The organism is Variovorax pasteuri, from assembly GCF_051216435.1.
Classification (GTDB): Bacteria; Pseudomonadota; Gammaproteobacteria; order Burkholderiales; family Burkholderiaceae_C; genus Variovorax.
Map to the genome: position 1 here is coordinate 220,347 of NZ_JBPJZS010000003.1, position 57,144 is coordinate 277,490.

Annotated in this window: 52 protein-coding genes (2 of these 52 running past the window's edge); 32 read left to right on the forward strand and 20 right to left on the reverse strand. The window is 66.9% G+C overall.

The genetic code is table 11. The features are described from left to right. On the forward strand, positions 1–260 hold the final stretch of the coding sequence (locus ACSFBM_RS14540) for a LysR substrate-binding domain-containing protein (protein WP_435484966.1). It extends 730 nt beyond the left edge of the window; 260 of the gene's 990 nt are visible here — the last part of the coding sequence; its start codon lies beyond the left edge, outside the window; its stop codon occupies positions 258–260. On the opposite strand, the gene ACSFBM_RS14545 is transcribed toward ACSFBM_RS14540, so the two are convergent. Next, a complete protein-coding gene (locus ACSFBM_RS14545; RefSeq protein ID WP_435484967.1) occupies positions 261–695 on the reverse strand; it encodes a DUF1841 family protein in 435 nt (144 codons plus the stop codon). Positions 696–1,006: 311 nt separating this feature from the next. Between ACSFBM_RS14545 and ACSFBM_RS14550 the strand changes: the two genes are divergently transcribed. From ACSFBM_RS14550 to ACSFBM_RS14580, 7 genes are all read left to right on the forward strand, one after another. Further along, positions 1,007–5,116 (forward strand): hypothetical protein, encoded by a 4,110-nt coding sequence (locus tag ACSFBM_RS14550; protein ID WP_435484968.1) that lies wholly within the window; start codon positions 1,007–1,009, stop codon positions 5,114–5,116. A 79-nt stretch (positions 5,117–5,195) separates the two neighbouring features. After that, positions 5,196–5,699 carry a peptidoglycan-associated lipoprotein Pal gene (gene pal / locus ACSFBM_RS14555; protein ID WP_435484969.1) on the forward strand — a complete coding sequence of 168 codons (504 nt, stop codon included), beginning with the start codon at positions 5,196–5,198 and terminating at the stop codon, positions 5,697–5,699. A gap of 108 nt (positions 5,700–5,807) precedes the next feature. Then, entirely contained in the window at positions 5,808–8,945 is a 3,138-nt protein-coding gene (locus ACSFBM_RS14560) for a glutamate ligase domain-containing protein (protein ID WP_435484970.1), read from the forward strand. Next, complete coding sequence (locus tag ACSFBM_RS14565; RefSeq protein ID WP_435484971.1) at positions 8,942–9,244, forward strand: hypothetical protein; 303 nt, start codon at positions 8,942–8,944, stop codon at positions 9,242–9,244. The genes ACSFBM_RS14560 and ACSFBM_RS14565 overlap by 4 nt, the downstream gene beginning before the upstream one ends. A 90-nt stretch (positions 9,245–9,334) precedes the next feature. Further along, the gene (locus ACSFBM_RS14570; RefSeq protein ID WP_435484972.1) at positions 9,335–11,152 is read left to right on the forward strand and encodes a peptidase domain-containing ABC transporter; all 1,818 of its coding nucleotides are present in this window, start codon (positions 9,335–9,337) and stop codon (positions 11,150–11,152) included. A 37-nt stretch (positions 11,153–11,189) separates the two neighbouring features. Then, the gene (locus tag ACSFBM_RS14575; protein ID WP_435484973.1) at positions 11,190–12,506 is read left to right on the forward strand and encodes an HlyD family type I secretion periplasmic adaptor subunit; all 1,317 of its coding nucleotides are present in this window, start codon (positions 11,190–11,192) and stop codon (positions 12,504–12,506) included. After that, the gene (locus ACSFBM_RS14580; protein WP_435484974.1) at positions 12,503–14,074 is read left to right on the forward strand and encodes a TolC family protein; all 1,572 of its coding nucleotides are present in this window, start codon (positions 12,503–12,505) and stop codon (positions 14,072–14,074) included. Before ACSFBM_RS14575 ends, ACSFBM_RS14580 begins: the two co-directional genes overlap by 4 nt. 242 nt (positions 14,075–14,316) lie before the next feature. On the opposite strand, the gene ACSFBM_RS14585 is transcribed toward ACSFBM_RS14580, so the two are convergent. The 16 genes from ACSFBM_RS14585 to ACSFBM_RS14660 form a co-directional block, all read right to left on the reverse strand. Then, positions 14,317–15,738, reverse strand: coding sequence for a sigma 54-interacting transcriptional regulator (locus tag ACSFBM_RS14585; protein WP_435484975.1), 1,422 nt, complete (start codon positions 15,736–15,738; stop codon positions 14,317–14,319). Between the two features lie 117 nt (positions 15,739–15,855). After that, on the reverse strand, positions 15,856–17,922 hold the full coding sequence (locus ACSFBM_RS14590) for a TadG family pilus assembly protein (protein ID WP_435484976.1): 2,067 nt from the start codon (positions 17,920–17,922) through the stop codon (positions 15,856–15,858). 43 nt (positions 17,923–17,965) lie between these two features. After that, a complete protein-coding gene (locus ACSFBM_RS14595; RefSeq protein ID WP_435484977.1) occupies positions 17,966–18,454 on the reverse strand; it encodes a TadE/TadG family type IV pilus assembly protein in 489 nt (162 codons plus the stop codon). Then, complete coding sequence (locus tag ACSFBM_RS14600; RefSeq protein WP_435484978.1) at positions 18,451–18,936, reverse strand: TadE/TadG family type IV pilus assembly protein; 486 nt, start codon at positions 18,934–18,936, stop codon at positions 18,451–18,453. Before ACSFBM_RS14600 ends, ACSFBM_RS14595 begins: the two co-directional genes overlap by 4 nt. Before the next feature lie 32 nt (positions 18,937–18,968). Continuing rightward, entirely contained in the window at positions 18,969–19,445 is a 477-nt protein-coding gene (locus ACSFBM_RS14605; protein ID WP_435436920.1) for a DUF3613 domain-containing protein, read from the reverse strand. Further along, positions 19,442–20,389 (reverse strand): tetratricopeptide repeat protein, encoded by a 948-nt coding sequence (locus tag ACSFBM_RS14610; RefSeq protein WP_435484979.1) that lies wholly within the window; start codon positions 20,387–20,389, stop codon positions 19,442–19,444. Before ACSFBM_RS14610 ends, ACSFBM_RS14605 begins: the two co-directional genes overlap by 4 nt. Further along, complete coding sequence (locus tag ACSFBM_RS14615; protein WP_435484980.1) at positions 20,386–21,339, reverse strand: type II secretion system F family protein; 954 nt, start codon at positions 21,337–21,339, stop codon at positions 20,386–20,388. Before ACSFBM_RS14615 ends, ACSFBM_RS14610 begins: the two co-directional genes overlap by 4 nt. Further along, complete coding sequence (locus ACSFBM_RS14620; RefSeq protein WP_435484981.1) at positions 21,336–22,328, reverse strand: type II secretion system F family protein; 993 nt, start codon at positions 22,326–22,328, stop codon at positions 21,336–21,338. The genes ACSFBM_RS14615 and ACSFBM_RS14620 overlap by 4 nt, the downstream gene beginning before the upstream one ends. Continuing rightward, the gene (locus ACSFBM_RS14625; RefSeq protein WP_435484982.1) at positions 22,321–23,637 is read right to left on the reverse strand and encodes a TadA family conjugal transfer-associated ATPase; all 1,317 of its coding nucleotides are present in this window, start codon (positions 23,635–23,637) and stop codon (positions 22,321–22,323) included. The genes ACSFBM_RS14620 and ACSFBM_RS14625 overlap by 8 nt, the downstream gene beginning before the upstream one ends. A 5-nt stretch (positions 23,638–23,642) precedes the next feature. Beyond that, positions 23,643–24,938, reverse strand: coding sequence for a CpaE/TadZ family protein (locus ACSFBM_RS14630; protein WP_435484983.1), 1,296 nt, complete (start codon positions 24,936–24,938; stop codon positions 23,643–23,645). Positions 24,939–24,960: 22 nt separating this feature from the next. Then, positions 24,961–26,229: a type II and III secretion system protein family protein gene (locus ACSFBM_RS14635; RefSeq protein ID WP_435485261.1), complete on the reverse strand. Its 1,269-nt coding sequence runs from the start codon at positions 26,227–26,229 to the stop codon at positions 24,961–24,963. A 136-nt stretch (positions 26,230–26,365) separates the two neighbouring features. Then, positions 26,366–27,361 (reverse strand): Flp pilus assembly protein CpaB, encoded by a 996-nt coding sequence (cpaB, locus tag ACSFBM_RS14640; protein ID WP_435484984.1) that lies wholly within the window; start codon positions 27,359–27,361, stop codon positions 26,366–26,368. Between the two features lie 65 nt (positions 27,362–27,426). Further along, the gene (locus ACSFBM_RS14645) at positions 27,427–27,927 is read right to left on the reverse strand and encodes an A24 family peptidase (RefSeq protein ID WP_435484985.1); all 501 of its coding nucleotides are present in this window, start codon (positions 27,925–27,927) and stop codon (positions 27,427–27,429) included. Between the two features lie 16 nt (positions 27,928–27,943). Continuing rightward, on the reverse strand, positions 27,944–28,123 hold the full coding sequence (locus ACSFBM_RS14650) for a Flp family type IVb pilin (RefSeq protein ID WP_435484986.1): 180 nt from the start codon (positions 28,121–28,123) through the stop codon (positions 27,944–27,946). A gap of 498 nt (positions 28,124–28,621) precedes the next feature. Beyond that, positions 28,622–30,103 carry a L,D-transpeptidase family protein gene (locus ACSFBM_RS14655; RefSeq protein WP_435484987.1) on the reverse strand — a complete coding sequence of 494 codons (1,482 nt, stop codon included), beginning with the start codon at positions 30,101–30,103 and terminating at the stop codon, positions 28,622–28,624. Further along, entirely contained in the window at positions 30,103–31,215 is a 1,113-nt protein-coding gene (locus ACSFBM_RS14660) for a tetratricopeptide repeat protein (protein ID WP_435484988.1), read from the reverse strand. The genes ACSFBM_RS14655 and ACSFBM_RS14660 overlap by 1 nt, the downstream gene beginning before the upstream one ends. 165 nt (positions 31,216–31,380) lie before the next feature. Between ACSFBM_RS14660 and ACSFBM_RS14665 the strand changes: the two genes are divergently transcribed. The 10 genes from ACSFBM_RS14665 to ACSFBM_RS14710 all read left to right on the forward strand — a co-directional run bounded on the left by ACSFBM_RS14665 (position 31,381) and on the right by ACSFBM_RS14710 (position 41,980). Further along, a complete protein-coding gene (locus ACSFBM_RS14665) occupies positions 31,381–32,343 on the forward strand; it encodes a LysR family transcriptional regulator (protein WP_435436931.1) in 963 nt (320 codons plus the stop codon). Positions 32,344–32,591: 248 nt separating this feature from the next. Continuing rightward, entirely contained in the window at positions 32,592–33,113 is a 522-nt protein-coding gene (locus ACSFBM_RS14670; protein WP_435484989.1) for a cupin domain-containing protein, read from the forward strand. A 25-nt stretch (positions 33,114–33,138) separates the two neighbouring features. Then, positions 33,139–34,146, forward strand: a complete 1,008-nt coding sequence (locus tag ACSFBM_RS14675; protein WP_435484990.1) for a hydroxyquinol 1,2-dioxygenase — start codon at positions 33,139–33,141, stop codon at positions 34,144–34,146. A 134-nt stretch (positions 34,147–34,280) separates the two neighbouring features. After that, complete coding sequence (locus ACSFBM_RS14680) at positions 34,281–35,744, forward strand: aldehyde dehydrogenase family protein (protein WP_435485262.1); 1,464 nt, start codon at positions 34,281–34,283, stop codon at positions 35,742–35,744. A 57-nt stretch (positions 35,745–35,801) separates the two neighbouring features. After that, on the forward strand, positions 35,802–37,055 hold the full coding sequence (locus tag ACSFBM_RS14685) for an ABC transporter substrate-binding protein (RefSeq protein WP_435484991.1): 1,254 nt from the start codon (positions 35,802–35,804) through the stop codon (positions 37,053–37,055). Between the two features lie 8 nt (positions 37,056–37,063). After that, positions 37,064–37,783 carry an ABC transporter ATP-binding protein gene (locus tag ACSFBM_RS14690; protein ID WP_435484992.1) on the forward strand — a complete coding sequence of 240 codons (720 nt, stop codon included), beginning with the start codon at positions 37,064–37,066 and terminating at the stop codon, positions 37,781–37,783. 439 nt (positions 37,784–38,222) lie between these two features. Beyond that, on the forward strand, positions 38,223–38,939 hold the full coding sequence (locus ACSFBM_RS14695; RefSeq protein WP_435484993.1) for an ABC transporter ATP-binding protein: 717 nt from the start codon (positions 38,223–38,225) through the stop codon (positions 38,937–38,939). Further along, positions 38,932–39,795: a branched-chain amino acid ABC transporter permease gene (locus ACSFBM_RS14700; protein WP_435484994.1), complete on the forward strand. Its 864-nt coding sequence runs from the start codon at positions 38,932–38,934 to the stop codon at positions 39,793–39,795. Before ACSFBM_RS14695 ends, ACSFBM_RS14700 begins: the two co-directional genes overlap by 8 nt. Positions 39,796–39,809: 14 nt before the next feature. Next, positions 39,810–40,817, forward strand: a complete 1,008-nt coding sequence (locus ACSFBM_RS14705) for a branched-chain amino acid ABC transporter permease (protein WP_435484995.1) — start codon at positions 39,810–39,812, stop codon at positions 40,815–40,817. A gap of 131 nt (positions 40,818–40,948) precedes the next feature. After that, the gene (locus ACSFBM_RS14710) at positions 40,949–41,980 is read left to right on the forward strand and encodes a Bug family tripartite tricarboxylate transporter substrate binding protein (RefSeq protein WP_435484996.1); all 1,032 of its coding nucleotides are present in this window, start codon (positions 40,949–40,951) and stop codon (positions 41,978–41,980) included. A 25-nt stretch (positions 41,981–42,005) separates the two neighbouring features. Here the strand turns inward: ACSFBM_RS14710 and ACSFBM_RS14715 are convergent, their stop codons facing one another. Then, positions 42,006–43,010 (reverse strand): LysR substrate-binding domain-containing protein, encoded by a 1,005-nt coding sequence (locus ACSFBM_RS14715; RefSeq protein WP_435484997.1) that lies wholly within the window; start codon positions 43,008–43,010, stop codon positions 42,006–42,008. Positions 43,011–43,080: 70 nt separating this feature from the next. Here ACSFBM_RS14715 and ACSFBM_RS14720 point away from each other — a divergent pair, with 70 nt between their 5' ends. The 8 genes from ACSFBM_RS14720 to ACSFBM_RS14755 are packed head-to-tail and all read left to right on the forward strand — an operon-like array spanning position 43,081 to position 50,558. After that, positions 43,081–43,647 (forward strand): GAF domain-containing protein, encoded by a 567-nt coding sequence (locus tag ACSFBM_RS14720; RefSeq protein ID WP_435484998.1) that lies wholly within the window; start codon positions 43,081–43,083, stop codon positions 43,645–43,647. A 37-nt stretch (positions 43,648–43,684) separates the two neighbouring features. Further along, positions 43,685–45,319, forward strand: coding sequence for an FAD-dependent monooxygenase (locus ACSFBM_RS14725; RefSeq protein WP_435484999.1), 1,635 nt, complete (start codon positions 43,685–43,687; stop codon positions 45,317–45,319). Positions 45,320–45,333: 14 nt separating this feature from the next. Further along, the gene (locus ACSFBM_RS14730; RefSeq protein WP_435485000.1) at positions 45,334–45,756 is read left to right on the forward strand and encodes a VOC family protein; all 423 of its coding nucleotides are present in this window, start codon (positions 45,334–45,336) and stop codon (positions 45,754–45,756) included. 41 nt (positions 45,757–45,797) lie between these two features. Then, complete coding sequence (locus ACSFBM_RS14735) at positions 45,798–46,538, forward strand: alpha/beta fold hydrolase (protein WP_435485263.1); 741 nt, start codon at positions 45,798–45,800, stop codon at positions 46,536–46,538. Beyond that, positions 46,535–47,305 (forward strand): ABC transporter ATP-binding protein, encoded by a 771-nt coding sequence (locus ACSFBM_RS14740; protein ID WP_435485001.1) that lies wholly within the window; start codon positions 46,535–46,537, stop codon positions 47,303–47,305. Before ACSFBM_RS14735 ends, ACSFBM_RS14740 begins: the two co-directional genes overlap by 4 nt. Before the next feature lie 26 nt (positions 47,306–47,331). Further along, positions 47,332–48,216 (forward strand): ABC transporter permease, encoded by an 885-nt coding sequence (locus ACSFBM_RS14745; RefSeq protein ID WP_435485002.1) that lies wholly within the window; start codon positions 47,332–47,334, stop codon positions 48,214–48,216. Positions 48,217–48,262: 46 nt separating this feature from the next. Then, the gene (locus tag ACSFBM_RS14750) at positions 48,263–49,378 is read left to right on the forward strand and encodes an ABC transporter substrate-binding protein (RefSeq protein WP_435485003.1); all 1,116 of its coding nucleotides are present in this window, start codon (positions 48,263–48,265) and stop codon (positions 49,376–49,378) included. Between the two features lies 1 nt (position 49,379). Continuing rightward, entirely contained in the window at positions 49,380–50,558 is a 1,179-nt protein-coding gene (locus ACSFBM_RS14755; RefSeq protein WP_435485004.1) for an aminotransferase-like domain-containing protein, read from the forward strand. Between the two features lie 9 nt (positions 50,559–50,567). Here the strand turns inward: ACSFBM_RS14755 and ACSFBM_RS14760 are convergent, their stop codons facing one another. Continuing rightward, on the reverse strand, positions 50,568–51,362 hold the full coding sequence (locus ACSFBM_RS14760; protein ID WP_435485005.1) for an IclR family transcriptional regulator domain-containing protein: 795 nt from the start codon (positions 51,360–51,362) through the stop codon (positions 50,568–50,570). Between the two features lie 136 nt (positions 51,363–51,498). Here ACSFBM_RS14760 and ACSFBM_RS14765 point away from each other — a divergent pair, with 136 nt between their 5' ends. From ACSFBM_RS14765 to ACSFBM_RS14785, 5 genes are all read left to right on the forward strand, one after another. Then, a complete protein-coding gene (locus ACSFBM_RS14765) occupies positions 51,499–52,200 on the forward strand; it encodes a 3-oxoacid CoA-transferase subunit A (protein ID WP_435436941.1) in 702 nt (233 codons plus the stop codon). A gap of 2 nt (positions 52,201–52,202) precedes the next feature. Continuing rightward, complete coding sequence (locus ACSFBM_RS14770) at positions 52,203–52,868, forward strand: 3-oxoacid CoA-transferase subunit B (protein ID WP_435485006.1); 666 nt, start codon at positions 52,203–52,205, stop codon at positions 52,866–52,868. A gap of 31 nt (positions 52,869–52,899) precedes the next feature. Further along, positions 52,900–54,105 carry a 3-oxoadipyl-CoA thiolase gene (pcaF, locus tag ACSFBM_RS14775; protein WP_435485007.1) on the forward strand — a complete coding sequence of 402 codons (1,206 nt, stop codon included), beginning with the start codon at positions 52,900–52,902 and terminating at the stop codon, positions 54,103–54,105. A 61-nt stretch (positions 54,106–54,166) separates the two neighbouring features. Further along, positions 54,167–55,141, forward strand: a complete 975-nt coding sequence (locus tag ACSFBM_RS14780) for a Bug family tripartite tricarboxylate transporter substrate binding protein (RefSeq protein WP_435485264.1) — start codon at positions 54,167–54,169, stop codon at positions 55,139–55,141. Between the two features lie 97 nt (positions 55,142–55,238). After that, entirely contained in the window at positions 55,239–56,240 is a 1,002-nt protein-coding gene (locus ACSFBM_RS14785) for a Bug family tripartite tricarboxylate transporter substrate binding protein (protein WP_435485008.1), read from the forward strand. 51 nt (positions 56,241–56,291) lie between these two features. Here ACSFBM_RS14785 and ACSFBM_RS14790 read toward each other — a convergent pair whose 3' ends face one another. Next, positions 56,292–56,729: a JAB domain-containing protein gene (locus ACSFBM_RS14790; RefSeq protein WP_435485009.1), complete on the reverse strand. Its 438-nt coding sequence runs from the start codon at positions 56,727–56,729 to the stop codon at positions 56,292–56,294. 39 nt (positions 56,730–56,768) lie between these two features. Here ACSFBM_RS14790 and ACSFBM_RS14795 point away from each other — a divergent pair, with 39 nt between their 5' ends. Beyond that, on the forward strand, positions 56,769–57,144 hold the start of the coding sequence (locus ACSFBM_RS14795; RefSeq protein ID WP_435485010.1) for a hypothetical protein. The gene runs 458 nt beyond the window's last position; the window shows 376 of its 834 coding nt (coding positions 1–376); the start codon lies at positions 56,769–56,771; its stop codon lies off the right edge, out of view.

Below are 57,144 nucleotides of genomic sequence, written 5' to 3' on the forward strand. Positions count from 1 at the left end.
TGGCCGTGGCGCGCGCGCTGGTGGCGGTGTCCGACGCGGTGTGGATCACGCCGCTGGGCGCCGCGCGCGGCGAGCTCGCGGACGGGCGCATGGTGCGCCTGCGCATAGAGACCGCCGGCACCGAGGAGCCGGTCGGCCTGCTGCAGCGCAGCGATGCCGAGCCCTCGGCGCTGCGCCTGGCCATGGCCGCGCTGCTGCGCGAGGCGGCGAAGCAGCAGGGGGTGTTGCCGCCGAAGGCCAGGAAGCCGCCTCGGGGCTAGCTAGTCCTTTGTTGCGCGTCGCTGCACGCAGGCCACGTAGCCGTCGCCGTCCGGCGGGCGGCCGGCGCGCTGGCTCTCCCACATCATCTGGCCCAGGCATTCCATCGCCTCGTGGTGCGCATGCAGCAGCGAGCCGCGTCGCGCGGACAGCAGTTCGACGGCCTGGCGGATGCCGCGCGGCTGGTCGATGGAGCACTGCTCGCTGATCGACAGGTGCATCGACAGGTGAAGGAACGGGTTCTCGCGGCCGTTCGCGCCGTCGTACACCCGCGCCACCGCGGCGTCGGCGTCGACCAGGTCTTCGTGGTACTCGGGGTGCTCGTCGATCCAGCCGGCAGCGATGGTCTCGAGGGCTTCCATCGGCAGGCCCTGGCGATGCTTGGCGTACACGTCGCAGAAGAAGCGGCGCACGTCTTCCTGGGAGGGGTTGAACATACAGAGATAAAGAAAGAGAGATAAAGAAGAAGAGGGTGTGGGGGCGCTCTGCAAGAGCCGCTTCGCAAGCCGTTCCGAGAGCCTTGGGATGTGTCGGACGTTCCGGGTACAAGGCGTTACATCGTTACGTAACGAATCGCTGAATGAGGTACTTCCGGCCTCTTTCGAAGGCCCCGTGTAAACCCTTGATTTTGTAAAAATACCTATAAGAATCAATGGCTTGGGAGCCCGGCGGCGCCGCTGGAAAAGTGCCGGAAAAAAGCGGCACGCATGTTGCCCCTGTAGAGACATCTTTTCTCACAGAGGCTGCCATGACCGCTCAACAAGCATCGACCGTTTCGACCGAAGGACTTGCCGCCGCTGGCGCAGCTCCTGTGGTTCTCGCCCAAGCCACCGTCACTCCGCTGGGCACCCCCGCCTCGCTGAGTTCGGCGGCGCCCGCCGCAGCTGGCCCCGCCAGCGTCGGCACATTATCGAATGCCACGCCCGGTGTTGCAGTGATGCGCGACGGTGTCAGCATTCCCGTCGATGGCAATCAGACGCTGTTGCCCGGCGACCGCGTGATCGTGCCGCAGGACGGCCACGCCAATGTGCTCTTCCCCGGCTCGGCCACCAACAAGGCCCCGCTGGCGGGTGTGTTCACCGGCGGCACCGACGCCACCATCGGCTCGACCAAGCTGCCTGGCGGCCTCGAACAAGTGAACGTGGACGTCGCCTCGGGCGACCTGCAGGTGACCCCGCCGGACAGCGACGCCGACGCCGCCGCCCTGGCCGTCACCAAGAAGCTCGCGGCCGGCAGCGGTATCGGGCTGGGTGAATTCGCACTGGGCGCACTGGGCGCCGCGCTCCTTGGCTCTGCGCTCGGCGGTGGCGGCGGTGGCAGCGACAGCGCATTCCCTGTGCTCGTCGGCTCGGGCAATCCGACGAACCCCGGTGATTCCGATGCAGATGCCGATTCGGACGCGGATGCCGATGCGGATGCCGATGCCGATGGTGATGCCGACGCGGATGCAGACGCCGATGCGGATGCGGATGCCGATGCTGATGCCGATGCCGATGCCGATGCCGATGCTGATGCTGATGCCGATGCCGATGCCGATGCCGATGCCGATGCCGATGCCGATGCTGACGCCGACGCCGACGCCGACGCCGACGCCGACGCAGATGCCGACGCAGATGCCGACGCAGATGCCGACGCCGACGCAGATGCCGACGCAGACGCAGATGCCGACGCAGACGCAGATGCCGACGCAGACGCAGACGCAGACGGCGACCACCTGCTCGATCCGGGCGATGGCCTTGTTCACCAGGTCGTCGACACCGTCAGCGATGCGCTCGGCCTTGGCGGCGCGCTCACGCCGGTCACCAACGTGGTCGATGGCCTGACCGATGTGGTCGACGACGTGCTGGCCCCGCTGCTCGGCGAGACCTTCACCGAGAACAACCCCAACCAGTTCGACCCGGTCGACAACACCGTCGGCAGCGTCACCCACCTGCTGGGCGGCGCCCTGAGCCCCGCGCTCGACAACCTGCTGGGCGCCGGCGGCACCGCCGCCGTTCTCGGCTCGGTGCTGAACCAGGTCGACTACCTGACCGACGCGCTGGACAACGGCCTGACCAACCTGATTGGCGACCACGGCATCGTCAGCGGCCTGACCGACGCCCTGGGCCTCGGCGGCGTCACCAGCCAGCTGGTCGGTGAGAACGGCGCGCTCGGCGGCCTGCTCAACAACGTGCTGGGCGAAGGCAGCCTCGTGGCCGGCCTGCTGGCCGACGACGGCCTGGTCGGCGGCCTGCTCGGCTCGGACGGCCTGGTGGGTGGCCTGCTCGCTGAAGACGGCGCCGTCGGCGGCCTGCTGGGCAACGTGCTCGGCGAAGGCGGTCTCGTGGGCGGCCTGCTCGGCGACGGCGCAGTCGGCGGCCTGGTGGGTGGCGTTCTCGGTGAAGACGGCCTGCTGGGTGGCCTGCTCGGCGACGACAGCGCCCTGGGCGGCCTGCTGGGTGACGACGGCCTGGTCGGCGGCCTGCTCGGCGGCGACGGCGCCCTGGCCAGCGTGCTGGGCAGCGAAGGCCTTACCGGCCAGTTGCTGGGCCATGGCGGCCTGGTCGACAGCCTGCTCGGCCAGGACGGCGCGATCTCCGGCCTCATTGCCGACAGCCCGCTGGGCGGCCTGCTCGGCGGCAACGACGGGCTGCTGGGCGGCGCGGTCGGCGGCCTGCTGGGCGACAACGGCATCGTGGGCGGCCTGCTCGGCGACGACGGCTTGCTCGGCGGCCTGCTGAGCAACGACGGCCTGCTGGGCGGTCTGCTGGGCGACAACGGCCCGGTCGGTGGCCTGCTGGGTGGCGACGGCCTGGTCGGCGGCCTCCTGGGCAATGAAGGCCCGGTCGGTGGCCTGCTCGGCAACGATGGCTTGCTGGGCGGCCTGCTGGGCGACAACGGCCTGGTCGGCGGCCTGCTGGGCAGCGACGGCCCCGTGAGTGGCCTGTTGGGCGACAACGGCCTGCTCGGCGGCCTGCTGGGTGGCGACGGCCCGCTGGGCAGCGTGCTCGGCGGCAGCGGCATCGGCGGCCTGCTCGGCCCCGACGGTCTCGTGGGCGGCGTGCTGGGCAACGACGGCCCGGTCGGCGGCCTGCTGGGTGACGACGGCCTGCTGGGCGGCCTGCTCGGCGGCGTGGTGGGCGGCATCGGCGGTGGCGGCACCCCGGGCACCGGCGCGGCGCTGCTCGACCCGGTCGACGGCGTGGTCGGCAACCTGGTCGACGGCCTGAACGAAGGCGTGCTGGGCGGCCTCGGCCTGGGCAACGTGCTCGGCCCGGTCGTCGGCCTCACCGACAGCGTGACCGACACGGTCGACGGCCTGCTGGGCCCGGTGCTCGGCACCAGCTTCACGCCGAACGACCCCAACGTGCTCGACCCGGTCGACGGCCTCGTGGGCCAGGTGACGAGCGGCGCGGGCAGCCTGCTGAGCCCGGTGACCGACCAGCTGCTGGGCACGGGAACGACGAGCGCGCTGCTGAACGGTGTCGCGACACAGGTCGACTACCTGACCGACGGCGTGGCCCACCTCGTGGGCAGCGACGGCCTGCTGGGCGGTGTGCTCGGCGGCGACGGCGGCCTGCTCGGCGGCGTCCTTGGTGGTGACGGCGGTTTGCTCGGCGGCGTGCTGGGTGATGACGGCCTGCTGGGTGGTGTGCTCGGCGGCGACGGCGGCCTTCTGGGCGGCGTCCTCGGTGGCGACGGTGGTTTGCTCGGCGGCGTGCTGGGTGACGACGGCCTGCTGGGTGGTGTGCTCGGTGGTGACGGTGGCCTTCTGGGAGGCGTGCTCGGTGGCGACGGTGGTTTGCTCGGCGGCGTGCTGGGTGACGACGGCCTGCTGGGTGGTGTGCTTGGTGGCGACGGCGGCCTTCTGGGCGGCGTGCTCGGCGGCGACGGTGGTCTCCTCGGCGGCGTGCTTGGCGGCGACGGCGGTCTCCTCGGCGGCGTGCTCGGCGGCGACGGTGGTCTCCTCGGCGGCGTGCTCGGCGGCGACGGTGGTCTCCTCGGCGGCGTGCTCGGCGGCGACGGCGGTCTCCTCGGCGGCGTGCTCGGCGGCGACGGTGGTCTCCTCGGCGGCGTGCTCGGCGGCGACGGTGGTCTCCTCGGCGGCGTGCTCGGCGGCGACGGTGGTCTCCTCGGCGGCGTGCTCGGCAACGACGGCCTCGTCGGTGGCCTGCTCGGCGGCGTGACCGGTGGCGACACCGGCGGCTTGCTCGATGGCGTGCTCGGCAGCGACGGCCTCGTTGGTGGCCTGCTCGGCGGCGTGACCGGTGGCGACACCGGCGGCTTGCTCGATGGCGTGCTCGGCAACGAAGGCCTCGTCGGCGGGCTGCTCGGCGGCGTGACCGGTGGCGGCACCGGCGGTGTGCTCGACGGCGTGCTCGGCAACGACGGCCTCGTCGGCGGCCTGCTCGGCGGCGCGACCGGTGGCGGCACCGGCGGCTTGCTCGACGGCGTGCTCGGCAACGAAGGCCTCGTCGGCAGCCTGCTCGGCGGCGCGACCGGTGGCGGCACCGGCGGCCTGCTCGACGGTGTGCTCGGCAACGAAGGCCTGGTGGGCAGCCTGCTCGGCGGCCTGACCGGCGGTGCCAGCCCCGTGGCCAACATCCTGGCGCCTGTCTCGGGCCTGACCGATGCGGTCTCGCCGACGGTGTCCACCGTGACGCAGGCGGCGTCCGAGGCCCTTTCGCCGGTGACCGACATCCTGGCCGGCTCGTCGGGTGCGGCGTCTCCGGTGACCGACGTGGTGAGCAGCGTTCAGCACGCCGCCGCACCGCTGGTGACCGACGTGGTGACACCCATCACCAGCCTGGTCGAGCACAGCCCGGTCGGCACCGCCCTGTCGCCCGTGACGAACGTCCTGCACGGCCTGCTGGGCTGAACAAGAACATCGCAGGAGGGGTGAGGGAGTTGCAGCACCAGGGACAGGCCACCACCGGCCTGTCCCACAAAGGATCGATATGAAAAAGAATTTCCAGACACTGGCCATCGTCGCCCTCGGCGCAGTCCTCGCGGGCTGCGCGGCCCCGAAGACCGGGCGCGACGACGCGACCTACTACTACTCCAACAAGGCCGTCTCGGCCGTGCCCAAGGTGGAGCCGGCCCCGCCGGCGCCGGTGCAGAACGGCCCGGCGGGCGTGCCGAAGATCGTCTACTTCGACTTCGACAAATACAACATCAGGCCGCAGGACCGACAGATCGTCGAGGCCCATGCGAGCTACATGAGGAACCGCGCAGCAAGCCGGGTGGTGATCGAAGGCAACACCGACCAGCGCGGCGGGCGCGAGTACAACCTGGCGCTCGGCCAGCGCCGCGCCGAGTCGGTGCAGCGCGCGCTCACGCAACTCGGCGTGCCTGCCGAGCGCATCGAGGCCATCAGCTGGGGGACGGAAAAACCCGCGTCGCTCGCCACCACCGAGGAGGGCTATCAGCTCAATCGCCGCGCCGAATTCAGCTACCGCTGAACCGGACGAGCGCGATGATTTCGACGGCCGTTTCCGCGCCACGCACACGTCATCAAAGCGAGAGCAGATGACGGGCGCGGCCGGACTCCCGCACTCGATCGGGGCCGAATGATGTCCTTCACAGACCAGCTCCACGCCTGCCACGAGCGCCTGGTGTCGGTGTGCGCGGCGCTGCCGGCGCCGTACCCGGCGTTCACGCTGTTCTTCTCGATCAGCGACGGCTCGCAGCGTGCGCACGTGGTGCACACGCGTGCCGCCGAATTCGAAACCGCCTGGCGCGAAGGCGCCGAGCGCGTCGAGCGATGGGTGCGCGAGCGAGGCATCGTCGCGCCGTGGCTGCGCATCGACTGGGTCGAGGGCGCGAGCCCGATGGACTGGGGCCAGTTCAAGACCCAGCTCACCGCCGTCAAGCGCAACTACTTTCGCCTCGGCCTGGCCTTCGACAAGGACTTCACGCTCGCCTTCACCGAGCAGGAGCTCAACGCCAACGCCATGCTGTGCGGCGACTCGACCATTCCGCATTCGGTGGTGAACCCGCGCAACTTCGAGGTCTACGGCCAGGCCCGCTTCGGATGCATGCCGCCGCTGGACATGCCGTCGGACCAGCCGGTGTACCTGCTGGCCACGGTGGGCGTGTTCTGCCAGCCCGACGGCGTGGTGCACAAGCTCGTCGGCACGGGGCTCGACGCGGGGCGCCGGCAATTGCCGGCGTTGAACCCGCAGGCCGTGCTCGACCTGGTGCGCAGCGGCTCCTCGTACCTGGCGCGCCAGGTGCACAGCGACGGCCTGTTCGTGTACGGCTACTTTCCGAGCTTCGACCGCCGCATTCCGACCTACGACGCGATGCGCCATGCGAGCGCGCTCCACGCCATGCTCGCGGCGTGGGAGCTCACGCGCGACGAAACCCTGCGCGCGGCCATCGACCGCGGGATCGACCACCTCACCACGGTGCTGATCCGCGACTACACGCTGGCGGACGGGCGCGCCGTGGCGTTCCTGGTCGACATCGGCGGCGAAATCAAGCTCGGCGGCAACGCGGCCTGCGTGCTCGCGCTGGTCAAGTATTGCGAGCTGATGGGCACGCGCCACTGGCTGGCGCTGCTGGAGAAGCTCGCCCTGGGCATCGTGTCGCTGCAAGACCCGGCCACCGGCCGCTTCAACCACGTGCTGCATGCGAGCGACCTCACGGTCAAGCAGGCCTCGCGCATCATCTACTACGACGGCGAGGCGGCCTACGGGCTCATGCGGTTGTACGGCCTCACGCACGAGCCGCAATGGCTGGCGGCGGTGGAGAAGGCCTTCGACCACTTCATTGCCAGCCAGCATTGGCAGGCGCACGATCACTGGCTGAGCTGCTGCGTCAACGAGCTCACGCGCTGGAGCCCGCAGGAAAAGTACTTTCGCTTCGGCCTGCAGAACGTGGCGGGCTACCTCGACTTCGTGCTCGACCGCAAGACCACCTTTCCCACGCTGCTCGAACTCATGCTGGCCGCGCAGCAGATGCTGCAGCGGCTCGAAGGCATGCCCGCGATGCGGCACCTGCTCGACGAGCTCGACACCGAGAAGTTCTACCGCGCGCTCGACTACCGCGCGCACTACCTGCTCAACGGGTTCTTCTGGCCCGAGGTGGCGATGTACTTCCGCCGGCCGTCGAGCGTGGTGGGCGCGTTCTTCATCCGCCATCACTCGTTTCGCGTGCGCATCGACGACGTCGAGCAGTACGTATCGGGCCTGGCCGCCTACCACCGCTACCTGGTCGAGCGCCGCGCGTTGCCGGCGGCGAACGGCAGCGGGGGCGGCATGAATGGCGGCATTGGCGGCGGACGCGACGACGGCCCCGCATGGACCGCGAGCGAGATGGCGCGCGTCACCGGCGGCGAATGGGTGGTCAGGCCCGACGATGGCTGGCGCGCCACCGGCGTGGCGCAGCGCTCGTACATGCGCAAGGGCCGCGTCGTGTTCGACCATCAGGCGCGCGCGTCGAAAACGGCGCTGGCGGCAGTCACACTCAAGGGCGTGCTGCAACCGGCCGCCGCCGTGCTGTGCACCGACCCCAAGCCGCACCTGGACAAGCGCGTGCCCGTGCTCAAGGTCGAGAACGTGCTGCAGGCCGTGCTGCAACTGGGCGACCATGCGCGCGCCGAGTTCACGGGCCGCGTGTGCGGTGTGCTCGGAAGCGCCACGGCAGGTTCGTCAGGCGCGGCGGCAAGCGGCGCATCGAGCGGCACCGTGGCCGCGATGCTGGCCGGCGCACTCACCGTGTGGGGCGAGGTCGGCCTGCCCGAGGGCAACGTCAGCCTGCCTTCGGGCATGGCATGGAACATGACCTGCATGCCGCGGCACGCCGCCTACTGGGTGCTGGAGATGGGCAGCGCGCAAATGCCTGCTTCGGCCCAGCTCGTGCGGCCTTCGCTGATGGTGGTGACGGGGCTGTCGGCCGCGTCGCAGAAACACCGCGGCCCTTCGGAAGCCGCCGCGCGCCTGGACGCCCGCTTCTTCCAGTCGATGGCGCCGGGCAGCAGCGTGGTGCTGAACCGCGACATGCCCGAGTTCGCGACCTTCGCCGAAGCCGCGTTGGCGCGGCAGCTGCAGGTTTTGAGCTACGGCGAGCACAGGGACGCCGACGTGCGCCTGCTCGCGTTCGACCATGGCGAGGTGCAGGTCCTGGTGGCGGGCGAGCCCTTCCAGCTGCGGCTGAACGCGCCGGGGCGCCACATGGGCGCGAGCGCCGTGGCCGCGCTCGCGGCCTTGCAGGCGCTGCGCTTGCCGCTGGGCGCCGCGGTCGAACCCTTCGCGCACTTCGAGCCGCCGGGCGGGCGCGGTGCGCTGCACACCATTCACATCGGCGGCGGCAGCTTCAAGCTGATCGACGAGACCTACGACGCCAACCCGAGTTCGATGCGCGCGGCGCTCGAGATGCTGTCGCAGGCGCCCTGCGAGCCGGCGCGCCGCGTGGCGATCCTGGGCGACATGCAGGAGCTCGGCCCCGCCGCCCAGCGCCATCACCTCGACCTGGAGGCCGAACTGCTGGCCTCGCAGCCCGACCGCGTGCTGCTGTGCGGCCCGATGATGCGCGCGCTGCATGCGCGCATTCGCACCAAGGTGCGCTCGCACTGGTTCGTCGATGTGTCCGATCTGTCCACCGCGCTCGGCGGACTGCTGCAGCCAGGCGACTGGGTGCTCGCGAAGAGTTCCGCCGGCATCGGCCTGTCCCGGCTTGCCCGGGTTTTGAAAGCACTGCCATGAGATGGAACGCGCTTGCGCAACCGACCTTCGAACATCGTTTCGAACATGAAGCCGCAGCACCGCTGCAGCGGCCCGATCGCTGGTGGCTGGGCTGGCTCCAGCTGCTGTGCGCATGGGTGCTCTGCATGCTGTTGTGCGCCAACATCGCATTGGTGTTCGCTGAGGGTTTGCCCCAGGTCGCGGGCGTTTTCAAGTCAGGGAAGCCGGTCGGTTGCGCGGCCACGGGAAGCCCCGCGCAACACGGACCGGCGCGCGTGGAACGGGCCGGTCCGGTGAAGGGGCAGACATCGCCGTGCTGAGGCGCGCGGCGAGTGAAATTTTGCCTTGTAACAGTCGGGTAACAGTTAATATGACGCAGGCGTCATTGCCCGACGGATCGGCCCTTTTCCATGATCAAGTTCCTCTTGCCCAGCCAGCTGGTCGCAGACAAACCCGAAGAGCCCGGAGCCAGTCCTTACGCGGGTGCGTTGAACGCGGCTTTTCGCGATGCGTACCCGCTCGTGAAGAGCGCCGCGTGGCGCTCGCTGCCCATCAGCCTGTTCGGGCTGCTGCCCTCGATCTTCCTGCTGCAGGTGTATGACCGCGTGCTGTCGCGCAGCGGCTTCTCCACGCTCGCCGCGCTGGTGAGCGGCATCTTCTTCTTCCTGTGCATCGAGTTCTGGCTGCGCACGCGCCGCTCGCGCATGCTGCGCAATGCCGGCGCCATCATCGACCACGGTGTGTCGGGCGCCTTGCTCAACTCGATGCTGTCGCGCCCGCTGCGCGCGCTCGAGGCGCGCCCCGCGTCGTCGTGGCAGCTGTACTTTCGCGACGTGGGCTCGGTGCGCGGCACCGTCACCGGCGGGCTGGCGCAATCGATCTTCGACCTGCCCATGGCCGTCTTCGCGCTCATCGTGATCGGCATCGTCGCGCTGCCGGTGCTGCCGGTGGTGGCGCTGTTCCTGGCCATCATGTCGTTCCTGGCGTGGTGGTGGGCCGACGAGGTGCGCTCCGGGCGCGTGGAAGAAGTGCAGCGCGGCCGCGGCCTCGACCGCATGACGTCCGAGATCTGCAACGCGCGCGAAACGCTCAAGACGCAGTCCAACGACGGCCCCACCATCGAGATGTGGCGCCAGACCTACAACGCCTGGCTCACCGAGAGCTTCACCAAGAACGGCCAGATCGAGACCACGCGCGACGGCACCACCGTGCTGCTCACGGTGTTCTCGGTGGTGGTGGTGACGGTGGGCGCCATCTCGGTCATGGAGCAATGGATGACGGTGGGCGGGCTGGTCGCCTCGAACATGCTGGCGCTCAAGGCGCTGCAACCGGTGGCAGGGCTGGTGTCGAACTGGCGCTCGCTGGCCACCGCGAAGGAAGCGGCCCAGCGCCTGGAAACGGTGTTGCGCGAGCCGGTCGAGAAGCCGCCCACGGGCATGACGCTGCCGCAGCCGCTCGGCCGCATCACCTTCAAGGACGTGAGCTTCAGCTTCACCGAGACCGCGCAGCAGCCGGTGCTGGAGAACGTCGACCTCGACATCGGCCCCGGCGGGCTGCATGTGATCGTCGGGCGCAACGGCGCGGGCAAGTCCACGCTGGTGAAGCTGCTGTCGGGCCTGTACGAGCCCACGCGCGGCACGATCAGCATCGGCGAGTACGACCTGTCGCAGTTCGGCCGCGAAGAGCTCTCGCGCTGGATCAGCTACCTCTCGCAGGAGGTCTACTGGTTCGGCGGCCCGCTCATCGATGTGATGCGCCGCGGCGCGCCGGGCCAGAGCGACGAGCAGATCGTGGCGGCCTGCAGGCTCTCGGGCGCGCACGACTTCCTGTCGCGCCTGCCCGACGGCTATCGCACCCGGGTGGGCGAGGGCGGCACCGGCGTGTCGGTGGGCGAGCGGCGCAAGCTGGCGCTGGCCATGAGCTTCCTGCGCAAGCCCTCGGTGCTGGTGCTCGACGAGCCCAGCAACGACCTCGACTTTCAAAGCGAACGCAACCTGCTCGCCACGCTGCTCGCGGTGGCCAAGGTGCGCACCGTGGTGGTGGTCACGCACTCGCTGCGCATCGTCTCCGCCGCCAGCGTGGTCTACCACGTGACCGGCCAGGGCAATGTGGAGCAGGGCTCGGCCGCGGAGATGGTGCCCAAGCTGTTCGGCGTGCGCAAGCCGCTGGTGGCCGTGGGCGATTCGGAAGACGGCGCGGGGGCCGCGACCTCCCGCTCCATTGCATGACACCGCTCGCCACATGACGAGCGATCGAGGAAGAGACTTGAAATCAGACCTGCCGCAGATTCTTCAGGACGAGAACGAGAAGCGCGCGGCGCGCAACTCGCCGCAGGGGCGACGCCGGCAGTGGATCATCGGCGGCGCCGTGGGCGTGCTGGCGCTGATCGGCCTGGGCTTTCCCATGGAAACCGTGGTGGTGGCGCCGGGCCGCGTGATCCCCTCGGACCGCGTCAAGTCCATCCAGCATCTGGAGGGCGGCATCGTCAGCAACGTGTTCGTGAAAGAGGGCGACAAGGTCAAGGCGGGCCAGTCGCTGGTCGAGATCGACCTGGGCGGCAGCGGGCTCAACCTCGAAGAACTCACGGCCCGTTATGCAGCCACGCAGGCCACGCGCGTGCGCCTCATTGCCGAGAGCCGCGGCCAGCCGCTCAAGCGCGATTCGTTCGCCGCCGACATCGATGAAGGCGTGCTCGAAGGCGAAAGCGGCGCCTACCAGGCGCGCGCGCTCGAACAGCGCGGCGTGATGGCCGGCGCCGTGTCGGGCCTGGAGCAGGCGCGCAGCAAGAAGCTGGAACAGGAAGCCAAGGCCAAGGGCCTGAGCGACCGGCTGGTGCTGATGCAAAAGGAGCTTGAAATCTCCGAGCAGCTGCTCAGCGAAAAACTCGTCGGCCAGGTCGAGGTGCTCGAGAAGCGGCGCCAGGCCGAGGGCGTGCGCAGCGAACTCGCGGTGACGCGCCAGGGCGTGATTTCGGCCAACGCCGCCATCACCGAGGCGCAGGCCAAGATGGCCGAGGCCGAAGGCCGCTACCGCCGCCGTGCGTCGGACGAGCTGGCCACCGTGGAGCGCCAGTTCGCCAGCCTGAGCGAAGACCTCGCGCGCGCGCGCACCCAGCGGTCGCGCACCGTGGTGAAGGCGCCGTCGGACGGCATCGTCAAGGGCCTGCGCAACTCCAGCCCCGGCTGGGTCGTGAAGCCCGGCGAGGCCATCCTCGAGGTGGTGCCCGACGAGGACGAGATCATGGTCGAGGCGCGGCTCAACCCGAACGACCGCGGCTTCATTGAAGTGGGCCAGCAGGCGCGCGTGAAGATCACCGCCTACGACTACCTGCGCTATGGCGCGGTCGACGGCAAGGTGAAGCTGGTGGCGGCCGACGCCGACCGCGACCCGGCGGTTTCCAGCGGCGCGCCGTACTACCGGCTGCTCATCAGCATGTCGCAGTCGCACGTGGGCCGCGACGAGAACCGCATCACCGCGGGCATGGAGTCCGAAGTGGACCTGCGCGTGGGCACCGACCCGTTCATCTGGTACATCCTGCGGCCCGTGCTCAAGCTGCGGCGCGAAGCCTTCCGCGAACCATGAAGCAACGCCCATCGATCGACCGGCGCCGCGCGGGCACCGGTGTTGTCTGTGCCGTGCTGTGCGCGAGCTTTGCGCTGCCCACCGCTGCCGTTGCGCAGGAGCAGCCGGCGCCGCAAGAAGCCGGCCCCGCGCTCGTGCTCGCGCGCCGGCTGTCCCCACCCTCGCTGGGTGCCACCACCTACACCCAGCAGGTGAAGCAGGCGCTCATCGTGCTGTCGCAGGAATACCCCGAAGTGCAGACGGCGCAGGCCACTGCCAACACCAGCAGCTACAGCGTGGACGCCGCCAGGCAGGCGCGCTACCCGCGCTTCAAGCTCGGCACTTCGTCGGGCAACTACAACAGCGGTGCGGACAACGCCAAGACGCAGGGCTACACCGTGCTCACCGCCGAGGCCCGCGTGAGCCTGATCGACGGTGGCGCCATGAACGCCGCGCAGCGCGCCGCCGAAGCCGCCAACCAGGCCGATGACGAAGCCGTGGTCACCACCTCGCAGAAGGTGGTGCTGGACGCGCTCACGGCCTACCTGCAGGTGCAGCGCTTCGACCTGAAGAAGCAGATCGCGCACCGCGCCACCGAGGTGGTGGCCGAGCTCTCGAAGGCCGAGGCCCGCCGTGTGGCGCTGGGCGTGACCGGCGACAACGACCTCAACATGGCCGCCTCGCGGCGCGCCCTGGTGGCCGCGCGCGAGTCGGACTTTGCGGCCCAGCGCGACGAGGCACTCGCCAAGTTCCGCAACTACTTCAAGTTCTCGCCCAACCCCGAGTCGCTGCCCGTGCTCGCAGCGCCTGCGCAGTGGCGCATCACCTCGCAGGAGGAGGCGCTGCGCCGCGCCGAGGCGCGCAGCACCGAGATCGCCGAGGCGCAGAGCCGCATCGAGCGCGCCAGGGCGCTGGCCGACCAGCAGGACGCCAGCCTGTACCCGACGCTCGACGCCGTGCTCGTCAAAAGCAAGGACCCGCGCGGCGTGTCGCCGCAAGACCCGACGCGCGCGGCCTTCGAACTCAACTGGAACTTCGGCAACGGCTTCGACCGGCAACTGCGCCTGAAGTCGGCGCTGGCCGAAATCGCCAGCCAGGAAGCCAAGCTCGAAGGCGTGAAGCTCAACCTGTTCGAGCTCACCTCGGCGTCATGGTCGCGCACCGTGGCCGGGCGCGAACGAGAAAGGCAGCTGATGGAAGCCGTCAGCACCTCCGGCCAGGCCTTTCGCGGGCGCCGCCGCCTGATGGAGTTCGGCCGCGAGACCCTGCCCAAGGTGCTCGACGCGCAGCTCGACTACTACACGCTGCTGTTCGACTACATCGACGGCGTGTTCGACCTGCGCGTGTCGGAGCTGCGCCTGGCGCGCACCACCGGCGAACTGCGCATCGACCCCGCGGGCACCAACGGCTGGATCGACCGCCTCTTCGGCGCGCCGAGCCGCCAGGTGCTCACCGAAGACGGCCTGCTGGGCGCGCTGTGCATCTCGAGCAACACGGCATGCGCGAGCGAGCCGGTGGCCGAACGCGCCGTGGGCGCGGCCACCGCCAACCCGCCGCTGCGCAAGGCGCAACGCCTGTCGATCCCCTGACCTGAAGCGAGCAAGACGGGCAAGGCAAGCGAAGCGAAGCCGAAGCCCCTTCCAGAGACACCGAGGAACCGGCTTCGCCGGGCCTCAGGTGTCGCCCCCGGTAGGGGGAAGGAGAAGCGACACGAAGTGCGCGCAGCCTGGGGGCGAGCCAAATGCTTCGGCTTCGCCGGGCCTCAGGTGTCGCCCCCGGTAGGGGGAAGGAGAAGCGACACGAAGTGCGCGAAGCCTGGGGGCGAGCTAATTCAAGCGTCTTCTGGGATGCCGGGTTCGCCGTCCAGGATCTGGTACTTGCGCATCTTTTCCCACAGCACCTTGCGGCTGATGCCCAGGTGCTGCGCGGTGTCCTGGCGCTTCCAGTCGTTGATCTCCAGCGCCGCGATGATGCGGTTGCGCTCGCTGCTGTTCCAGCCCTTGCGCTCGCTGCTGCCGTCGAGCGCGACGCCGCCGCCGCCCGCGCCGTTGCGCTCCGCCGAGGCGGCTGCTGCCGGCGTGCCGCGCGTCAGCGCGATCGCGCGCTGGATCAGGTTCTGGTCCCAGCTGTGCAGCTGCCGCGCGATCACGCCCACGCGTTCCGCGAGGTTGCGCAGCTGGCGCACGTTACCGGGAAAGTAGGTTTCGGCCACCGCGTCGCTCAGCCAGTGCGGGGTTTCGCCGAGCGCCTCGAGCTCGTCGCCGAGCACGTTGGTCAGCAGCGCCTTGAAGATCGCGATCTTGTCGACCTCGCCGCGCTCCTCGAGGCTGGGCACATGCAGCTCGATCACCGCGAGCCGGTAGAACAGATCGGCACGAAATTCGCCGCTGGCCACCATCTCGCGCAGGTTGCGGTTGGTGGCCGCCACCAGGCGGAAGTCGACCCGTATCGGCGCCGTGGCGCCGAGCCGCGTCACCGCGCTGTCTTCCAGCACGCGCAGCAGCTTCACCTGCTGGTAGCGCGGCAGGTCGCCGATTTCGTCGAGGAACAGCGTGCCGCCCGTGGCCTGCTCGAAGTAGCCGCGGTGCGCGTGCACCGCGCCCGTGAACGAGCCCTTGTTGTGGCCAAAGAACAGCGATTCGAAAAGTCCGTCGGGAATCGCGCCGCAGTTCACCGCCACGAACGCGCCCTTGCAGTAGTGCTGGTGGCCCAGGTGCAGCTGCTGCGCGATGCGCTCCTTGCCCACCCCGGTTTCGCCGCGCACCAGCACCGGGTGGTTGCAATCGGCGAATGCGCCCACTTCGGACAGCAGCGACTTCATCGCTTCGGAGTGCGCGACCAGCACATCGGGCGCCTGCGGCGCCACGTCGCGCGCGCGCAGCTGGCGCACCAGCTTGGCGACCATCGTGCGCAGCTCTGCGCAGGTGAAGTCGTAGGGCAGCACGTGCAGGTATTCGGGCGGATAGGTGCGCGAGTCGCGCTCGCGCGAGCCCGCGGCCACCCAGATCACGGGCATGCCTTGGAGGCGCTCGCTTGCTTGCGCCAGCCCGCCGCCGTCGATGACCGTCACGCTGATGACCGCGACGCAGGGGCGCATCGCCACGCCGCGCTCCGGCTCCGGCGTGGCCAGGCCGTCGGCCCGGATCACCTCGACATCGAAGCTCGCCATGCACCGCGCGATGCGCTCGAGGATGTCGGCTTTGCCTTCGTAGACGAAGAGGTCGAGTTCGTCGAAGTTGGGGGGGGAACTCATAAAGACTCGAAATGCTTGCGCGATGGCAGGTGCGCAATGCAGCACACAGGACAAACGGGCCTGTTGCCGCAGTACGGAGACGGACGCGATTTGAAATCGGGATTTTTCATTGATCCGTCAATAAACCAGTTGAGCGTCATTGCATCTAAGGGAATGCAATTTGACGTCGATTTCACCCAGATGAATGCCGAGAAGATTTTGGAGCAAAGGGGTCAGCACGCTTTTCCCTATTGCATCCAGCAGGGGTTGCAGCAGGCCGGTCAAAACCGCGAGCGCATTTGAGACTACGCTGCCCAGTCCCGATCCGCTGTTTTTGCTCAACGTTCCTTTGAGAAGATCAATGCAACCCTGGTTTGAAGTTGTGCCCAAGAGTCCTGTGTAACTGCAACCGTCGCCTCCAACAAGTCCTCCGACGGCCCCAAGAAGATCGCCGACGCCATTTAGGAGTCCGGTCAGCAAGCCACTTTGGGCAGCATTTTTTTCAATCTGAGTCTTTGCGTTGCTGAGTCTTTTGGCTCGGCAAGTTGTGGTGTCCGCCGTGCAACCTGCACCATTATCTGTGACTGGTTTGCCGCTGTCGTTCCATATTTGGGTGGCCAAGGTTGAAATGTCCGTCGAACTCGGCGTCCCGCTAGAAGGTGTCGTGCCCAGCAAAAGATTAGAAATTGTGGAAACCAAGTTGGAGACCGTCGTTCCAATCGCAAGGTCATTTCCCACCGTTGCCGTCTGTCCTACGCTGAGTGTGACAGTGGTTGGTTGCTCGATAGGAAGCGCTTTGATAGAAGTGCTGTTGGTGGTTTTGAGCAAACCTAAAATGTTGATCAATTCAAGGCTTGAGAGATTCTGCTCGCAGGCTTCTTTTTTGGAAAAAATCAGATCGTCGAAGCACGCCTTGTATTTCGGATCACCCGTGGCCAAGGAGCAATCCTGCGTGCCAGAGCTGTTCGATATCTTGCCGATGCAGCCTTTCAAAATTGCGCCGTCCACTGCAATTTGAGCCTGCTGTTCACCGGATGAAGAGAGCAAATCGGGTTTGCAAAGCTCTTGCAGAGTTCCTTTTGCCGCAACGATGTCCAAGGCGATCGGAAGGTTGATTTTCAGCAGATTCGCTAGAATTCCGCTCGTCTTCACATGAATGAAAGTCCGTACTTGGGCGGTGTAAGCCGTGATGCCCTTGGTGCCGATTGCAATGGATGGCGGCTCGACCAAACCTGCCTTGGCCGTGACACTTGCAAGGCCCAGCAAGGAAATATTCAGACTGGGAATGTCGATGGAACGGCCGGCAGTAGCAACCCCGACTGCTGCCTGTATCAGGTCTAAGGCATTGATCTGGGCATCGAGCGCGGACGACGCCCCGGGCGTGTTGATCAGCGCGAATAGACTCGGGGAGCTTGTAAGCGCACCCAATTTGACGTTGAGTTGATCCACCGTCAGTTTTGCCTTGATTGCAGACACCAGCGTCGCGTTGGCACTTAGCAGGTCTCCCCGGCCGCCGGCCTTGACTACAGCGTCCAGCAGTTGGCCCAGAGACACGCTGGTATCTAGCAGGGCATTCAAGCCCGCGACGGTGATATCGGCAGCAGCGCAAGTACCAAGCTGACAAAGTAGTCCACCGGGCGTTATCTTGACGTTTGCCAATCCTTCGTAGCCAACGACAACCGTGTTGTCCAGATCCAGACCGATCGCTTTCAGCAAGGCGCCGAGAGTCGAGTCGTTCGAAAGGCGTAACAGCTTGGACCCAACGGAAAAGGCCGCAGACGGATCGGCCATTGCAGCCAACGCTTCGACGGTGACCTGTCTCGCCGAATTACCAGGAATTTGAGGAAGCAGTAGCGCTGGTGTTCGTTGCATCGATACCAGGACTGAATTGAAAGGCTGCATTCCCGGAGCAAAATGCTTTGGTAGTACCGGCTTTGCAGGATCAGGATCCCAGCGCCCGCAGGTGACATCTGCCGCGGTCAGTTGAAATCCGTTCGGAAGATTTTGAGTTGCGTTGGAAATGGCAGCGCTTGTGGCGCTCGCACAACTAGTGGCGGTGATGGACTGCGCCCCTGCCAATGCAGCCAGGTCTGCGGATTTCTGGAGTTCTCGTTTCAGATAGAAAAAATAGCCCAGCTCTGTGCCGATCAACGTAATTACGACGAGCGAGAGCGCGATTGCGGCATTGATTACTACGGATCCCACTTGTCGTCGGGCCGCCGTCTGGCAGGGTAGACGCATTTTTTTCCTAGGAAGGTGTGGCTGCCATTGCTTTGCCAGAAAGGCTGTGGGGCATCCAGCTTTCTGTAAACGGCAGAGGTGGAAGCAATGGATTGGCTCTGTATGGGTAGGTCACCTTGATTGCAACTTTCCCGGGTGAAACAGTCACATCGGGCTGGGTTAGCTTTGTTCGAATCCAGATTTCCCTGGAAGATGCTGTATTTCCAGCGGAGGCGGGTGTTATCGATGAAAGGGCAAGCGATCGATAAATTGCCGACAGCGCGTTTGCTTTGATTGTTTCCGGTGCGGTATTGGTCTGGGAAAGTTGAGCGGCTCGCGCGCCGTCTTCTGCTGCCCGTGAAACCACTTGCTGGACGTAAAGGACCCCTCCAAATGTGATCAATCCGTATACGGCAATAAACAAGACACTGAAAACCAATGCGAACTCTATAGCCGCAACTCCACGCTGCCGGGCAGAATTTTTTTTAAAATTCCGGCATGCTCGAAGTGAATTCACAATGATCTCCCGTCGAGCACCATGTTGGCTTTGCCAGATAACTGATCCGGCAACGCAAAGCTGGGAAATGGCGGAAGTAATTTCCCGATGTCGTTGACGGTCACGGTCACAACCATCTGACAGCGCTGCGCCCAAGTTGGCCCACAAACAGGCGCCTTAAGGCAGTCGTCTTCTCCAGCCATGCATACAGTGGTCTGCACACTCAGATTTTTTTTCAAGGCAGCGGGCAGCCAAGATGCTCGCTGGGTTGCGACATTTCCCGCTTCCGTTTTTTTTGCGTCTAGGCTGATTTGATACCTCAATCCTGCCCTCGCTCCTTCTTCTGCTGCGTTCTGCAAGCCCAGCCGTGCGGCCAGCAAGAAGCCGTAGCAAATGACGGCGTAAAGCAGCGAAAAAACGATCAAAAAAACAAACGCGAATTCGACCGCATAGACGCCACGTTGGAGGCGCCGAGCTTTCGCGAGCGTAGACGGGTGGAGCATCGGCTGTGCGGTTTTGCAGGAAGCTCTTGCGCTCAGCGCGGGCTCGACGAAGCCCCGCTCGTGCTGCCGCTGGACTTTGTCACAGTGGAGCCGAGCCGTTCGGGGATCGGGAATTCGAAGCTCTTGATGTAGCGGTCGTAGCTTCGGCTGGCGACGTTTCCGGCGATGGTCCGGGGGGATGGCGAAGCAATCTCGCCGCTGCGTTGCCATGCAAGCAGGCTTTGTGTCGCATCGCCGACCTGGAGCGGTACAAGATCGAATTCTTCCGCTTCAGCGGACTGCTGCTGCGAGCCTGCTTGCTCCTTTTCGCGCGAGGCCTGCGCCCCAGGCGTCGCTGCCTCGTCCTTGGGCGTGTCCGCCGAAGCCGCCGCCGTCGCGACCGGCTTGGCATCGGTTTCCTTCACCTTTGCACTCACTTGTGCAGCCGCGCTCGCCGACGTGACCAGGAGCGCTGCGGCCAGTGCGCCGGCCGGCAGGCTGGCGAACAGACCGGGAAATTTGTTGTTCATGGTGTACCCCGTGAGGTCGAGTTCAATGAAGAGGGCATTTCCACGGACAGCGTCGATGGATTCATTTGGCTTGCGGTCCTGACGCCGATCGTGTCCGACCAGCGCGATCGCTTGAGCGCGAGGGGGGAGACGATCGATTCGTCACGGCCGGCCACGGGTGTGCCAGCAGGTGCCGTGGCCGCAAGAGGCGCAGCCGACCCAGCGGGCAGTTTCATCTGCTGCGCCGCTTCCCGGATGGCCAGACGCGTTGCGTCGGACATGCGATTGGCATTCATTAGGGCGGCTGCCTGCTCACGTTGCTGTGTGACTTCCAGGTAGAGAGCAAGGTTGGCTTGAGCCTGCATGCTGTCGGGCTTCAATTGCAGCGCCTGCATGAGAGGCAGACGTGCTTCTTCAAGTTGCCCGGCGCGAAGGCTCGCATAGCCCAGATCGCTCAGCAGCAAGGCGTCGGTCGGCGTGCGGCGTTGTGCATGGGACAGCAGGCGAACGGCTTCGGCGTAGTCGCCTCGCGTTCCGGCCAGCAAGCCCAGCCCCCGATAGCCCGCACTTTCCAGCGGCGTGCCCATCAGGCGCTTGTACGCGGCTTCCGCCGGCGCGGCCTGTCCCGTTTGACGCAGCGCCTCTGCGCGCACGCGTGTGGAGTCCGGAGAAACGCCCCAGCGTTGCTCGAGTGCATCGATGTGCGCGAGCGAAGCAAACCAGAGGTCCTCCTTCTGCATTTGTTCGACGAGCCGCAGGTAGGTGGCCTGGGTGTCCACGGCCGCTCCTGCCTTCGTGTCCGCGGCTGCTTCGGCCGCCATGCGCTGCTGGGCATCGGCGCTGGCTGCGTACTGGTCCTTGACGCCGGCGCAGCCGGCGACGGCGAAGGTTGCGGTGGCCACGCACACCCATGCCAATGCGCGGTGTGCAGGGTGTGCGGCTTTCAAAACGTTGAGCATCTTCATTTGGCTGCAATTCCCAAAGAGCGGAAGACGGAAAGGAAGGCGGGGCCGGCTGTGACGATGACGAGTGCAGGCAGCAGGGTGCTCACCATGACGGCGGTCATCTTGACGGTGATCTTCCCGATGCGTTCTTTCATCTCGGAACGCCGATGTTCGCGAAGCCTGTCGCTGAAAACGCGAAGCGGCTCCTGCACCGCGCCGCCATGCTTGTCGACCTGGACCAGCAGCGACACGAGGCCCTGCAGGTTTTCATTCCTGTGAAGGGTGGCAAGGCGTTGCAACGAGTGTTCACGGCTGCGACCTTGGCTGTATTGGCTGTTGGCAAGAGAGAGCTCGTAGCCGAGCACACGCAACACGTGCGAGAAGTCGGTTGCCATGATCTGAAGACTCTGGTCCAGGCTGAGTCCGACACCTTGCAGCAAGCGCAGAAGGTCGATGAAGAGCGGGAGTTCCTGGGCCGCGCGCTCGCGTCGTCCTGCGGCAAAGCGGCCGAGTATCCATTTGGGCGCCATGAAGCCGATCACGAACGAGGCTGCCTGCACGATGACGACCGTGCGTTGAGGCTGTCCCTCGCTCCACGCAACGTAAGTCAGTGCGGGAAGCAAGAATGCGAACACTACGCGGGTCACCAGGAAAATCAGCTGGGTGCGCTTGGAGGGCAGCCCGCATTGGTCGATGAGATTGCGGTCCTCATCGGCAACGAGCGCACGACCGAACCGGGAGTCGAGCCAATGGAAAGGGAGTTCGACATCCGATCTAGCCGAGGCGGCGGTAGGTTCCTCGATTGCCATACCCGGCCCTGTCGAAACGGCTTGGCCGATCGCACGACCGATGACTTTTCCGCTGCGCGCGCGCCGAAATTCGGCTGCGATCAGCGCACCGGCACCGGCCATCAAGCCCAAGGCCAGCAGGGCAAGACTGAGAACTGCCAGTTGGTTGGCCGTGAGGGTCATGTCAATCTCGCCAGTCGGTAGAGAAGGGCGGCACCAAGCAACTGGAATCCCGCTGCGAAAAGAATCATGTTGCGGCCAGTCCCGTCGTTCCACATACCCATGAAGTAACCGGGATTCGTCACGATGAAAAAGGCGCCCACGCCAACCGGCAGAAGCCCCAGGATCCAGGCCGAGAGCCGTGTCTCCGAAGACATGGCAATCAGCTCGTGCTCGGCCTGTTCGCGGTCACGCATGAAATTTCCGACCCGTTCCAGCAGCAGATCGGCGCGCCCGCCGTAGCGCACGCCGAGGCCGAGGATCGAGGCGAGCAGGAACATCTCCTCGATTCGCACATTGCTGGCTGTCTGGTGGATGGCGCGGTCCAGGTCCATGCCTGCACGCACCAGCGAGGCAGAGCGCTCGAGTTGGCCGCGCAAGGGCTCGGCAGTGGTGGCAATCGCTAGCTGGAATGCGGCTTGCGTCGAGTTGCCGATCGTGATGAGCCGCACCATGGCATCGATGTAAGCCGGCAACTGGCCAATCAGCTTGCGGCGAAACTTCTGCAGTTTCAGCCATACGACGAACGCGACGGCGAGCAGCAGAACGACAAGCGTGCTCAATGCGGCCAGCCAGCCACCGAACAAGCCGGCGACCAAAGCAAGCAACACGATCGCCACGACGGCCAAGGCTGCCAAGCGCGGGTCGACAACACCGACCAGCCGTCCAGGCAAGGTGCGCTCCAGCAGCCCGGTGGGTGTGGCCTTTGCCGCCGCGCTGGCTTCCGCCTCGAGCCAGGGATCCTTCAAGCCACCAGCGAAGTTGTCGTTTGGCAAGTCCCGCAAAGGCAACGGCACTGCCGCCGCAGCCGTTGCGCTGGCGAGGATCTGCTGGTTCAGGTGCCGCTCCGTTGCCTGCCGTGCCTGGCGCGCTTTCGCCCATTGCCACAGCAACAGTCCGGCGGCGGCGAGCACCAGCGCAATACAGGCGACGACAAGCAGGCCTTCACGCACGGCTTTCTCCTTGCTGCGCGCGCGCCAGCGATTGCCGGAACCGCGTGATCTTCGGCGAGTGCGGCGCAATACCCAACGACACCCAGCGATCGCGTTCTTCCCCATCGGGCGAGGCAATGGGTTCGTAGCGATACAACTCCTGCATCGCCACCACGTTGTCGTTCACGCCCGTGACTTCGCTCAGCGAAATGATTCGACGTTGACCGTTGGAAAGGCGTCCGATCTGCACGATGAAGTCGATGGCATTGGCAATCTGCCGGCGCAGGCTCACTTCGCTGCCCTGGTAGCCCGCAAAGCCCGCGAGCATCTCCAGCCGGTAGAGGCATTCGCGCGGCGAGCTGGCGTGGATGGTGCCCATGGAGCCTTCGTGGCCCGTGTTCATGGCCTGCATCATCTCGATGACTTCGGCGCCGCGCACTTCGCCCACCACGATGCGGTCGGGGCGCATGCGCAGGCTGTTGCGCAGCAGGTCGCGAATGGACACCACGCCCGTGCCGTCGAAGCCGCCGGGGCGGCTTTCGAGGCGCACCACGTGGCTGGTGCCCAGCGACAACTCTGCCGTGTCCTCGATGGTGATGACGCGCTCGCGCGATGGAATGAAACTCGCGAGTGCGTTCAGCAGCGACGTTTTGCCCGAGCTGGTGCCGCCGCTCACCAGAATGTTGCAGCGCGCACGCACGGCAATCTCCAGCAACTGCGCCATGCCCGCATCGAAGGTGCCCAGCTTCACCAGGTCGGCCGGCGTGAGCGGCTCCTTGCGGAACTTGCGGATCGATACCGAGAGACCGTCGATGGCCAGCGGCTCGATGATCACGTTGATGCGCCCGCCGTCCGGCAGCCGCGCGTCGACCATCGGGTTGGACTCGTCCAGCCGACGCCCGAGCGGCGCAAGAATGCGGCGCACGATGCGCATCACGTGTTCCGAGTCGGCGAAGCGCACCGTCTCGCGCTCCAGCATGCCGTGGCGCGATACGTACACGTTCTGGTAGCCGTTGATCAGGATGTCTTCTACAGCCGGGTCGTTCAGCAAATCTTCCAGCGGCCCGAAGCCCGCGAGCTCCTTGGTCAGCGCGTCGGAGATGAGCTGCATCTCGCGGTCGTTGATCGGCACGCGGCGCAGGCGCACGAAGCTGTCGACCTCGAGCTCGACGAACTGCTGGATCGAGGCACGCGACCAGCGGCCGAACTCCGCGCCCAGCTCTTCGATGCGGCTCAGCAGGTGGTCATGCGTCCAGCTCTTGATGTCCTGGAACTGCTGGGAGTTGATGAACGCCTGGTCGTCGTCGGCAAATTCGATATCTGTGGACATGGGCCTCAACCTTCGTGTGAACTCTTCCACAGGCCGGTGACTTGCGACATGAGCGCAACCCAGCGTGGATCCTTGGCCGGTGGTTGGCCCGACTCCGACATGTATTCATGGTGCAGCCCGCGCGCCAGGCCGGCCACGGCCTGCGAGTACGCGTCGCTGCGAGAGGTGCGTACCAGCATCTCTCCGCGGCTCGCGGCCGCCAGCAACTGCGTGCTGCGTGCGGGCAGCACATGGCGCAGCGGCAGCTCCAGCCGGTCGGCAATGTCCTTGGCCGACAAGCCGACGTGGCTGTCGAACTTGTTGACCACGAGCGACAGCCGCTCGGTCTCGATGCCGCGTGCGCGCAATTCCTTGAGCATATTGGCCGTGGAGACGATCGCACCGATGCTCTGGTCGCAGACGACCCAGCTGCGCTGCGCGGCCTGAACGGTCTGCGCGACAAAGTCGATGGTCGAAAAGCCGCCGAGGTCGGCGACCTGAAAGTCGAAGAAGTCGCCGAGCCGCTTGATCAGGGAGACCGAATCGGCATGCGAGATCTCGCGCACTTGCGCGAGGCTGGCGGGCAGAGGAAGCACGGCAATGCCGCTCGTGTGATGGGCCAGCGCGGTGTGCAGCAGCGTCTGGTCCAGGCGACGCAGGTTGCGCACGCCGTCGACGAAGCTGAAGCCGCTTTGGGTGTCCAGATAGAGAAGCCCGTCGCGGGCCGGCAAACCGAGATCGAGCAATGCGACCCCGCGGCGCGCGCTGCGGCCCTGGGGACGCGGTGGCGCCTGCGACAACATGTCGTTGAGCATCAGCGCCAGGCTGGCGGCGAGCGTGGTCACGCCGATGCCCGACCGCGCGCCGAGCAGGGCGAGCGTGCATCCACGCGTGCCGCCCTGGATGGTGCTGCGGCGATCCAGCAGCTTGCGCAGCGTACTGATGGCTTCGGCCGGCGGTTCGCCCATGTCGACGAAGTCGTCCACGCCGGCGCGCAATGCGGCGAGCATGGACGCCGGCTCGGCGGAGACGCCCGCGGCCAACACCGGCAGCGTCGGCCAGTCGCGCTTCAGGCGCAGGTGGAGTTCGCTGGCAGCGCCAGCGTTGTTTCCCGAGAAGTCGAGAAAGACCGCCACCGGGCCGAGCAGCGCGATGCGTTCGTCGATGGACTTGGTATCGGGCGCGAGCACTACCACGGTTCCCAACCGGCTGAGCGCGTCTGTCAGCCACGTGATGTGGCTGCCGCTGGACGAGGCGAAGAGATAGGTCTCCGTGCCCGTCTCGGGAAGGTTGTCGCGTGGGGCGTTCATGGCGTCGGACACCGGCTGTGCGCGTTCTGGTCCGTCAACGCGAAAAGCCCGGCACGGTCGTGCCCGAGGCCGGCCCCAGCAGATGCGCGCGCCATACGGGGCCGTCGCGCTGCTCAGCGCCGCCCGGGAGGTACGGCGCGAGATCGGTGCCGCGTGCGATCGGCTTGACCAGGTGCGGGGTGACGAGAATCACCAGCTCCTTCTCGCTCATCTGGTACTTGTTCTGCTTGAAGAACGTACCGAGCACAGGGATGTCGCCGAGCAGCGGTACCTTGTCCGCATTCGAGGTCGTGGTGCGGCTCACGAGGCCGCCGATGATGAAGCTCTCGCCGTCGCCGAGTTCCACGGTGGTGTCGGCACGGCGCGTGCTGATAGCCGGCACTGCAACACCATTGATGCTTAGCGAGTTGGTGTAGTCGAGATCGCTGGCCTCGGGAGCCACCTTGAGCACGATGCGGTCGTTCGACAGCACGGTGGGCGTGAGCGTGAGGCCGATGCCGAAGGGCTTGTATTCGATGCTCGTGGTGCCCAGGCCTTGCGGTGCGGGCACGGGCAGCTCGCCGCCGGCGAGGAAGCTGGCACTCTGGCCCGACAGCGCCACCAGCGTGGGCTCGGCGAGCACGCGGGCCATGCCGTTGCCTTCGAGGAAGCCGACGTTCAGGCCGAGGCCCGCCTTGCCGAAGTTGAACAGCAGGCTGAAGGCCTGTGCGAGCGGGTTGTTGTACTCGCCGCTGATCGCGCCATTGGAAGCGAACGACACCGAGCCCAGCGACGATGGCGTGAAGACGCCGAAGCTGAAGCCGTTGGAATTGGCGCGGGTGCTGAAGATGTTGAGGCCGGCTTGCTTGAGCACGCTGCGGTTGAACTCGACGATCTTGACTTCGACCTGCACGGTATTGCTTCGCACATCGACGGTCGAACGATCGATCAATACGGTCTTTTCGCCGCCAGCCGCCATTGCTGTGTCTCGAGCCTCCTGGTGTGCGTCCATGCTGTTGAGCGAGCCAGTGAGCGTCGAAGCACGGCGACGCACCTCGAGGGCATAGACCGTGGCATTCGATTGGCCCTTTTCCCAGACCATGAGCGTGGTGCGGCCCGCGGCCTTGCCTGTGACGATGAGGCGTGCGGCCGGCGAGTTGGGCGATTGGCGGGTGAGCGAAACACCAGCGACTGTTTCATCGGCGATGGCCATGCGCTCGATGCCTTTGGCAATCAGCAATTCCTTTTGCGTTCCCGCATCGACACGCAGCGAAAGCGCAGCTCGCGCGCCCGCCGCTTCTGCATCGGCAGCAGCGGACATCATGGGCCATGCCCCCGGTGTCAGGAGGCACAGCAACGCGAGAGCGGGGCGCAGAGGACGTGCAGGTGGGGTCGTTCTCTTGCGTGCTGCGAGCTTCATGTCGTTCTTTTCCTGCATGGCATGCATTGGGTTGCGCTGATCAGTAATTGATGGTTTCGCTGCGGTCGCCGCGAATGACTTCGACCTGAAGGCCGCGGTGGACACCGTTGCCGGCATTGGTCGTCACTGGCGCTCTCACCGCCATGACGGCGGCCTGGCGCACCGCACCCGGCTTTCCGCCTGTGACGAAATCGGCAGCGGTGACACCGGCCTGTGCGCGATCAAGACCTTCGAGCGGTGGTCGGCGCGGATCGCCGGCTTTCGCCGGCAGGGGCTGGAGCGCGGTGGGCAGCTCTGCGAACAGTTTCGGATCGGGCTCCGACATGTCGGTGGGATTGCGCAGTGCCAGCACCAGGCGGCCGCTGTTTTCGGCGAGCGTGAGCCGGTTGATATCGTCCACTGGCACTGCTAGCACAGCGGTGCGCGCAGGCTCGGCGCGCTGGGCTTGTGCTGCTGCATTCTTGTCGGTCTTAGACGGCAACCCGTCAACCGAAGCGTTCCCGTAAGCCAGTACGCGCTTGCGCGACAGCAGCAGGCGCGCCTGGCTGCGATCGATGTCCTTGCTGTCGGACTTGAGCATCAGAAAGACATCGACGAAGTCACCCGGTTGAACCTTGTTGCCCACGCCCATGGCCTCGTCGGCCTTGATGGCCACGGCGCGCTCTCCTTCGGCGATGCGCAAAGCCAGCCCCGAGACCAGTTGGCCTTCGAGAAGCGGTGTGCCTTCGCCCAGGTCGATCACAGGCACACGTCCCGCGAGAGCTGCGGTGTCCTGAAAAGCGCCCGCTGGATTGATGGTCAGGCGTTCCACACGAAGCGCATCGACAGGAATTGCCTGGCCGGCCGAAAGTGGCTTTGCTGTGACAACGACTGCAAAGGTTTGGCTCTGGGCGGCCTTGACGGCCGGCGCGCTCGCAGACGCGGGCACGGCTGCGACCGGCGGTGGCGCTTGCCTGCTTAGCATCCACGCGTAGCCGCCGAGTGCAAGCGCCAACAGCACGAGGATGGCTGCGATGATTTTTGTGAGGTTGATCATGAGCGGCGTTTCAAGAGGGAGGAATCGAGGGAGCTATCGATGAGCAACTCGTAGTGACGCAGCGACTAACCGCTGTGTCGACCCCAAACCATCCAGGCCGCCGCGCCGAGCGCGAGATATGCCGCGTAGGGAATGAAGCGCACCCGAGTCGAAGACGAATCGCCAACAGCCGGCGACGGCGACCCGAAAAGCATTTGTGAAAGCGCAGGAAAGAAGGGCCAGCGCTGAAGAATCAGCCATAGCACGGCATGCAGGCCGGCAAAAAGGCTCCCGATGATCCAGATGGGCAACAGTGCCCAAAGGCCTGCCCAGAGTCCCAGGGCGCCAGCGAATTTCACGTCACCTGCTCCCATGACACCGAGAGAGTAAAAAAGCAGCAGGCCGCCAAAACCGATGCCTGCACCGAGCAATGCGTTCGCCCAATCGCCTTCGAGCGGACCGGCCCCGAAGGCGAGCGTCGCGAGGGCCAGGAGGGCACCTGCGAGCGCAAGCCAATTGGGGACGCGGCGCTGCTTGAAGTCATAGATGGCTATCAGAAGCAACCACATCAAATACACCGATGTCATTGCTGAACGCTCACCTTTAGGCAGCTGTGATGGCCGTTTTGATGCTGGTCCAGATGCTGGTCAGCTTTGCACCGATACCGTCAGTACCAGTGATAGCGGTGATCATTGCAACCGAAATAAGCCCCGCAATAATTCCATATTCAATTGCAGTCGCACCTTCTTCATCGCGCAAAAAACGAGTAATAGAGCTGAGCATGATTTCCCCTTTCGGAAGTGTTAACAAACGCTGGCGAGACGAATGTTATCCCGGGTAACTCTGTGTATCAACATCGGTTACCCCGAAGTTGCACCGACTTGCCGTGGTACGAGAGGAGACCAAACGGAGGCTTGCAAGCCTCCTGCCAGTCCGAGCCAGGGCCTGCCTGGTCAGCTGGCTGACAGTTCTGAAACGAAATCTTCCCTCTGTAGGCGCTGTCCCACCTCCCATGAAAACGGGAGGGCGCGTTACGTCACACGGAACGTCCAACAGGGGGGTGTTACGGGCACAAATGCGTTACGTGTTACGTAGCGCAAGGCCACAAACGGGCAGATGTAACAGCGAAGAAAGCCGAAAACCGTGAGCAAAAAGTCACGGATTCAGGGGGTGCCCGCGTCGCCAGCATGGCCTCCGCAGGTCGCCAGCAGGGCCTCGGGGCATCGTCGGCACGGCCTCTGCGGCTCGCCAGCCGGGCCTCGGCGCACCGTCAACCGGGCGTCAGCCCAGGATTTCTTCGTGAAAGAGCTTCCACTCGCTGCCTTGGCGCAGCCAGTACTGGCGCCGTGAGCGCCCGCTCTTGTCGCCCTCGAAGACCTCGCCAAAGGTGACCACCATGGTGTCGTCGCCGTCGCGCCAGTGGAGGTAGGACACGTCCTTGAGCTGCACGCGCTTGCCCTGCGCGTATTTCACTTCGTCGTCGACGGCGGAAATGCCTTCGGTTGCCTTCTTGCTGCTGCGCTGAAAATCCGGCAAATAGAATTTCTTCAATTGCGCTTCATTTCCGGCAGCCCGGGCTTCTTTCCAGCCATTGATTGCGCTGGTAATTGATTGGGCTTCTTTTTCGGCCTGCGGCTGCGAAATCCATTGCAGGCTGCGCGCGGTCACCACGGGGGTGGCGCCAATTTGCACCTTGCGCAAAAGCTGCTTGAGGTCGGGGTTGGCCATGACCACGCAGCCGTCGCTGGCCAGCGGCGCCCGGGCGAACTGCTGGGGCGGGGTGCCGTGCAGCCAGATGCCGCCACCGGTGCGCCCGCGTCGCGCGTCGTACGGGTTGGGGTAGTTGATGGGCAGTGCGCCCGCGCCGTAGAAGTCCTTCAGCGACTTCGGGTCGAGGCTGCTGGTGATGTAGTACACGCCCAGCGGGGTGCGCGCGTCGCCCTCGGCGAGCTTGTCGGTGCCCGACTTGCCCACCGAGATGTAGTAGTCGGCCGTGAGCTTCAGGCCCTTGTCGGTGTTCTCGAACAGGTACAGCCGCGAGCGCGAGGCGTCGACCGCGATGGCGTAACGGCTGCGCGTGGAGAGCGCCAGGAACTGCGACGGCACGGTGTTCGGCGGCGGCCGCTCGCGCAGCGCCTGCAGGCGGCGCTTCGATTCCTCGTGCAGGTCGCTCATGGCGGGGTTGCCGCGCATCCTGGCGATGCTGGCCGTGTCGGGCAGCGCGTTCGTCGGCGGCACCTGCGCGGCGAGCAGGTCGCCGTAGACAAGCTGCGCGAGCTGGAAGTTCGGGTAGTCGCGCACGAGGTCGCGGGCCTTGGCCAGCGCGGGGCGGGCCTGGCCGCGGCCGAACATCTCGTAGACCGCTATAAGGCGGGCTTCGGCGCCGCCGGCTTCCTGGATGGCGGCCGGTGCGCCGCGGCGTGCCGGCTTTGCGGCGGCGGACCGGGTGTCGGCGGCTGCGCCTTTCCTGCTTTTGGCCTGCTGGGCTTGAGCCTGGGCCTTTGCCGAAGCGCCCTTGGCTTCCTTGGCGGAAGACCGTGCGCCTGCTGCGGAACGGCTGCCGCTGTTCGCGGGCCTCGCCTTGGCGGCGGCGCTGGCGCCTGCCTTCGCGTTGCCCGCCACCTTAGCGGTGCCCGATGCCAGCGCCGCGCCGGGCGTCGCCAGCATCAGCGCCGACGCGGTCATCAGCGCCGCGAGCAGGTGTCCGCTGCGCGGACGGAACGGAGGATTCTGAAGCCGGCCATGCCGGACGATGTCTGCCACTAGCCGCCGACGCTTTCCTTGCGAATGTGCCACTGGTTGCCCGAGCGCTGCATGTCCAGCGTCTTCCGGCTCGAGATGTTGAGGTTGTCGGCGCGATAGATCTGGCGGAACTTGGCAGTGGCCGACTGCCCGTCGACCTTGATGACGAGGTTCTCGATGTTCACGCTGATGCTGCTCTTGCCGACGATGCGCGCGCGGCGGTCTTCTTCCCAGGCCTTGCGGCTCTGGCCGCCGGCAGGCGCGAAGTCGGGCCCGTAGGCGCCGAGGTAGCGGTCCATGTCCTGGCCGGCCCAGGCCGCGGCCCAGGCGCGCACGGCCGATTCGACTTCCGCGTTGCCTGCCGAGCTGGCTGCCGGTGCCGGTGCGGGCGCTGGCGCCGGCGTGGCCTCCGGTGCCTTGGGTGCGGCGGCGACCGGTGCGGGCGCGGGTGCGACCTTGGCCGGCGGCGGTGCAACGGGGGCGGGCGCAGGTGCTGGCGCTGGCGCAGCCTTGGCCACCGGGGCGGGCGCGGGAGCAGGTACAGGCGCCGCCGCGGCGACCAGCGTCGTCGCCTTGCCGCCCGGCGGGGGCGGCGTGAAGAGCGTGCGGATCACCGCCAGCTTGGGCTGCACGGCCGTGTTGTTCTGGTCGAGCTGCAGCGCCTTGCTGTAGGCCTGGCTGGCCAGCCGTGCATACACGTCGCCGAGGTTTTCCTGGGCGGTGGCATAGCTGGGGTTGGTGCGAATCGCGCTTTCGAGCGCGGCGCGCGCCTTGTCGAACTGGTTCTGGCTCGCGTAGATCACCGCCAGGTTGTTGTACGGCTCGGGCAGTTCGGGGGCGTCCTGCGTGAGCTGCGTGAAGGCGGCGATGGCCTCGGCGCGCTTGCCGGTGTCGAGCTGGATCACGGCCTTCAGGAAGCGCATCTGCGGGTCGCGCGGCTTGTCCTTGAGGAAGGCGTCGGCGCGCGTCATGGCCTCGTCGAGCTTGCCGGCCTGCATGAGCTTGTCGACGTCTTCATGCTCGACGGCCGCCAGGGCGGAAACCGACATGCCGCAGGCCGCGGCGGCCAGCACGAGGGCACGCACGGTGGGGGAAAAGCTGAAACGGGCGCGCGGCCAGGGGCTCTTGGGCATTGCGGACAAGACCTCGTAAGGGGGTGGGTGATGCGGCAGGCATTGTAAGTGGGGTGGTTAACCTCTCGATACGGCGATGACAGCCTTTCGTGTGGTTCATGGCGTTTCGTCGTGTCCGCGATGCCCCCAGTGCCGCATCGCCCATCCCCGCAGTACAGTGCCGCCGTGGATCGCCTCCAAAGCATTGAAACTTTCGTTCGTGTCGCTCAGACCCAGAGCTTCGCGGAGGCGGCACGCCAGCTGCGGGTGGCCAACTCGGTCGTCACCACCCGCGTCAAGCAGCTCGAGGAGTTCCTGGGCGCGCCGCTGTTCCACCGCAGCACGCGCGTGGTCCGCCTCAGCGACATGGGCCAGGCCTTCCTGCGCGACTGCACCGAGCTGGTGGGCCGCGCCAACGACATCGTCGACCAGATGCGCGACGCGCGTGGCACGCCCTCGGGCACGCTGCGCGTGCATGCGCTGACGGGCATGGTGCTGGGGCGTTTCGCCTCGCTGCTGCGCGAGTTCCAGACGACCTACCCCGACATCCACCTCGAACTGATCGTGAGCGACGCGGTGGCCGACCCGGTCAAGGCCGGCGTCGACTGTGCGTTGCAGATCTTCCCGGCGACCTCGCAGGAGCTGGTGTCGCGCCCGCTCTTCCCGGTGCGGCGCGTGCTCTGCGCCACGCCGGCCTACCTGGAGGCCCACGGCACGCCGGGCTCGCCGCGCGAGCTGCACCGCCACAAGCTGGGCCTGTACTCGGGCTACCCCACGCGCGACCGCTGGACCTTTCATCACCAGGGCGAGCAGATCACTATCTACCTGGCCGCGGCGCTGCTGACCAACAGCGTGCACCTGCTGCGCGAGTACGCGCTGGAGCACGCGGGCATCGTGTGCCTGCCGACGCTGGTGGCGGGCGACGCCATTGCGCGCGGCGAACTGCGCGTGGTGCTGCCGGAACACCAGCTGTCGTCGTTCTCGCTGAGCGCCGTGTACGCGGGCACCTCGCGCAATGCGCTGAAGCTGCGCCTGTTCATCGAGCACATCGCCACGCGCTTCACGCGCGTGCCGCCGTGGGACGCCACGCTGATCGAGCGCGGCCTGATCCCGGCGGAGCTCATCGAGTTCAGCCGCTCCAGCGGGTGACAGGTACGCCCCCAGGCTTCGCGCACTTCGTGTCGCTTCTCCTTCCCCCTCGCCGGGGGCGACACCTGCGGACCGGCGGAGCCGCTTCCGTGGTGTCCTGTAAGGGGCGGCCGGGCTGCAGGGGAGCGGGGGTAAACCCGGCCGATTGTTCGGAGACTCCGAATAATCCTCTTCCAAACTGGTCCCTACCGGCGGGGACGCAGGGCTCCTAGAGTTCGCTCATTCGAGAGAACACAAGGAGACAAGTCATGACAGCCGCCGCTTCCACTGCGTACCAGACCCGCTTCGGTTCGCTCAAGCACTTCGAGAAGGGCCACGTCGAGCCGATCGACGACGACGTGCGCCACTACGCGTTTTCCAACTGCTTCGAGATCGCCAGCCTCAGCAAGCCCTACGAGAAGGTCGTGTTCGGCCAGAACCAGATCTATGTTCTGGAAACGCTCCGAGCCGAGGGCACCTCGCCCTGGTACACCTGCGCGCACGACGAATTCGCGCTGGTGATGGACGGCGACGTCGAAGTGCACCTAGTACAGCTCGACGCTGCGCAGACCGTCGCCGACAAGGAAAAGAACGGCGCCGTGCTCGTGAAGGGCGAACCGACGGGCCGGAAGATGGGCTGGATGAAGCTCTCCCGCGGCCACCAGGGGCTGCTGCCGAAGAACACCGCCTACCAGTTCCGCAACGCCGGCGAGCCGGGCGTGATCGTGCTGCAGAGCTGCAAGGGCGAGCTCTCGGTGGAGAAGTGGGCCGACATCTGCCAGACGCATTGACCGCATCGAACAGGAGCCCCGCACCATGAACGCACCCGCAGAACTCGCCCGCGTGATCGCATCGCAACCCGACGCCACGCTCGGCTACAAGGACTTTTCGCTCGGCAGCTTCAGCTTTCGCCGCGACGAATATTTTGTTCACATCGGCTGGAAGACCCGCGACGGCCGGCCCATGAGCCACACCATGGACGCCGGCAGCTACCTGCGCGCACTGATGCGCGACGTGGCGTGGGGCTTCTTCTACGGCTGGGTCAACTTCGACGACGTGTTCGGCACCGTCAACCACTACGAGTCGGTCGACCTCTACGCCGGCAGCTTCAACGGCACCATGAAGGACGCGGGCATCGACCTGCTGGAGAACTTTCCGACCGCGCAGATCCGCGCCACCTTCGAGGCCATGCTCGACGACTGGACCAACGAGAGCTTCGACCCCTTCTCCGCGCCGCAGGAAACCGGCTCGCCCTACGGCCGCAAGAACGGCAACAACACCGCCAGGATCACGAGGGCGCGCGAACTCGCCAAGCGCTGCGTGGGCCTGAAGGGCGACCTCGACCTGCGCAGCGACGCACGCGGCGCACCGGTGAACCGCGCCTTTGCCGATGTGCCCCAAGGCCAGCCCGAGCTGCACCCCGAGCCCGGCTTCGAGAACGAGGTGCACGGCTTCAACCTCTTCGGCTTCCTGAGCCGTTCGCAGGTCACGTGGAACCCGAGCTTCACCTCGGTGGTGAAGCACAGCTACATGTGCCCGACGACCGAGGAGCACATCCTGCCGATCATCCACGGCAACGACCGCGTCGAGTGGTTCTTCCAGATGACCGACGAGATCCACTGGGACTGCGGCGACAAGAACACCGGCCGCCCGATGGCCCGCGTGATCATGAAGGCGGGCGACATGGCCGCCATGCCCGCCTACTGCCGCCACCAGGGCTTCAGCCCCAAGCGCTCGATGCTGCTGGTGTGGGAGAACGGGTCGCCGAGCCTGGTGCATGAGATCCAGAAGGGCGAGTCGCCCGAGATCCCCGTGCAGTTCTGAATTGCCTTTCTCCCTCCCCCTCTGGGGGAGGGCAGGGGTGGGGGCTCTCCAGGCCCGCGCCCTCTTTGAAGATGCCCCCACCCCAACCCTCCCCCAGCGGGGGAGGGAGAGGAACGCCCATGCCTGCTCCATCCATCCGCCACCAGCTCTTCATCGACGGCCGCTTCGTCGCCGCCGAATCCGGCGAGACCCTGGCCACGCTGAACCCGCACGACAACACGCCCATCGCCGATGTCGCGCTGGCCGGCAAGGCCGACGTCGACAAGGCCGTGGCCGCTGCGAAGCGTGCCTTCCCGAAATGGAGCCGCATGGCTGCCGCCGACCGCGGCCGCATCCTGCTGAAGCTCGCCGACCTCATCGAGGCCAACGCAGAAGAACTCGCGCGCCTCGAATCGCTCGACACCGGCCACCCCATCCGCGACTCGCGCCGACTCGACGTGCCGCGCACCGCCGCGTGCTTTCGCTACTTCGGCGGCATGGCCGACAAGTTCCAGGGCGAGACCATTCCGGTGGAAGAGGGCTTTCTCAACTACACGCTGCGCGAGCCGGTCGGCATCGTCGGCCAGATCGTGCCGTGGAACTTCCCGCTGATGTTCACCAGCTGGAAGATGGCGCCCGCGCTCGCGGCCGGCAACTGCATCGTGATGAAGCCGGCGGAGATCACGCCGCTCAGTTCGCTGCGCATCGCCGAGCTGATGGCCGAGGCGGGCCTGCCGCCCGGCGTGGTCAACATGCTGCCGGGCCTGGGCAGCGTGGCGGGCCAGTACATCGCCGAGCACCCGGAGATCGCCAAGATCGCCTTCACCGGCAGCACCGCCACGGGCCGGCGCATCGTGCAGGCCAGCGCGGGCAACCTGAAGAAGGTGCAGCTCGAGCTCGGCGGCAAGGGCCCCAACATCGTGTTCGAAGATGCGAACCTGCAGGCCGCGGTGAACGGCAGCGCGTGGGCCATCTTCCACAACCAGGGGCAGGCGTGCATTGCGGGTTCGCGGCTCATGCTGCACGAGAAGATCGCCGATGCGTTCCTCGAGCAGTTCATTCCGCTCGCCAAATCGATTCGCCTGGGCAACCCGCTCGACGACAACACCGAGATGGGCCCGCTCACGAGCGCCCAGCACCAGGAGCGCGTGCTGGGCTATGTCGAGGTAGCACAAGCCGAAGGCGGTGAACTGCTCGCGGGCGGCAAGTCGCCGGGCGGCGATCTGGCCAGGGGCTGCTACGTCGAGCCGACCGTGATGCGCGCCAGGTCGTACAAGGACCGCGTGGCGCAGGAAGAGGTGTTCGGCCCCTTCGTCACCGTGCTCACCTTCAGGAACGACGAAGAGGCGATGCAGATCGCCAACGGCACCGACTACGGCCTGGGCAGCGGCCTGTGGACCAGCAACCTGCAGCGCGCCCACAAGGTGGCGCGCGACCTGCACGCCGGCATGGTGTGGATCAACAGCTACAAGCGCGTGAACCCAGGCTCGCCCTTCGGCGGCGTCGGCCAGAGCGGCTACGGCCGCGAGATGGGGTTCGACGCGATGCGCGAATACACGCAGGTCAAAAGCGTGTGGGTGAACGTCGACGCGCAGATACCGCCGCACTTCGCGCGCTGACGAGTAAGTCCCGGCCCTGCGGCACAACCCACAAACCAACAAGAGACGGAGACAACCATGACATTCAATCGCAGACAGTTCACGCAGGCCACGGCCGCAATCGTGGCCTCGGGCGCGGCACCGCTGGTGTTCGCAGCCGACACGCTCAAGATCGGCTACGTGTCGCCGCAGACCGGCCCGCTCGCGCCCTTCGGCGAGGCCGACAAATGGGTCATCGACCAGATGAAGACCGCCTTCAAGGACGGCATCAGCGTCGGCGGCAAGAAGTACGCCGTGCAGATCGTGCTGAAGGACAGCCAGTCGAACCCCAACCGAGCGGGCGAGGTGGCGAACGACCTCATCTTGAAGGACAAGGTCGCGCTGGTGCTCACGGCAGGCACGCCCGAAACCGCCAACCCCGTGAGCGATGCCTGCGAGCTCAACGAGGTGCCCTGCATCTCCAGCGTGGTGCCGTGGCAGCCGTGGTTCTTCGGCCGCAAGGGCGATCCGGCCAAGGGCTTCAACTGGACGTACCACATGTTCTGGGGCCTGGAAGACGTCATCGCCAACTACACCAGCGGCTGGAAGACGCTCGCCACCAACAAGAAGGTGGGCGGACTGTTCCCGAACGACGGCGACGGCAACGCGTGGGGCGACAAGGAGCTGGGCTTTCCCAAGCCGCTCGCGGCCATGGGCTTCACGCTCACCGACCCGGGCCGCTTCCAGAACGGCACGCAGGACTTCAGCGCGCAGATCGCGGCGTTCAAGAGCGCGGGCGTGGAAATCGTCACCGGCGTGGTGATTCCGCCCGACGCCAAGACCTTCCTCACGCAGGCGCGGCAGCAGGGCTTCAAGCCCAAGATCATCACGCTGGGCAAGGCGCTGCTGTTCCCTGGTGCCATCGAGGCGCTCGGCGACCTGGGCGACGGCCTGTCGACCGAGGTGTGGTGGAGCCCGTCGCACCCCTTCACGTCCAGCCTCACGCAGCAAAGCGCCAAGGCGCTGGCCGATGCCTACGAGGCCGGTGCGAAGAAGCAGTGGACGCAGCCCATCGGCTTTGCGCATGCGCTGTTCGAGGTGGCGGCCAATGCGCTGTCGCGGTCGAAGTCGCTCAAGTCGGGTGACGTGCGTGATGCGGTGGCAGCGACGTCGATCAACTCGGTGGTCGGCCCGGTGAAGTGGGGCGGGCAAGGACCGTTCAAGAACGTCAGCAAGACGCCGCTGGTGCTCGGCCAGTGGGGCAAGGGCAAGAAGTACAAGGTCGAGCTCACCATCGTGAACAACGAGGCGGCCACGAACATTCCTACTGGCGGCACGCTGCGGCTGCTCTGAAGAACGCCATGGCACTGCTGGCACTGCATGGCGTGAGCAAGTCCTACGGCGCGCTCAAGGTCACCGACGGCATCACGCTGTCGGTCGCCGAGGGCGAGACGCTGGGCATCCTCGGGCCCAACGGCGCGGGGAAAACCACGCTGTTCAACCTGATCTCGGGCGATGCGCGCGTCGATGCGGGGCGCGTCGAGTACGCGGGGCGCGACGTGACACGGCTCAAGCCGCACCAGCGCTGCCACGCGGGCATCGGCCGCAGCTACCAGGTGCCGCAGCCCTTCGGCAACATGAGCGTGTTCGAGAACCTCGTGACGGCCGCCTGCTTCGGCGGGCAGCAGACCGAGCGCGAAGCGTGGCAGACGGCGCACGAGGTGCTGTCGCAGACGGGGCTGATGGCGCATGCCAACAAACCGGCCGGCGGGCTCACGCTGCTGGACCGCAAGCGCCTCGAGCTGGCACGTGCGCTGGCGACGCGGCCGCAACTGCTGCTGCTCGACGAGATCGCGGGCGGGCTCACGGAGCCTGAGGCTGCGGTGCTTGTCGACGAACTCAAGCGCATCAAGGCGCGGGGCGTGACCATGATCTGGATCGAGCATGTGGTGCATGCGCTGCTGTCGCTGGCAGACCGGTTGTTCGTCATCAACTTCGGGCAGAAGCTGGCGGAAGGGGCGCCGCGGGTGGTGATGAACGATGCGGAAGTGCGGCGGGTGTACATGGGGATGGAGGCATGAGCGCGCCATGTTTTCGCATTGCTCCTTCCCCCTTTGGGGGAAGGCTGGGATGGGGGCACGACGGCGCTGGCTTGGCCGCCGCGCTTCATCGACCACCGCTTGCCCCCACCCCAACCCTCCCCCGGAAGGGGAGGGGGCAAAGACTACGCATGAGCGCGTCCTGTATTGCTCCTTCCCCTTCCGGGGGAAGGCTGGGATGGGGGCACGACGGCGCTGGCTTGGCCGCCGCGCTTCATCGACCGCCGCTTGCCCCCACCCCAACCCTCTCCCGGAAGGGGAGGGGGCAAAGACTACGCATGAGCGCGTCCTGTATTGCTCCTTCCCCTTCCGGGGGAAGGCTGGGATGGGGGCACGACGGCGCTGGGTTGGCCGCCGCGCTTCATCGACCGCCGCTTGCCCCCACCCCAGCCCTCCCCCGGAAGGGGAGGGAGCAAACGCCATGAACGCGCTCCTCGCAACCCACGCCCTCAAGGCCTTCTACGGCGACGCCCAGGCCCTGTTCGGCATCGACTTCACCCTGACCCAGGGCGAGCTCGTCGCCATCATCGGCGCCAACGGCGCGGGCAAATCCACCTTCCTCAAAAGCCTGACCGGCCTGGTGCGTGCGCCCCGCGACGCGATCCATTTCAAGGGCGACCCGATCGGCGGTCTCCCACCCGGAGAGATCGTCCGACGCGGCCTCGCCATGGTCCCCGAAGGCCGTCGCCTGTTCCCCAGCCTCAGCGTCGAGGAGAACCTGCTCATGGGCGCCACCGCGAACCGCAAGGGCCCCTGGAACCTGCAGCGCCTGTACGCCCTGTTCCCCATCCTTGCCGAGAAGCGGCAGCAGCCGGGCACCTCGCTGTCGGGCGGCCAGCAACAGATGGTCGCGCTGGGCCGCGCGCTCATGAGCAACCCCGAGGTGCTGCTGTGCGACGAGCTTTCGCTCGGCCTCGCGCCCATCGTCATCCGCGAGATCTATGCCGCCATGCCCGCCATCACAGGCGAGGGCATGACGGTGGTCATCGTCGAGCAGGACGTGACCATGGCGCGGCAGGTCTCACGGCGCATCTATTGCCTGCAGGAAGGCCGCGTGTCGCTCGAAGGAAAGTCAGCCGAGCTCACGCGCGAGCAGATCTCGCAGGCCTACTTCGGCATCGAGGCCGCCCATGGTTGAAACCCTTGTGCAAGGCGTGCTGCTCGGCGGCCTCTACACCCTGTTCGCGCTGGGCCAGTCGCTGATGTTCGGCGTCATGCGCCTGACCAACACGGCGCAGGGCGACTTCATCATCCTCGGCGCGTTCGCCGTCATCGCGGGCGTGTCCCTCGGCGGCGACGTGGCGCCCTGGCTGGTCGCGCTCGCGGTGCTGCCGGTGGCCTTCGGCTTCGGCTACGCGCTGCAGCGCTACGTGCTCAACGGCACGCTCGGCAAAGACCCGCTGCCCTCGCTGGTCGTCACCTTCGGCCTGTCGATCGTCATCCAGAACCTGCTGCTCGAGCTGTTCTCGGCCGACCCGCGCGCCATCGAGACCGGCGGGCTCAACACGCAGGGCGTGGCGCTGGGCGATTCGCTCTCGCTCGGCGTGCTGCCGCTCATCGTGCTGGCCATCGCGGTCGTTGCGACGGGCGCGCTGCAATGGCTCTTCGCGCGCACGGCGCTGGGCCGGTCGTTTCGTGCGGTGTCCGACGACCGCGAGATCGCCGAGCTCATGGGGCTCGATGCGAAGAAGGTCTATGCCTTCGCCACGGCCATCGCCTTCGTGCTCATCGCCATCGCGGGCACCCTGCAGGGCATGCGCACCACGGTGTCGCCGTCCGACGGCCCGCTGCTGCTGCTGTTCGCCTTCGAGGCCGTGATCATCGGCGGCATGGGCTCCTTCTGGGGCACGCTGGCCGGCGCGATGATCCTCGGCGTCACGCAGCAGATCGGCTTCCGGCTCGATCCGGGCTGGGGCATCTGGGCCGGGCACATCGTGTTCCTGGTGGTGCTGGTGCTGCGCCCGCAGGGGCTCTTTCCCAAAACGCGTGGATGAACCGGATGACGAACATGCCCCCGCCCCTCATCGCCGTAGCACGCGCCACCGCCGCGAGCCGCGCCGCGCTTGTCGCCGGCATCGCCCTCGTGCTCGTCGCGGCCAGCCTGCCGTTCTGGGGCGAGTCGAGCTGGATGCGCGAGTTCGTCGAGATCGCCTGCTACTTCATCTTCGCGATGATGTGGAACCTGCTCGCCGGCTACGGCGGCATGGTCAGCATCGGGCAGCAGGCCTTCTTCGGCTTCGGCGGCTACGTGATGCTGATGCTCGGCAACTTCGCGGGCCTCAACCCCTTCGTGGCGATTCCGCTGGGCGCGCTGGCGGCGGGGCTCGTTGCAATACCTGTGTCCTTCGTCGCCTTCCGGCTGTCGGGCGGGTACTTCGCCATCGGCACCTGGGTGATTGCCGAGGTGTTCCGCCTGAGCTTCGCCAACGTGTCGGCGGTGGGCGGCGGCTCGGGCACCACCCTCACCGCGCTGCGCGGCATCGAGAAGGCCACGCGCGAAAGCACCACCTACTGGATGGCGCTGGCCTGCGTGGTCGCGGCCATCGCGCTGGTGTACCTGTTCCTGCGCAGCAAGCGCGGGCTGGCGCTGCTGGCCATTCGCGACAACGAGGTGGCAGCCGAATCGCAGGGCATTCCGGTCGCGCGCATGAAGCTGGCGGTGTACGTGGTCGCGGCCTTCGGCGCGGGCCTGGCGGGCGCGCTGTACTTCGTGGGCAACCTGCGCATCAGCCCCGACGCGGCCTTCAGCGTCAACTGGACGGCCTTCGCCATCTTCATGGTGGTCATCGGAGGCATCGGCCGCATCGAAGGGCCGCTGGTGGGCGCGCTCATCTTCTGGGCGCTCAACAAGTTCCTGAGCGACTACGGCACCTGGTACCTGCTGGGTCTGGGTCTGCTCGCGATCGGGGTGACGCTGTTCTTCAAGCAGGGCCTGTGGGGCTACGCGCAACAGCGCTGGGGCTGGTCGCTGTTCCCCACGCAGCGCAAGTTGCTGCTGCATCCCGGCCCGAGGTGAAAGCCCAGCTGAACGCTTCCGTCTGACTTGCGCGACGCCGCACGATCCCGTAACGTCTTGTAAGTTCAGCGGTCAGCTCACTGTCAGCAAACGCACCCGCATTCGCCGGTCTTTCACTCTCTGGAGTCACCTTGACGATCACCAAACGCCGCCTGCTCGAAGGCGGCGCGGCAGCCGTTGCCGCATCGCTGCTTGCGAAGGCCTCGTGGGCGCAGCGCGCCTCTTCCTCAGCTTCTTCCTCCGCCGCGTCCACCGGCGACATCGCCTGGCCGACCAAGCCCGTGCGCATCCTCGTGGGCTTTCCTGCGGGCGCGTCGCCCGACCTCGCGGCCCGCGCCGTGGCCGAGCCGCTGTCGAAGCTGCTGCGCCAGCCGGTGGTGGTCGAGAACAAGCCCGGCGCCAGCGGCAACACCGTGGCCGACCTGGTGGCCAAGGCCACCGACGACCACACCATCGGTGCGCTGATCAACGGCAACCTCACCATTGCCAGGCTGCTCAACCCGTCGCTGCCGTTCGACCCCGAGAAAGACTTCGCCCCCGTCGGCCTCATCGGCACCGCGCCGCTGGTGCTGGTGGTGTCGGGCAGCGCCGAAGGCAAGACCGCGGCAGACCAGTTGCTGTGGGTGCGCAACCTCGGCAGCGGCGCCAGGTACGGCACGCCGGGCGTGGGCACCGTGGGCCACCTGGGCATGGAGCTCATCAAGAGCCGCGCCGCCATCACGGCGCAGCACAAGCCGTACACGGGCAACCCGCAGGTCATCGCCGGCCTGCTGGCCAACGAGATCCAGCTGGCACTGCTGCCGCCGGGCCTGGCCCTGCCGCACATCAAGTCGGGCAAGGTGAAAGCCATCGGCGTGACATCGCCCGAGCGCAGCGCGCTGGCGCAGGAGCTGCCCACCATCCGCGACGCCGACGTGCGCGGCGCCGACCTCGAGATCTGGACCGCGCTGGCCGCGCCCGCCGGCATGAAGCCCGCAGCCGTCACCAGGCTCAACGCGGCGCTGGTCGAGGTGATCAGCTCGCCCGACGTGAGCCAGGCCCTGCTCAAGACCGGCTGGCAGGCGCAGCCCGGTTCGCCCGACACCCTGGCCAAGCGCATGCGCGCCGACACCACGCGCCTGGGCGGTGTGATCATCATGAAGGGCATTCACTCGGACAGCTGAGCGGCGGGCCGATGCAGGGCGCAGGTCAGCTCCTTGCGGAAGCCCCCAGCCCCAGCGCCGCATTCCGTATCGCCGTGGCCAGCGCCCGCACGGTGGGCTGCTGCGCGATGCTCTGCGACACGAAGAAGCTGATCGGCGGCAGGTTCCACGACAGCTCGTAGGGCAGCGCCGCGCAAGCGCCGCCCGCCGCCAGTTCTGCCGCCACGTCACGCGCCAGGATCGTCACCGCGTTGGGTTCGCGCCGCAGCACCGTGTCGATGCTGCGCAGCGACCACGTCTCGACGATGGGCGAGGGCGGCTGCACGCCCGCCCCCAGGAAGATCGCGTTGAAGGTGCGCCGCATCGGCGTGTTCGGCGGCGGCATGATCCAGTCGAGCGCCGCCAGCCGCCGCCAGTCCAGCGGCCCCTTCGACAGGCGCGCCCGGCTCTTCACCGGCACCAGCAGGCAGGGCACCTGCTGGTAGATCGCCTCCTGCGTGATGTCGATGTCGATGCCGCCATGGAACGAGCGCCCGATCACGCAGTCGAGCTCGCGCGCGCCCATCAGCGCCACCAGCTCGTCGGTGGTGCCTTCCTTGGCCATTACAGCCACGCGCGGCGTCTGCCCCAGCAGGTGGGTGAAGGTGGCGTTCAGCAAGGCCTCGGGCACGTGCGGCGTGACGCCGATGCGCACGCGCCCCGTCAGCCCGGTGTCGATGGCGGTCAGCACCTTGGCGGTCGACGCCATGTCCGCCAGCGAGATCAGCGCGTAGTGCAGCACCGCCTCGCCCGCTGGCGTCGGGTTCAGGCCGCGGCTGGTGCGCTCGAACAGCGGCGCCATGAAGATCTCTTCCACCTCCTTCAGCGCCTTGGTGATGGCCGGCTGGCTCAGCCGCATTTCCAGCGCCACGCGGCTGAGCGTGCGGTGCTTGTGCACGCTCTGCAGCAGGGCCAGATGGCGCAGCTTCAGGCGTGACACCAGGGTATGGCGCAACTGCTCGGCGCGGTCGTGGGGAGCGGGGGATGTGGGGAGGATGGGGCTCTGGGCCATAAGCGCCTGGTTATAGCGTTATCAAAAAAGAGCGCGAATTGGTGAATGGGCCGATCCTAGACTGCCCTTCATGTTCACGCCACCCGAAGCCACCAGCCCGCTGGCCACAGCCCTCTGCTCGAACCTGTTCGACGCCGCTGCGCAAGCCAAGGATGTCGACAGCGCCATGCGCCAGATCGACGCCTTCCTGCGCCTGATGGTCGGCCCCGTCACCTTCAGCATCAACCTGAACGTGACCACCGCGAGCGACCCGGCCGACGAGGTGCAGCTGCAGCGCTTCTATTCGTCCAACGACAGCGAGTTTCCGGTGGCCGGGCGCAAGCGCAAGACCCTCACGCCCTGGACCGAAACCCTGTTCGCCCGCGGCCAGGTCTTCGTCGCCGAAGGCAGCCATGTGCTGGCCGAGGTGTTCGACGACTACAGCCGCATGGCGCCGCTGGGCCTGAACGCCGTCATCAACGTGCCGATTCTTCGCGGCAACACCTGCATCGCAACCTTCAACGTGTTCGGCGTGCGCGGCCGCTGGCAGCCGCACGAGGTGCTGGCCGTGCGCTTGCTTGCACTGCTGGCGGCGCGCTGGATCGTGCCCGCGCCCGGCCTTCACTATTCGCTGGGCACGGCGCAAGCTGGCAGCTGACACCGACTCTCACTTCCTCCTTCTCAAAGGCCTCCCCATGACAGCCACGCAGAATTCGCAGCCCGCCGCATCCCCGAAGCGAACCGCCGTCTTCATCGTCGGAGGCGGTCCGGTCGGCCTCTCGATGGCGATCCTCATGAACAGGTTCGGCATCGACTTCGTGATGGTCGAGCGGGCCTCGTCCACCACCGACCATCCGAAGGCGCGCGGCTGCTGGAGCCGCACCATGGAGATCTTTCGCCAGTGGGGCATCGAGGACCGGATGCGCGCACGCGGCCTGCCCGACAACTCCGACATGTTCGCCTTCGTCGAGTCGATGGCGGGCCACGAATACGGCCGCACGCTGCCCGAGGTGAACATCGGCCTGTCGCCCGCCTGGAAGTGCATCCTCTCGCAGGACGCGGTGGAAGAAGAGCTGCTCAAGCATGCCCGGGAAGCGGGCCGCGGCCACATCCTGTATTCGACCGAGTTCGTCGACTACACCGACACCCCGGGTGGTGTGAAGGTCACCGTGCGCGACCTCAAGACCGGAGAGACCGCCACGTGGGACGCCAGCTACCTCATCGCCGCCGACGGCGCGGGCAGCAGCGTGCGCCGCGTCAGCGGCCTGGAAATGCGCGGCCCCTCCACCATGGCCGTGATGGCCAACGAGTATTGGAAGGCCGACCTCTCGGGCATTCGCGGCGCCGCCAACACGGCCGCCTTCCGCGTGGTGCCCAAGGACCCTGACGTGCCCATGGCGTCGGTGCTCAACACCAACGGCCGCGACCGTTGGCTCAGCCTGATCAGGATCGGCGCCGACAAGGACGAGCGGCCCGGCGAGCGCACCGACGAAGAAGTGGTGCGCCTCGCGCGCATTCACACCGGTCTGCCCAACCTCGACGTGCAAGTCATCAACCGCTCCATCTGGCGGCTGAGCCGGCAGGTGGCCACGGGCTTTCGCAAGCGCCGCGTGTTCCTGGTCGGCGACGCCGCGCACCGCTTCCCGCCCAGCGGCGGCTACGGCATGAACTCCGGCATCCAGGACGCGCACAACCTCGCGTGGAAGCTCGACTTCGTGCTCAAGGGGCGCGCCGGCGACCGCCTGCTCGACAGCTACGACCAGGAGCGCCGCCCCGTGGCCGAGTCGAACGCCGACTTCAGCTACGGCAACACCCAGCGCTTCCTGAAGACCGACGATGCCTTTCGTCGCGGCAACATCGACGAGATCAACTTCTGGATCAAGGACACCGAGAACCACGTGCACAGCGTGGGCCAGAGCCTCGGGTTCAGCTACGACGAAGGCGCGCTCATCGCCGACGGCACCGCCAAGCCCGCGATGCGCACGCGCTCCTACGAGCCCAGCGACCGGCCGGGCGGGCGCTTTCCACACATCTGGCTCGACCTCGCGCGCAAGAACTCCACGCTCGACTGGTTCGACAAGAACTTCGTGCTGGTGGTCGGCCTGAAGGGCGAGGCCTGGCTGGGGGCCGCCAAGGAGGTCTCGGCCCGCAAGGACCTGCAGATCGAGACCCGCCAGTTCGAGGAAGACCCCGAGAAGCACGGCCTGCTCATCGGCCTGCGCGGCGCGGTGCTGGTGCGGCCCGACGGCCACGTCGCCTGGCGCATGCCATGGCTGCCTGCAGACCCGGTTGCCGAATTGGCTTCGGCGCTAGAGACGCTCATCGGCTGAAAGGGGAATACACCATGCCCGTCATCGCGCTCCATCACTACACGCTGGGCTGCACGCCCGACGAACTCGGCATGCTGCTCGCGTTCTACACGGCGCACATCGGCCTGACCGACGGGCCGCGGCCCGTCATTCCCTTTCCCGGGAACTGGCTTTATAGCCACGGGCAGCCGATCGTCCACCTCGCTGCCTTCCTCGACGAACCGGCCAAGGGCGGCACCGGGCCGCTGGACCACATCTCGTTTCGCGCGCAGGGGCTGGAGGAGACACGCGCCCACTTCCGCGCGCACGGCATCGCCTACGAAGAGGCGCCCGTGCCCGGCTGGCCGCTGCACCAGGTCTTCGTGCGCGACCCGAAGGGACTGAGGGTGGAGCTCACCTTCTTCCTCGAAGAAGAACAACAACTGCAGCAGCAAAGCCGGGCAGGCCACAAGCCATGACCGCACACGCATTCACCGGCGATGCGAAAACCGCTTACACGATGAGCGGCGATGGGCCGCCTCTGCTCCTCATTCATGGCGCAGAGGCGAGTCGTCACATGTTCGATGCCATCACGCCGCTGCTGGCGCAACGCTTCACCGTCATCGCCTACGACCAGCGCGATTGCGGCGACACCGAAGCCCCCGCGCGGCCCGCCACGCTGGCGCAACTGGCACTGGACGCGAAGACGCTGGTGCGCTCGCTGGGCCTGCCCCGCGTGAACGTGTTCGGCAGCTCGTTCGGCGGCCGCATCGCGCAGGTGCTGGCCGCGTCGCACGGAGACGTGGTCGACAGGCTGGTGCTTGGCAGCACCTGGGCGCTGCCGCATTCGCTGGCCGAACTGAACCCCGAAGGCAGCCGGGCCATCGCCGCGCTGCGCGCCGGCCTGCCGCACACCTCGCACCAGCTGGCCGCGATGTTCTTCCCCGACAGCTACCTCGCGCGGAAGCCCGCGCTGCTCGATTTCTTCGGCCAGGTGCAGCCCTCGTCCGAGCGCTCGGTGCGCCGCGCGCAGGCCGTGACATCCGGCGCCGACATCCGCTTGGCCGACATCGCCGCGCCCACGCTGCTGCTGGCCGGCGACAGCGACCGCGTGGTGCCCGCACATCTCACCTTCGACATGGGTCTGTGGATAGCAAACGCCCGCCGGCAGCTGTTGCCCGGCGTCGGCCATGCCACCTGCCTGCAGGCACCGGCCGAGGTGGCGCAGGCCCTGACCCGCTTCATCGAGGACATGTCATGAGCCACATCGAGATTCGCGGCCTTTCCAAGACCTTCGGCGCGCCGGGCACGGGCGGCGTGCTGGCGCTGAAGGACATCAACTGCACCATCGCCAAGGGCAGCTTTGTGTCGGTGGTGGGGCCCAGCGGCTGCGGCAAGAGCACGCTGCTGCGCATCGTGGCCGGGCTGCTCGACTATTCGCAGGGCTGCGTCACCATGGACGGCCAGCCGATTCGCGGCACGCGCAACGACGTGGGCGTGGTGTTCCAGAGCGCCATCCTGCTGCCCTGGCGCACCATCCTCGAGAACGTGATGCTGCCCGCCGAGGTGCTGGGGCTGGACATGAAGGCCGCGCGCGAACGCGCCATGCAGCTGCTGCACATGGTGCGGCTCGACGGCTTCGAGCACAAGCTGCCGCGGCAGTTGAGCGGCGGCATGCAGCAGCGCGCCTCCATCGCGCGGGCCCTGCTGCACGACCCCAAGATCCTGCTGATGGACGAGCCCTTCGGCGCGCTCGACGCCATGACGCGCGAGCAGATGAACCTGGAACTGCAGCGCATCTGGCAGGAGAGCGGCAAGACCGTGATTCTCATCACGCACTCGATTCCAGAAGCCATCTTCCTCGGCGACGTGGTCTTCGTCATGACTGCGCGGCCCGGCTCGCTGGAGCGCGTGATCCGTGTCGACGTGCCTCGGCCTCGCACCATGGACGCCATGGGCACGCCGGCCTTCGCCAAGGTGGCGCACGAGATCCGCGGCATCTTCGACCACACCGGTTCCTTCGACTGACCGTTTCACCACGCCAGGAGGCTTGCATGTCCAGCACACCCGTCCCCCACGCCTCTGCGGCCATGGAACCCGCGATTGCGCCGCGCACGCCACAGCCGCCCGCGAAGCTGAAGCGCGCGCTGCAGTCGAACAAGACCGCCTCGCTCGTGCTGCTGGTGGTCCTGCTCGCCGTGTGGGAAGGCGGTACACGCTTCTTCAACGTGCCGAAGTTCCTGATTCCGCCGTTCAGCGACGTGATGGTGGCGCTGTGGCGCGGCCTGGCGACCGGCGTCATGGCGAAGGACGGGCTGTGGTTCCACACCGCCATCACGCTCGCTGAAATCCTGCTGGGCTTTTTCATCGGCAGCGCCATCGGGCTGGCGCTGGGCGTGGCCATCTCGCAGATGGAGCGGGTGGAGGCCGTGCTGCAGCCCTACGTGGCCGCCTTCCAGAGCCTGCCCAAGGTGGCGGTGGCGCCCATCATCGTCATGTGGCTTGGCTTCGGCATCAGCTCCAAGGTGGCCATCGTGTGCATGCTGACCTTCTTTCCGGTGCTGGTCACCAGCATCGCGGGCTTCAAGGCTATCGACCCCGACCGCATCGACCTGCTGCGTTCGCTCTCGGCCACGTCGTGGCAGATTTTTCGCAAGGCCAAGTTCCCGAGCGCGCTGCCGTACATCTTCGCGGGGCTGGACATGGCCGCGGCCTTCGCGGTGGTGGGCGCCATCGTGGGCGAGTTCGTCGGTGCGCAGGCCGGGCTGGGCGTGCTCATCCTGCAGATGGACGCTCAGATGGACACGGGCGGCAGCTTCTCGGTGTTCATCGTGCTGTCGGTCATCGGCATTGCGCTCACCAGCCTGCTGCGCGTGGTGCAGCGGCGGGTGCTGCACTGGATGCCGGTCGAGACGCACAAGCGCACCGTCAACGCGTAGCCGGCCGCTCGAACAGCCAGGTCATTCACTCTTCAGGAGATGTTTCATGCTCGATAGACGCAGGTTCAACATGACGCTCGGTGCGTTCGGCGCGGTGGGTGCGGCAATGGGCGCGGCGCCCGGCCTGGCGCTGGCGCAGTCGCCCAAGGTCCTCAAGGTGGCCAACTCGGCTGGCGTCAACGACGCGCAGCAGGCCTTCATCACCGCGGGGCGGCACCCGAAGTTGGGCTATTACCAGTCGGAGGGCGTCGACGTCGAGTACGTCAACATGAGCAGCATCGCGCAGGCCATGCAGGCGCTCATGACCGAGCAGGTGGCCTTCGGGCCCGTGGCGCCCGGCATTTTCCTTCCGGCCGCCGCGAAAGACCCGAACCTGGGGCTGGTGGCGGCCTACAAATGGCTGCCGCGCAATGCCAACGTGATCATCGTGAGGCCCGGCAGCCCCATCCAGACGGCGGCCGACCTGAGGGGCAAGCGCATCGGCGTGCGCAGCCAGGGTGACCCGGGCATCGTCGTCACGAGGACGATATTGCTGGAGCTGGGGCTGGACGATTCGACCAACCAGTACATCGCCGTGGGCGACGGCGGCCCCGCGGGCCAGGCGCTGACGCAGGACCGTGTGGACGCCATCGTCACCTACGACACCGGCGCGGCGCGCATCGAGATGGTGGGCGTGCCTGTGCGCTACGTGCCGTTGCCGCCCAGGTACGCCGAGGTCGGCTCGGGCTGGATCTGCGTGCGCAAGAAGACGCTAAAGGAAGACCGCAAGAGCCTTGTCGGCCTGTTCCGCGGCATCGCGAAATCGACGCTTTTCGCGCACACCAACCTCGACCAGGCGATCAACATCCACTGGGCGCTGTACCCCGAGAGCAAGCCTAGGAGCAAGACGGAAGACGAGGCGCGCAAGGAGCTGCAGTTCATCTTGAAGGACCGCAAGGAGAACTGGATGCGCCGCGCCGACGACGCCGACAAGCGCATCGGCGCGTCGAGCGTGGCCGAGTGGAAGTCGAACGTCGACACCGCCGCAGAGACCAGCAAGAACCCCAGGCTCGCCGCCGAGATCGGCGACGTCAACACCGTGTTCACCAACGACCTCATCGACGAGGTGAACGACTTCGACAAGGCCGCCGTGATCAGGCAGGCGAAGGAATTCAAGCTCTGACATGACGAACTGGACCCTGGCCGCGCGCGCGGCAAAGATGAACCCCTCGGTGATCCGCGAGATCCTGAAGGTCACCGAGAAACCCGGCATCGTGAGCCTGGCGGGCGGCCTGCCGTCGCCGAAGACCTTTCCGGTCGACGCCTTTGCGCAGGCCTGCGCCAGGGTGCTGGCCGAGGACGCACAGGGCGCGCTGCAGTACGCCGCCAGCGAGGGCTACGCGCCGTTGCGCGAGGCCATCGCGGCCATGCTGCCTTGGCAGGTGGACCCGGCGCAGGTGCTCGTCACCACCGGCTCGCAGCAGGGGCTCGACCTGCTGGCCAAGGTGCTGATCGATCCGGGCAGCAAGGTGCTGGTGGAAACGCCCACCTACCTCGGCGCGCTGCAGGCCTTTGCGCCCATGGAGCCCGAGGTGGTGAGCGTGGCCAGCGACGAGCTGGGCGTGCGCGTTGACGACCTCGCGGTCAAAGCCGCGGGGGCGCGCTTCGTCTACCTGCTGCCCAACTTCCAGAACCCCACCGGCCGCACGATGACCGAGGAGCGTCGCGCTGCGGTCTCGGCCGTGGCGGCGCGCGCTGGCCTGCCCATCGTCGAAGACAACCCGTACGGCGACCTGTGGTTCGACGAGGCCCCCGCACCGCCGCTCGCGGCGCGCAACCCCGAGGGCTGCATCTACCTGGGGTCGTTTTCCAAGGTGCTGTCGCCGGGGCTGCGGCTGGGCTTCATGGTTGCGCCGAAGGCCATCTTTCCCAAGCTGCTGCAGGCCAAGCAGGCGGCCGACCTGCACACGCCGGGCTTCAACCAGCGGCTGGTGTTCGAGGTGATGAAGGACGGCTTTCTCGACCGCCACGTGCCGACCATCCGCGCGCTGTACCGCCAGCAGCGCGATGCGATGCACGCCGCGCTTGTGCGCGAGATGCAGGGGCTGGGCGTGGAGTTCAACAAGCCGGCGGGCGGCATGTTCATGTGGCTGCGGCTGCCGCAGGGCATGGACGCGGTGCGGTTGCTGCCGCATGCCGTCGCGCGCAACGTGGCCTTTGTGCCCGGCACGCCGTTCTATGCGGGGGAGGGCGACCCGCGCACGCTGCGGCTGTCGTTCGTGACGGCCGGCGTCGAGCAGATCGACACCGCCGTCGCCGCACTCGCCGAGTCGGTGCGCGAGCAGGCCGCCACGCCCCGATAGCTCGCGGCCTCAGAGCAGCTGCGATACCTGCCTGGCCGCATCGATCAGCGCAGGCAGCATCGTCTCCTGCATCACCTTCGCGCTGGTGCGGTTGGCCTGCCCGCTGATGTTCAGCGCGGCCACCATGCGGCCCTGCCGGTTGACGATGGGCGCGGCCACCGAGATCAGGCCTTCTTCCAGCTCCTGGTTCACCAGGCACCACTGCTGCCTGCGCGCCTGCGCCACCTTGGCCATGAGCGCGTCGACGTCGGTCACCGTGTGCTTGGTCATGGCCTCGATGTTCGAGGCCTCCAGCCGCGCGCGCACCTCGTCGTCGTCCAGGTCGGCCAGCAGCAAGCGGCCCAGCGACGTGCAGTAGGCCGGCAGGCGCGAGCCCACGCCCAGGCTCATGCGCATGATCTTCTGCGTGGGCACGCGCAGCACGTACACGATGTCGGTCGCATCCAGCACGGCGGCCGAGCACGACTCCTGCACCTGCTGCACCAGCGCTTCCATCACCGGCTCGGCGCGGTTCCAGATCGGCATGGACGACAGGTACGCGAACCCCAGGTCGAGGATGCGCGGCGTGAGCGTGAACAGCTTGCCGTCGGTCACCACATAGCCCAGCGTCTGCAAGGTCAGCAGGATGCGGCGCGCGCCCGCCCGGGTCAGCCCGCTGCCGGCCGCCACCTCGCTGAGCGTCTGGCGCGGCGCATTGGCGCTGAACGAACGAATCACCTGCAGGCCGCGCGCGAACGACTGCACGTAGCTGTCGCCGGGGGCGGGTGTGTCAGGTGTATTGGTTTGTGTGGGGTGGGTTGCCATGGTGTGCGATCGTCTCTAGAATTCATTATACGAACAAATGTTCTTTAGACGAACAAATCGAGGGTTCGCAGAATCTGGCAGTTCGCGGACCACGGTTGGGTTTCTTCTTCTTTCCTCTCACCCGGAGACAAGCTTCATGATCAACAAGATCGCGCGCTCGGTCGCGGATGCCCTGGCAGGCATCCAGGACGGCGCCACGGTTCTCATCGGCGGCTTCGGCACCGCCGGCATTCCCAACGAACTCATCGACGGCCTCGTCGAGCAGGGCGCCCGCGACCTCACCGTCGTCAACAACAACGCGGGCAATGGCGAGACCGGCCTCGCGGCGCTGCTGAAGGCGGGCCGCGTGCGCAAGATCATCTGCAGCTTTCCGCGCCAGGCCGACAGCCAGGTGTTCGACGGCCTCTACCGCAGCGGCAAGCTCGAGCTCGAACTCGTGCCCCAGGGCAACCTGGCCGAGCGCATTCGCGCCGCGGGCGCAGGCATTGGCGCCTTCTTCTGCCCCACCGGCTACGGCACCCAACTGGCCGGCAACCGCGAGACCCGCGAGATCGACGGCAAGCAGTACGTGCTGGAGTACCCCATTCATGGCGACGTGGCGCTCATCAAGGCCGAGCGCGGCGACCGTTGGGGCAACCTGGTCTACCGCAAGGCCGCGCGCAACTTCGGCCCCGTGATGGCCATGGCCTCGAAGAAAACCGTGGCCACCGTGCACGACATTGCCGAGCTCGGCACCCTCGACCCCGAGACCATCGTGACCCCGGGCATCTTCGTGCACCAGGTGGTGCGCATCGAACGCGTGGCGACGCAAGCCGGCGGTTTCAAGAAGGCAGCATGACCATGACGACCCCGACCCCGACCACCACTTACACCCGTCGCACCAAGGACCAACTGGCCGCCCGCGTGGCGCAGGACATCTTCGACGGCGCCGTCGTCAACCTCGGCATCGGCCAGCCCACGCTGGTGGCCAACCACCTGCCCCAGGGCCGCGAGGTCATCCTGCAGAGCGAGAACGGCATCCTCGGCATGGGCCCCGCGCCCGAGGCCGGCGAAGAAGACTACGACCTCATCAACGCCGGCAAGCAGCCCGTCACGCTGCTGCCGGGCGGCTCGTTCTTTCACCATGCCGACAGCTTCGCGATGATGCGCGGCGGCCACCTCGACATCTGCGTGCTCGGCGCGTTCCAGGTGTCGGCCACCGGCGACCTCGCCAACTGGCACACCGGCGAGAAAGACGCCATTCCCGCCGTCGGCGGCGCCATGGACCTCGCCATCGGCGCCAAGCAGACCTGGGTGATGATGGACTTGCTGACCAAGCAGGGCGTGAGCAAGCTGGTCAAGGAATGCAGCTACCCGCTGACCGGCATCGGCTGCGTCAAGCGCGTGTACTCCGACCTCGCCACCATCGAATGCACGCCGCAGGGCCTGAAGCTCGTCGACCTGGTCGACGGCCTGAGCCGCGAAGAGCTCGAGAAGCTGGTCGGTTTGCCGATCGCCGCCGCCTGATTCCATCCAAGACTTCCAAGAGACACACACCATGACCAACCAAGCCTTCATCTGCGACGCCGTTCGCACCCCCTTCGGCCGCTACGGCGGCTCGCTCAGCAGCGTGCGCACCGACGACCTGGGCGCCGTGCCCCTGCGCGCGCTGATGGAACGCAACAAGAACGTCGACTGGCAGGCCGTGGGCGACGTGCTCTACGGCTGCGCCAACCAGGCCGGCGAAGACAACCGCAACGTCGCGCGCATGTCCGCGCTGCTGGCCGGCCTGCCGCTCGAACTCGGCGGCGCCACCATCAACCGCCTGTGCGGCTCGGGCCTGGACGCCGTGGGCACCGCAGCGCGCGCCATTCGCGCCGGTGAAGCCGGCCTCATGATCGCCGGCGGCGTGGAAAGCATGAGCCGCGCGCCCTTCGTCATGCCCAAGGCCGAGAGCGCCTTCAGCCGCAACAACGCCGTGTACGACACCACCATCGGCTGGCGCTTCGTCAACAAGCTCATGAAGGCGCAGTACGGCGTCGACTCCATGCCCGAGACGGCCGAGAACGTGGCCACCGACTACAAGATCGAGCGCGAGGCGCAAGACCTGATGGCGCTGAACTCGCAACTGCGCGCCGTGGCCTCGCAGAAGTCGGGCTTCTTCGACGCCGAGATCGTGCCCGTGTCCGTGCCCCAGAAGAAGGGCGACGCCCTCATCGTCAACAAGGACGAGCATCCGCGTGACACCACCATGGAGGCGCTGGCCAAGCTCAAGCCCATCGTGCGCCCCGACGGCACCGTGACCGCAGGCAATGCCAGCGGCGTGAACGACGGCGCCTGCGCGCTGCTGCTGGCCGACGAAGCCAGCGCCGCCAAGCATGGCCTCACGCCGCGCGCCCGCGTGGTCGGCATGGCAACGGCCGGCGTCGCGCCGCGCGTGATGGGCATCGGCCCCGCGCCGGCCACGCAGAAGGTGCTGGCGCTCACCGGCCTGACCATCGACCAGATCGACGTCATCGAGCTGAACGAAGCCTTCGCAGCCCAAGGCCTCGCAGTGCTGCGCCTGCTCGGCCTGAAGGACGACGACGCGCGAGTGAACATCAACGGCGGCGCCATTGCGCTGGGCCACCCGCTGGGCGCCAGCGGCGCACGCCTGGCCACCACCGCGGTGAACCAGCTGCACAAGAGCGGCGGCCGCTATGCGCTGTGCACCATGTGCATCGGCGTGGGGCAGGGCATTGCGCTGATCCTGGAACGCGTCTGACCGCCGAGTCATGACGTACCCCTCGCGCCGAGTCGTTGCTCCTTCAACCACCCGGCGCGAGATGCTGCTGGGCCTGCTGTCCGCAGCAGCCCTGCCGGCCTTCTCCCAGGTGCCGCAGGGGCCGCAGGGCGACACCACCAAACCCATCCGCATCGTCGTTCCCTTCGCCCCCGGCGGCGGCAACGACGTGTTCGCGCGCCAGATGGCCAAGGGCCTGGGCGAGCTGCGCAAGCAGGCCGTCGTGGTCGACAACAAGCCCGGTGCCGGCGGCAACCTGGGCACCGGCGAAGTGGTGCGCAGCGCCGCCGACGGCAGCACCTTGCTGTTGGGCCACACCGGCACCGTGTCGATCAACCCCGCGCTCTACAAGGGCCTGAAGTTCGACCCCCGCAAGGACCTGGCGCCCGTGGCCATGTTCGCCTCTTCGGCCCTGGTGCTGGTGGTGCCCGCCAGCTCGAAGATCCGCACCCTCGCCGACCTGGTGAACGAGGCCAAGGCGCGCCCCGGCGCCGTCGACTACGCATCGAGCGGGAGCGGCACCGGCGGCCACCTGAGCGGCGAGTTCTTCGCCGAGCGCACGGGTACCAGGCTGACCCACATTCCCTACAAGGGCACCAACCCCGCGTTGACCGACCTCGCGGGCGGGCAGGTGCACATGATGTTCAGCGTGATTCCGCCTGCGCTGGCCTTGGTGAAGGGCGGGCGGTTGCGCGCCATTGCCGTCACCAGCGCCAGGCGGCTGCCGTCGTTGCCCGACGTGCCGACCGTGATGGAGTCGGGCCTGAGCGCGCTCGCGGATTTCGAGAGCACGCTGACCTACGGAATCCTCGCGCCGCGCGGCACGCCCGCCGCGTTCGTCAACGAGCTGGCGGCGCAGATGCTGAAGGTGGCGGGGGAGAAGGAATTCCAGTCGCGGCTGGACGTGGAAGGGGCCGTGCCGTTGCTGGGCGGGCCGGCTGAATATGCAGCGCTCATTGCCCGGGAGAGCGGGAAGTGGGCAGCGATCGTGAAGAGTTCTGGCGCGGTGGTGGAGTAGCCGCGACAGCCGAAAAGGAAGAAGCCGCGACAACGAATCGAAGAAACGCGGCCAGGAAAATTTCAAACCAAGAGAACCGAAAGAAGAGGATCAGAGGATGAAGAAGACGAACACAACGCGCCGCGGCGTCGGCCTGGCCGCGCTCGCGCTCGCCACCGCCGCGCTGGTGCCCGCCACTGCATCGGCGCAGCAACAGGCCTTTCCGACCAAGCCCGTGCGCATCATCACGCCGTTCCCCGTGGGCGGCGGCCCCGACGGCGTGGCACGGCTGGTGGCCGACAAGCTCTCTCGCGCCTGGGGCCAGCCGGTGGTGGTGGAGAACCGCCCGGGCGGCAACGGCTTCATCGCCATCGACGCCTTCAAGCGCGGCGCCAAGGACGGCCACGACATCATCGTGCTCGACAACGTGCACCTGGCTGCGTATCCGGCGCTGTTCAAGAAGCTGCCGTACGACACGGCCAAGGACTTCGACGCGCTGCTGCCGCTGTTCAAGACCTACTTCTTCTTCACCGTCGCGACCAACAGCAAGTACAAGACCGTGGGCGACCTGATCGCCGACGCCAAGGCCAACCCCGGCAAGCTCGACTACGGCTCCTGGTCGGTCGGCAATCCAGTGCACCTGGGCTCCGAACTCTTCGAGTCGGCCACCGGCACACAGATGGAGCACGTGATCTACAAGGAGACCACGCAGCTGTACACGTCGGTGGCCACGGGCGAGCTGGCCTTTGCGCTGGGCTCCAGCGCCACGGCCGGGCCGCTGCAGCGTGCGAACAAGCTGCGCTTTCTGGCCGCGGCCGCACCGCAACGCGTGGCGGCTTTCCCCGACGTGCCGACGGTGTCGGAGTCGGGCGGTCCGAAGGGCTTCGAGGTGATCGGGTGGAACGCGATCGCGGTGCCGAAGGGGCTGCCCGCCTCGGTCACCGACAAGATCAAGCGCGACATCGAGAAGGGACTGGCCGAACCCGACGTGCTGGAGAAGTTCAAGAGCTTCGGCTATGAGCCGTTCCCGACGACGCGGCCGCAGTTCGATCAGTTCGTGGCGAGCGAGACGACGCGGTTCACGGATGTGATTCGCAAGGCGAACGTGTCGTTGGATTGATTGGCATCGACCTCGCTCGTCACGCCAGCCGGGCGGGGGCTTCGGTACAGCTCAGAAGCGCCCGTCCTGCCGAAAGCTGTTGTAAGCGCCGTCCCCGATGATGATGAAGTCCTGCAGAGGCATCTCATGAATGACGCCCAGTTCATGCAGTTTCGCTGCGGTTTTCACATCGTTTTCCGAAGGGGTGCAATGCCCCGACGGATGGTTGTGCACCACGATCAATGAACTGGCCCGTGCCAGCATCGCATTTCGATAGAGCTCCACGGGGGCAAGCAGCGCCGCCGTGCCCGTTCCGATCGCCGCAACTTCATAGGAAAGAACCTCCAGCTGAGGGTTCAGGTGCAACACGACGACCTTTTCCTTGGTCTCGTCCTGCATGTCCTTGAACAGCGCGAATACCTGCTCGGGGCTGTCCACGGGTTTGTTCAGCAGGTCGTCGTCGACGCGCTTGCGCGTGAACGTGACCTTGAGTTCTTTCAAATAAGCCATCGTCAGTTCCTCCGTCGTGCGGTGTCCGCGTATTGATTGGTGCCCAAGATTGTCATCCACGCCACCCGGCTGCGCCACCAGACCGATATCAGGGAAGGGCCCGAAGCGCTGAAAGGCGCTACACACCATGACAATGAAAAGATGAACCTGAACGCACTCGCCCGCAAGGCATCGAAAGGCCCGGCACCCTCGGCCTATGGCGGCGCCATGAATGTCGAGGACATGATCCGCTTCGCCTCCGTCCACGGTGCCGAAGGCGCGGATGAAATCGAACGTCTCTGCGCGCAGCACGGCTGGCTGAGCGACGGCCTCCTCGAAGACGGCACGCGCGTCGTGCCCTTCGCGCGATGGGCACGGGCTTGCGCCGCCTTCGGGCGCGGTGGTGTTCCCGCACTGCGGCCGCTGCTGGCCGACC

Coding starts and splice junctions, on each gene's coding strand:
- ACSFBM_RS14745 (WP_435485002.1), top strand. CDS start 47,332: ATGTCCAGCACACCCGTCCCCCACGCCTCTGCGGCCATGGAACCCGCG.
- ACSFBM_RS14750 (WP_435485003.1), top strand. CDS start 48,263: ATGCTCGATAGACGCAGGTTCAACATGACGCTCGGTGCGTTCGGCGCG.
- ACSFBM_RS14635 (WP_435485261.1), bottom strand. CDS start 26,229: ATGATGTCCGCTGCTGCCGATGCAGAAGCGGCGGGCGCGCGAGCTGCG.
- ACSFBM_RS14725 (WP_435484999.1), top strand. CDS start 43,685: ATGACAGCCACGCAGAATTCGCAGCCCGCCGCATCCCCGAAGCGAACC.
- ACSFBM_RS14705 (WP_435484995.1), top strand. CDS start 39,810: ATGCCCCCGCCCCTCATCGCCGTAGCACGCGCCACCGCCGCGAGCCGC.
- pcaF (WP_435485007.1), top strand. CDS start 52,900: ATGACCAACCAAGCCTTCATCTGCGACGCCGTTCGCACCCCCTTCGGC.
- ACSFBM_RS14570 (WP_435484972.1), top strand. CDS start 9,335: ATGATCAAGTTCCTCTTGCCCAGCCAGCTGGTCGCAGACAAACCCGAA.
- ACSFBM_RS14790 (WP_435485009.1), bottom strand. CDS start 56,729: ATGGCTTATTTGAAAGAACTCAAGGTCACGTTCACGCGCAAGCGCGTC.
- ACSFBM_RS14700 (WP_435484994.1), top strand. CDS start 38,932: ATGGTTGAAACCCTTGTGCAAGGCGTGCTGCTCGGCGGCCTCTACACC.
- ACSFBM_RS14695 (WP_435484993.1), top strand. CDS start 38,223: ATGAACGCGCTCCTCGCAACCCACGCCCTCAAGGCCTTCTACGGCGAC.
- ACSFBM_RS14720 (WP_435484998.1), top strand. CDS start 43,081: ATGTTCACGCCACCCGAAGCCACCAGCCCGCTGGCCACAGCCCTCTGC.
- ACSFBM_RS14565 (WP_435484971.1), top strand. CDS start 8,942: ATGAGATGGAACGCGCTTGCGCAACCGACCTTCGAACATCGTTTCGAA.
- ACSFBM_RS14545 (WP_435484967.1), bottom strand. CDS start 695: ATGTTCAACCCCTCCCAGGAAGACGTGCGCCGCTTCTTCTGCGACGTG.
- cpaB (WP_435484984.1), bottom strand. CDS start 27,361: ATGATCAACCTCACAAAAATCATCGCAGCCATCCTCGTGCTGTTGGCG.
- ACSFBM_RS14780 (WP_435485264.1), top strand. CDS start 54,167: ATGCTGCTGGGCCTGCTGTCCGCAGCAGCCCTGCCGGCCTTCTCCCAG.
- ACSFBM_RS14765 (WP_435436941.1), top strand. CDS start 51,499: ATGATCAACAAGATCGCGCGCTCGGTCGCGGATGCCCTGGCAGGCATC.
- ACSFBM_RS14730 (WP_435485000.1), top strand. CDS start 45,334: ATGCCCGTCATCGCGCTCCATCACTACACGCTGGGCTGCACGCCCGAC.
- ACSFBM_RS14785 (WP_435485008.1), top strand. CDS start 55,239: ATGAAGAAGACGAACACAACGCGCCGCGGCGTCGGCCTGGCCGCGCTC.
- ACSFBM_RS14660 (WP_435484988.1), bottom strand. CDS start 31,215: ATGCCCAAGAGCCCCTGGCCGCGCGCCCGTTTCAGCTTTTCCCCCACC.
- ACSFBM_RS14715 (WP_435484997.1), bottom strand. CDS start 43,010: ATGGCCCAGAGCCCCATCCTCCCCACATCCCCCGCTCCCCACGACCGC.
- ACSFBM_RS14685 (WP_435484991.1), top strand. CDS start 35,802: ATGACATTCAATCGCAGACAGTTCACGCAGGCCACGGCCGCAATCGTG.
- ACSFBM_RS14550 (WP_435484968.1), top strand. CDS start 1,007: ATGACCGCTCAACAAGCATCGACCGTTTCGACCGAAGGACTTGCCGCC.
- pal (WP_435484969.1), top strand. CDS start 5,196: ATGAAAAAGAATTTCCAGACACTGGCCATCGTCGCCCTCGGCGCAGTC.
- ACSFBM_RS14650 (WP_435484986.1), bottom strand. CDS start 28,123: ATGCTCAGCTCTATTACTCGTTTTTTGCGCGATGAAGAAGGTGCGACT.
- ACSFBM_RS14760 (WP_435485005.1), bottom strand. CDS start 51,362: ATGGCAACCCACCCCACACAAACCAATACACCTGACACACCCGCCCCC.
- ACSFBM_RS14770 (WP_435485006.1), top strand. CDS start 52,203: ATGACGACCCCGACCCCGACCACCACTTACACCCGTCGCACCAAGGAC.
- ACSFBM_RS14580 (WP_435484974.1), top strand. CDS start 12,503: ATGAAGCAACGCCCATCGATCGACCGGCGCCGCGCGGGCACCGGTGTT.
- ACSFBM_RS14755 (WP_435485004.1), top strand. CDS start 49,380: ATGACGAACTGGACCCTGGCCGCGCGCGCGGCAAAGATGAACCCCTCG.
- ACSFBM_RS14645 (WP_435484985.1), bottom strand. CDS start 27,927: ATGACATCGGTGTATTTGATGTGGTTGCTTCTGATAGCCATCTATGAC.
- ACSFBM_RS14735 (WP_435485263.1), top strand. CDS start 45,798: ATGAGCGGCGATGGGCCGCCTCTGCTCCTCATTCATGGCGCAGAGGCG.
- ACSFBM_RS14690 (WP_435484992.1), top strand. CDS start 37,064: ATGGCACTGCTGGCACTGCATGGCGTGAGCAAGTCCTACGGCGCGCTC.
- ACSFBM_RS14675 (WP_435484990.1), top strand. CDS start 33,139: ATGAACGCACCCGCAGAACTCGCCCGCGTGATCGCATCGCAACCCGAC.
- ACSFBM_RS14625 (WP_435484982.1), bottom strand. CDS start 23,637: ATGTCCACAGATATCGAATTTGCCGACGACGACCAGGCGTTCATCAAC.
- ACSFBM_RS14560 (WP_435484970.1), top strand. CDS start 5,808: ATGATGTCCTTCACAGACCAGCTCCACGCCTGCCACGAGCGCCTGGTG.
- ACSFBM_RS14605 (WP_435436920.1), bottom strand. CDS start 19,445: ATGAACAACAAATTTCCCGGTCTGTTCGCCAGCCTGCCGGCCGGCGCA.
- ACSFBM_RS14615 (WP_435484980.1), bottom strand. CDS start 21,339: ATGACCCTCACGGCCAACCAACTGGCAGTTCTCAGTCTTGCCCTGCTG.
- ACSFBM_RS14585 (WP_435484975.1), bottom strand. CDS start 15,738: ATGAGTTCCCCCCCCAACTTCGACGAACTCGACCTCTTCGTCTACGAA.
- ACSFBM_RS14740 (WP_435485001.1), top strand. CDS start 46,535: ATGAGCCACATCGAGATTCGCGGCCTTTCCAAGACCTTCGGCGCGCCG.
- ACSFBM_RS14610 (WP_435484979.1), bottom strand. CDS start 20,389: ATGAAGATGCTCAACGTTTTGAAAGCCGCACACCCTGCACACCGCGCA.
- ACSFBM_RS14600 (WP_435484978.1), bottom strand. CDS start 18,936: ATGCTCCACCCGTCTACGCTCGCGAAAGCTCGGCGCCTCCAACGTGGC.
- ACSFBM_RS14670 (WP_435484989.1), top strand. CDS start 32,592: ATGACAGCCGCCGCTTCCACTGCGTACCAGACCCGCTTCGGTTCGCTC.